The 57,671-nt window shown below is 69.7% G+C and carries 42 protein-coding genes and 1 other RNA gene (1 of these 43 only partly in view); 23 read left to right on the top strand and 20 right to left on the bottom strand.

The annotated features are described in order from the left end of the window. Positions 1 to 8 precede the first annotated feature (8 nt). From mtrA to KCH48_RS33490, 6 genes are all read left to right on the top strand, one after another. Positions 9 to 698: a two-component system response regulator MtrA gene (gene mtrA / locus KCH48_RS33510; protein ID WP_210580266.1), complete on the top strand. Its 690-nt coding sequence runs from the start codon at positions 9 to 11 to the stop codon at positions 696 to 698. 1 nt (position 699) lies between these two features. Beyond that, the gene (mtrB, locus tag KCH48_RS33505; protein ID WP_210580222.1) at positions 700 to 2,766 is read left to right on the top strand and encodes an MtrAB system histidine kinase MtrB; all 2,067 of its coding nucleotides are present in this window, start codon (positions 700 to 702) and stop codon (positions 2,764 to 2,766) included. Next, a complete protein-coding gene (locus tag KCH48_RS33500; protein ID WP_210580215.1) occupies positions 2,756 to 4,588 on the top strand; it encodes an LpqB family beta-propeller domain-containing protein in 1,833 nt (610 codons plus the stop codon). Before mtrB ends, KCH48_RS33500 begins: the two co-directional genes overlap by 11 nt. Before the next feature lie 171 nt (positions 4,589 to 4,759). After that, positions 4,760 to 5,671 (top strand): ComF family protein, encoded by a 912-nt coding sequence (locus KCH48_RS42560; RefSeq protein WP_246886254.1) that lies wholly within the window; start codon positions 4,760 to 4,762, stop codon positions 5,669 to 5,671. A 312-nt stretch (positions 5,672 to 5,983) separates the two neighbouring features. After that, positions 5,984 to 6,676 carry a ribosome hibernation-promoting factor, HPF/YfiA family gene (gene hpf / locus KCH48_RS33495; RefSeq protein ID WP_374104737.1) on the top strand — a complete coding sequence of 231 codons (693 nt, stop codon included), beginning with the start codon at positions 5,984 to 5,986 and terminating at the stop codon, positions 6,674 to 6,676. 205 nt (positions 6,677 to 6,881) lie between these two features. Further along, the gene (locus tag KCH48_RS33490) at positions 6,882 to 7,628 is read left to right on the top strand and encodes a response regulator transcription factor (RefSeq protein ID WP_210580213.1); all 747 of its coding nucleotides are present in this window, start codon (positions 6,882 to 6,884) and stop codon (positions 7,626 to 7,628) included. 3 nt (positions 7,629 to 7,631) lie between these two features. Here KCH48_RS33490 and KCH48_RS33485 read toward each other — a convergent pair whose 3' ends face one another. Together KCH48_RS33485 and KCH48_RS33480 are read right to left on the bottom strand one after the other, a co-directional pair. Next, positions 7,632 to 8,834 (bottom strand): winged helix-turn-helix domain-containing protein, encoded by a 1,203-nt coding sequence (locus tag KCH48_RS33485; RefSeq protein ID WP_210580211.1) that lies wholly within the window; start codon positions 8,832 to 8,834, stop codon positions 7,632 to 7,634. Positions 8,835 to 9,080: 246 nt separating this feature from the next. After that, a complete protein-coding gene (locus KCH48_RS33480) occupies positions 9,081 to 9,665 on the bottom strand; it encodes a GNAT family N-acetyltransferase (RefSeq protein WP_210580209.1) in 585 nt (194 codons plus the stop codon). A gap of 279 nt (positions 9,666 to 9,944) precedes the next feature. Here KCH48_RS33480 and secA point away from each other — a divergent pair, with 279 nt between their 5' ends. After that, positions 9,945 to 12,764: a preprotein translocase subunit SecA gene (gene secA / locus KCH48_RS33475; RefSeq protein WP_210580207.1), complete on the top strand. Its 2,820-nt coding sequence runs from the start codon at positions 9,945 to 9,947 to the stop codon at positions 12,762 to 12,764. 188 nt (positions 12,765 to 12,952) lie between these two features. Here secA and KCH48_RS33470 read toward each other — a convergent pair whose 3' ends face one another. Continuing rightward, a complete protein-coding gene (locus tag KCH48_RS33470) occupies positions 12,953 to 13,495 on the bottom strand; it encodes an Rv3235 family protein (protein WP_210580206.1) in 543 nt (180 codons plus the stop codon). A gap of 327 nt (positions 13,496 to 13,822) precedes the next feature. Between KCH48_RS33470 and KCH48_RS33465 the strand changes: the two genes are divergently transcribed. Together KCH48_RS33465 and KCH48_RS33460 are read left to right on the top strand one after the other, a co-directional pair. Continuing rightward, the gene (locus tag KCH48_RS33465) at positions 13,823 to 14,338 is read left to right on the top strand and encodes a hypothetical protein (protein ID WP_210580204.1); all 516 of its coding nucleotides are present in this window, start codon (positions 13,823 to 13,825) and stop codon (positions 14,336 to 14,338) included. A 95-nt stretch (positions 14,339 to 14,433) separates the two neighbouring features. Continuing rightward, positions 14,434 to 15,099, top strand: coding sequence for an HAD family hydrolase (locus tag KCH48_RS33460; protein WP_210580202.1), 666 nt, complete (start codon positions 14,434 to 14,436; stop codon positions 15,097 to 15,099). Positions 15,100 to 15,159: 60 nt separating this feature from the next. Here the strand turns inward: KCH48_RS33460 and KCH48_RS33455 are convergent, their stop codons facing one another. Further along, on the bottom strand, positions 15,160 to 15,726 hold the full coding sequence (locus KCH48_RS33455) for a DJ-1/PfpI family protein (RefSeq protein WP_210580200.1): 567 nt from the start codon (positions 15,724 to 15,726) through the stop codon (positions 15,160 to 15,162). An 851-nt stretch (positions 15,727 to 16,577) separates the two neighbouring features. On the opposite strand from KCH48_RS33455, the gene KCH48_RS33450 reads away from it, so the two are divergent. Further along, positions 16,578 to 21,515, top strand: a complete 4,938-nt coding sequence (locus KCH48_RS33450) for an NAD-glutamate dehydrogenase (RefSeq protein WP_210580198.1) — start codon at positions 16,578 to 16,580, stop codon at positions 21,513 to 21,515. 90 nt (positions 21,516 to 21,605) lie between these two features. On the opposite strand, the gene KCH48_RS33445 is transcribed toward KCH48_RS33450, so the two are convergent. Then, positions 21,606 to 22,463 carry an ABC transporter ATP-binding protein gene (locus KCH48_RS33445; RefSeq protein ID WP_210580196.1) on the bottom strand — a complete coding sequence of 286 codons (858 nt, stop codon included), beginning with the start codon at positions 22,461 to 22,463 and terminating at the stop codon, positions 21,606 to 21,608. After that, complete coding sequence (locus KCH48_RS33440) at positions 22,456 to 23,379, bottom strand: ABC transporter permease (protein WP_210580188.1); 924 nt, start codon at positions 23,377 to 23,379, stop codon at positions 22,456 to 22,458. The genes KCH48_RS33445 and KCH48_RS33440 overlap by 8 nt, the downstream gene beginning before the upstream one ends. Positions 23,380 to 23,562: 183 nt before the next feature. Here KCH48_RS33440 and KCH48_RS33435 point away from each other — a divergent pair, with 183 nt between their 5' ends. Then, on the top strand, positions 23,563 to 24,201 hold the full coding sequence (locus tag KCH48_RS33435) for a TetR/AcrR family transcriptional regulator (protein ID WP_246886252.1): 639 nt from the start codon (positions 23,563 to 23,565) through the stop codon (positions 24,199 to 24,201). A 13-nt stretch (positions 24,202 to 24,214) separates the two neighbouring features. Here the strand turns inward: KCH48_RS33435 and galE are convergent, their stop codons facing one another. Further along, a complete protein-coding gene (galE, locus tag KCH48_RS33430; protein WP_210580177.1) occupies positions 24,215 to 25,195 on the bottom strand; it encodes a UDP-glucose 4-epimerase GalE in 981 nt (326 codons plus the stop codon). Between the two features lie 95 nt (positions 25,196 to 25,290). Next, positions 25,291 to 25,755, bottom strand: coding sequence for a MarR family winged helix-turn-helix transcriptional regulator (locus KCH48_RS33425; RefSeq protein ID WP_210580175.1), 465 nt, complete (start codon positions 25,753 to 25,755; stop codon positions 25,291 to 25,293). 123 nt (positions 25,756 to 25,878) lie between these two features. On the opposite strand from KCH48_RS33425, the gene KCH48_RS33420 reads away from it, so the two are divergent. Further along, a complete protein-coding gene (locus KCH48_RS33420; RefSeq protein WP_210580173.1) occupies positions 25,879 to 26,292 on the top strand; it encodes an organic hydroperoxide resistance protein in 414 nt (137 codons plus the stop codon). Positions 26,293 to 26,445: 153 nt separating this feature from the next. Here KCH48_RS33420 and KCH48_RS33415 read toward each other — a convergent pair whose 3' ends face one another. The 4 genes from KCH48_RS33415 to KCH48_RS33400 all read right to left on the bottom strand — a co-directional run bounded on the left by KCH48_RS33415 (position 26,446) and on the right by KCH48_RS33400 (position 34,315). Then, positions 26,446 to 27,354, bottom strand: coding sequence for a carbohydrate ABC transporter permease (locus KCH48_RS33415; RefSeq protein ID WP_210580171.1), 909 nt, complete (start codon positions 27,352 to 27,354; stop codon positions 26,446 to 26,448). Next, positions 27,351 to 28,691 carry a carbohydrate ABC transporter permease gene (locus KCH48_RS33410; protein WP_210580169.1) on the bottom strand — a complete coding sequence of 447 codons (1,341 nt, stop codon included), beginning with the start codon at positions 28,689 to 28,691 and terminating at the stop codon, positions 27,351 to 27,353. The genes KCH48_RS33415 and KCH48_RS33410 overlap by 4 nt, the downstream gene beginning before the upstream one ends. A 4-nt stretch (positions 28,692 to 28,695) precedes the next feature. Further along, positions 28,696 to 30,072, bottom strand: a complete 1,377-nt coding sequence (locus tag KCH48_RS33405; RefSeq protein ID WP_210580167.1) for an ABC transporter substrate-binding protein — start codon at positions 30,070 to 30,072, stop codon at positions 28,696 to 28,698. Positions 30,073 to 30,298: 226 nt separating this feature from the next. Beyond that, a complete protein-coding gene (locus KCH48_RS33400; protein ID WP_210580250.1) occupies positions 30,299 to 34,315 on the bottom strand; it encodes an FHA domain-containing protein in 4,017 nt (1,338 codons plus the stop codon). 392 nt (positions 34,316 to 34,707) lie between these two features. Here KCH48_RS33400 and KCH48_RS33395 point away from each other — a divergent pair, with 392 nt between their 5' ends. From KCH48_RS33395 to KCH48_RS33380, 4 genes are all read left to right on the top strand, one after another. Further along, complete coding sequence (locus KCH48_RS33395; protein WP_210580165.1) at positions 34,708 to 36,378, top strand: serine/threonine-protein kinase; 1,671 nt, start codon at positions 34,708 to 34,710, stop codon at positions 36,376 to 36,378. 135 nt (positions 36,379 to 36,513) lie between these two features. Next, positions 36,514 to 37,770, top strand: a complete 1,257-nt coding sequence (locus KCH48_RS33390) for a serine/threonine-protein kinase (RefSeq protein WP_210580157.1) — start codon at positions 36,514 to 36,516, stop codon at positions 37,768 to 37,770. 351 nt (positions 37,771 to 38,121) lie between these two features. Continuing rightward, entirely contained in the window at positions 38,122 to 39,228 is a 1,107-nt protein-coding gene (gene prfB, locus KCH48_RS33385; RefSeq protein ID WP_210580155.1) for a peptide chain release factor 2, read from the top strand. Between the two features lie 289 nt (positions 39,229 to 39,517). Then, entirely contained in the window at positions 39,518 to 40,117 is a 600-nt protein-coding gene (locus KCH48_RS33380) for an LPXTG cell wall anchor domain-containing protein (protein WP_210580153.1), read from the top strand. A 115-nt stretch (positions 40,118 to 40,232) separates the two neighbouring features. Here KCH48_RS33380 and KCH48_RS33375 read toward each other — a convergent pair whose 3' ends face one another. Then, entirely contained in the window at positions 40,233 to 40,424 is a 192-nt protein-coding gene (locus KCH48_RS33375) for a hypothetical protein (protein WP_210580151.1), read from the bottom strand. Positions 40,425 to 40,717: 293 nt separating this feature from the next. Between KCH48_RS33375 and ftsE the strand changes: the two genes are divergently transcribed. The 7 genes from ftsE (at position 40,718) to dacB (ending at position 47,406) form a co-directional block, all read left to right on the top strand. Beyond that, entirely contained in the window at positions 40,718 to 41,407 is a 690-nt protein-coding gene (gene ftsE / locus KCH48_RS33370) for a cell division ATP-binding protein FtsE (protein WP_004000799.1), read from the top strand. A gap of 39 nt (positions 41,408 to 41,446) precedes the next feature. Then, positions 41,447 to 42,364, top strand: coding sequence for a permease-like cell division protein FtsX (ftsX, locus tag KCH48_RS33365; protein WP_210580143.1), 918 nt, complete (start codon positions 41,447 to 41,449; stop codon positions 42,362 to 42,364). Between the two features lie 67 nt (positions 42,365 to 42,431). Beyond that, a complete protein-coding gene (locus KCH48_RS33360; protein ID WP_210580140.1) occupies positions 42,432 to 43,604 on the top strand; it encodes a S41 family peptidase in 1,173 nt (390 codons plus the stop codon). Positions 43,605 to 43,662: 58 nt separating this feature from the next. After that, positions 43,663 to 44,208 carry an SsrA-binding protein SmpB gene (smpB, locus tag KCH48_RS33355; protein ID WP_246886265.1) on the top strand — a complete coding sequence of 182 codons (546 nt, stop codon included), beginning with the start codon at positions 43,663 to 43,665 and terminating at the stop codon, positions 44,206 to 44,208. Between the two features lie 92 nt (positions 44,209 to 44,300). Then, positions 44,301 to 44,688: a transfer-messenger RNA gene (gene ssrA / locus KCH48_RS33350) on the top strand. Positions 44,689 to 44,791: 103 nt separating this feature from the next. Next, positions 44,792 to 45,775 (top strand): PHB depolymerase family esterase, encoded by a 984-nt coding sequence (locus KCH48_RS33345; RefSeq protein WP_210580117.1) that lies wholly within the window; start codon positions 44,792 to 44,794, stop codon positions 45,773 to 45,775. A 44-nt stretch (positions 45,776 to 45,819) separates the two neighbouring features. Beyond that, positions 45,820 to 47,406, top strand: coding sequence for a D-alanyl-D-alanine carboxypeptidase/D-alanyl-D-alanine-endopeptidase (dacB, locus tag KCH48_RS33340; protein WP_210580115.1), 1,587 nt, complete (start codon positions 45,820 to 45,822; stop codon positions 47,404 to 47,406). Positions 47,407 to 47,430: 24 nt separating this feature from the next. On the opposite strand, the gene KCH48_RS33335 is transcribed toward dacB, so the two are convergent. The 7 genes from KCH48_RS33335 to KCH48_RS33305 all read right to left on the bottom strand — a co-directional run. Beyond that, positions 47,431 to 50,337: a glycoside hydrolase family 3 protein gene (locus KCH48_RS33335; protein ID WP_210580107.1), complete on the bottom strand. Its 2,907-nt coding sequence runs from the start codon at positions 50,335 to 50,337 to the stop codon at positions 47,431 to 47,433. Between the two features lie 39 nt (positions 50,338 to 50,376). Then, positions 50,377 to 51,387, bottom strand: coding sequence for a LacI family DNA-binding transcriptional regulator (locus KCH48_RS33330; protein ID WP_210580105.1), 1,011 nt, complete (start codon positions 51,385 to 51,387; stop codon positions 50,377 to 50,379). Next, positions 51,387 to 53,636, bottom strand: coding sequence for an alpha-xylosidase (yicI, locus tag KCH48_RS33325; protein ID WP_210580103.1), 2,250 nt, complete (start codon positions 53,634 to 53,636; stop codon positions 51,387 to 51,389). The genes KCH48_RS33330 and yicI overlap by 1 nt, the downstream gene beginning before the upstream one ends. A gap of 11 nt (positions 53,637 to 53,647) precedes the next feature. Then, the gene (locus KCH48_RS33320; protein ID WP_210580101.1) at positions 53,648 to 54,472 is read right to left on the bottom strand and encodes a carbohydrate ABC transporter permease; all 825 of its coding nucleotides are present in this window, start codon (positions 54,470 to 54,472) and stop codon (positions 53,648 to 53,650) included. After that, positions 54,469 to 55,419: a carbohydrate ABC transporter permease gene (locus KCH48_RS33315; RefSeq protein ID WP_210580099.1), complete on the bottom strand. Its 951-nt coding sequence runs from the start codon at positions 55,417 to 55,419 to the stop codon at positions 54,469 to 54,471. Before KCH48_RS33315 ends, KCH48_RS33320 begins: the two co-directional genes overlap by 4 nt. Continuing rightward, complete coding sequence (locus KCH48_RS33310; RefSeq protein WP_210580097.1) at positions 55,416 to 56,711, bottom strand: ABC transporter substrate-binding protein; 1,296 nt, start codon at positions 56,709 to 56,711, stop codon at positions 55,416 to 55,418. Before KCH48_RS33310 ends, KCH48_RS33315 begins: the two co-directional genes overlap by 4 nt. A gap of 121 nt (positions 56,712 to 56,832) precedes the next feature. Next, positions 56,833 to 57,671 carry the 3' portion of an MFS transporter gene (locus KCH48_RS33305; RefSeq protein ID WP_210580095.1) on the bottom strand. 397 nt of this gene lie beyond the right edge of the window, so 839 of the gene's 1,236 nt are visible here — the last part of the coding sequence; its start codon lies off the right edge, out of view; it ends in the stop codon at positions 56,833 to 56,835.

The raw sequence follows: 57,671 nt of genomic DNA, 5'->3' as shown, positions 1-57,671 counted from the left end.
AGAATGGGATGATGTCGTTTATGAAGGGACGAGTCCTTGTCGTCGACGACGACACCGCACTTGCCGAGATGCTCGGCATTGTGCTGCGTGGTGAAGGTTTTGAGCCGTCTTTTGTGGCCGACGGCGACAAGGCGCTGGCTGCTTTCCGTGAGACCAAGCCCGACCTGGTGCTGCTCGACCTGATGCTGCCCGGTCGGGACGGCATCGAGGTGTGCCGCCTGATCAGGGCGGAGTCGGGTGTGCCGATCGTGATGCTGACGGCGAAGAGCGACACGGTCGATGTCGTCGTGGGCCTGGAGTCGGGCGCGGACGACTACATCGTGAAGCCGTTCAAGCCGAAGGAGCTGGTCGCGCGGATCCGGGCGCGGCTGCGGAGGTCGGAAGAGCCGGCGCCCGAGCAGCTTGCCATCGGTGACCTGGTCATCGATGTGGCCGGTCACTCCGTGAAGCGGGACGGGCAGTCGATCGCGCTGACGCCGCTGGAGTTCGATCTGCTGGTGGCGCTGGCCCGTAAGCCGTGGCAGGTGTTCACTCGTGAGGTTCTGCTCGAGCAGGTGTGGGGCTACCGGCACGCGGCCGACACGCGCCTTGTCAACGTGCATGTGCAGCGGCTGCGGTCCAAGGTCGAGAAGGACCCGGAGCGGCCGGAGATCGTGGTGACTGTCCGTGGTGTCGGTTACAAGGCCGGGCCGAACTGACATGTCCGGGGACAGTGCCGCTTCGGCGCCCGGCAAGCCCGGGGGCCGCGCGGGGCGGCCTGTCGGCCGGAAGGCTGCGGGCTCCCGCTGGGGGCGTTTCCTCGAGGGCGGGCTGCTGCAGGGTGGAGTCCAGGGCAGCCCGGTGCTGCGCCTGTTCATGCGCTGGGTACGACGGCCGCTGCTGCCCGTCATGCGGCTGTGGCGGCGCAACATCCAGCTCAAGGTCGTCGTCACGACGCTGCTGATGTCGTTGGGCGTGGTCCTGCTGCTCGGCTTCGTCGTCATCGGGCAGGTGCGCAACGGCCTGCTGGACGCCAAGGTGAAGGCCTCGCAGAGCCAGGCCACCGGTGGGTTCGCGGTTGCCAAGCAGAACGCCGAGGAGACGGCCAGCGGCACCGTGGACGACGCCACCACGGCGGACGGCCGTCCCGCGCAGAACGTCATCGAATGGATGAGCGATCTGGTCTCCTCGCTGTCCAGCGGCGGCCAGGGCGCCTTCGACGTCGTCACGCTCCCCGCGGGCGACGAGACCGGCGGTGGGCGCGGTCCGCGCGCCTCGGGTTACGTCGACCCGTTCGCCAGCGTGCCCGAGGAACTGCGTGAACGTGTCGACACCAGCCCCGCGGCGGTCCAGAGCTACACCCGCATCATCTACAACACCGACAAGGAGTCCCAGCCGGCCCTGGTCATCGGCAAGCAGGTCGACGACCCGAACCGTGACCCATACCAGCTGTACTACCTCTTCCCGCTGACGCAGGAGGAGAAGTCGCTGAGCTTGGTCAAGGGGACGCTGGCGACGGCCGGGCTGTTCGTGGTCGTTCTCCTCGGGGCCATTGCCTGGCTTGTGGTGCGCCAGGTCGTCACCCCCGTTCGGATGGCCGCGGGCATCGCCGAGCGGCTGTCCGCGGGGCGCCTGCAGGAACGTATGAAGGTCACCGGCGAGGACGACATCGCGCGGCTCGGCGAGGCCTTCAACAAGATGGCGCAGAATCTGCAGCTGAAGATCCAGCAGCTGGAGGACCTGTCGCGGATGCAGCGGCGGTTCGTGTCCGATGTCTCGCACGAGCTGCGGACGCCGCTGACGACCGTACGGATGGCCGCCGACGTGATCCACGAGGCGCGGGAGGACTTCGATCCCGTGACCGCGCGGTCGGCGGAGCTGCTGGCCGACCAGTTGGACCGGTTCGAGTCGCTGCTCGCGGATCTGCTGGAGATCAGCCGCTTCGACGCGGGCGCGGCGGCGCTGGAGGCCGAGCCGATAGACCTCAGGGAGGTCGTACGGCGGGTCGTCAGCGGTGCCGAGCCGCTCGCCGAGCGCAAGGGCACGCACATACGGGTCGTCGGCGACCAGCAGCCCGTCGTCGCGGAGGCGGACGCGAGGCGGGTGGAGCGTGTCCTGCGCAACCTCATCGTCAACGCCGTGGAGCACGGCGAGGGCAAGGACGTCGTCGTCAAGCTCGCCGCGGCGGGCGGGGCGGTCGCTGTCGCGGTGCGTGACTACGGAGTCGGGCTCAAGCCCGGCGAGGCGACTCGTGTGTTCAGCCGGTTCTGGCGGGCCGACCCGGCACGCGCGCGTACCACCGGTGGTACGGGGTTGGGGCTGTCGATCGCTCTGGAGGACGCGCGGCTGCACGGGGGCTGGTTGCAGGCATGGGGTGAGCCGGGCGGCGGCTCGCAGTTCCGGCTGACGCTGCCGAGGACCGCGGACGAGCCGCTTCGGGGCTCCCCGATACCGCTGGAGCCGAAGGACTCGCGACGCAATCGCGGACTTGACGACGCCGGACTGCCGCACGGCGGTGCCGAGAAGAGCGCGACCGTGCCGGCGCAGCCGGCGGGCGAGCAGGGGGCGTCAATGTCGATCACACCGCGGATGGCCTCCGTGGCGCCGACGGCGGACCCGACGGCGCTGCCCGGCAACGGCGCGCGCGTGGTGCCCCGGCCGACTTCAGGCACCCGACGACAGGACGACACGCCGGCTGCGGACGGGCCGCGTGGCGTGTCCTCGGACCGTGCGGACGCCGCGTCGCAGGACGTGGAACAGCAAGGGGAGGCATTTCGTGGGCGCTGACCGCGAGGGGGGCGCGCGACGTCGACCGGTGCGCGCGGTGGCGTACGCCGTCTGCGGCGGCGTACTGCTGGCCGGATGCGCCTCGATGCCCGACAGCGGGGATCTGCGCGGCGTCGAATCCACACCCCGCCAGGACTCACAGGTGCGGGTCTTCGCGATGCCGCCCTCCGAGGGTGCTCAGCCCCAGCAGATCGTGGACGGCTTCCTGGAGGCGCTGACCAGCGACGATCCGCGCTATGAGACGGCGCGCAAGTACCTGACCGCAAGGGCCGCCAAGACGTGGCAGCCGGAGATGTCCACGACGGTGCTCGCGAGCGCGCCCGACACCACGCCCGACCCGGGGCCCCGCGAGGACAGTGACTACTTCTCCTTCACGCTCGCCGGTACCAAGGTCGCCGCGGTGGACAGGCAGCAGGCGTATGAGCCCGCGCGCGGGAACTACAGCCAGACGGTGTACCTCGTGCGGGAGGAGAAGACCAAGCAGTGGCGCATCGACGGCCTGCCGCCGGGCGTCGTCATGGGCAGGTCGGACTTCCAGCGCAACTACATGTCCGTGGACAAGTACTTCCTCGCCTCGAACACCGCGGCCGGGACGGTCGTGCAGCAGCGTGCGGCGGTCGCCGATCCGGTGTACGTACGACGGCATGTCGACCCGATGACGCAGATGGTGCGCTCCCTGCTCAACGGGCCCACCGCCTGGCTCAAGTCGGTCGTCAGGTCCAGCTTCCCGACCGGTACGGCGCTGAAGAAGGGCGTCACCTCGTTGACGCCCGACGACCAGAACAAGCTGACCGTGCCGTTGAACGAGAAGGCCGCACGGGTCGGGACGAGCAAGTGCAACGAGATGGCGGCCCAGATCCTCTTCACCCTGCAGAACCTCACTCCCGTCGTCGACGAGGTCGAGCTGAAGTCGGGCGACACCCAGCTGTGCACGCTCACCAAGGACAGCGCCGACGGGGTCGCCGCGCGCGGTGAGGCGAGGCGTACCGAGTACCTGTACTTCGTCGACGGCAAGAAGCGGCTCGTGCGGATGGCGGCCGACAGCAGCGACAAGCAATCCGAAGCGGTGCCGGGCGCGCTGGGCGAGGGTGACGTCGAGTTGCGGTCGGTGGCGGTCTCGCGCGACGAGAGCAGGGCGGCTGCCGTATCCGCGGACGGCAAGTCCCTGTACGTCGGATCGATGGTGGCGAGCGGTTCCCTCGGGGAGGCCGTGCTGCGCAGCGCGGGCGGCTCGGTGGAGGACCGCTTGACGACGCCCAGCTGGGACAGCCAGGGCGATCTGTGGGTGGCCGACCAGGATCCCGACAACTCCAGGCTGCTGATGCTGGAGGACGGCGCGGGCGAGCCGATCGTCGTGGACACGCCGGAGCTGGGCGGCCGTATCGCATCCGTCCGGGTGGCCTCCGACGGGGTACGGATCGCGCTCGTCGTCGACAAGGGCGGTAAGCAGTCCCTGCTCATCGGGCGGATCGAGCGGAGCGGGAAGGTGGGCGAGAGCCAGGCCGTCTCGGTCTCCGGACTGCATTCCGCGGCACCGGAGTTGGAAGAGGTCAGCGCCATGTCGTGGGCCGGCGACAGCCGACTGGTGGTCGTCGGGCGCGAGGAGGGCGGCGTGCAGCAGATGCGGTATGCCGCCGTCGACGGCTCCACACCTGAAGGGCCGGCGCCCGCCGCTCTGACCGGCGTGAAGGAGATCGCCGCGGCCGAGGACGAGCGGCTGCCGCTCGTGGCGTACTCGGAGGACGGGATCGTGCGCCTGCCGACCGGGGCCCAGTGGCAGAAGGTGATCGCGGAGGGCTCGGCGCCGGTTTATCCCGGGTGAGGCTTCGGGGCGCTGCGGTTCTCCCTCCGCGCGCTCTCCGACGCGGCGGCCGCGTGCTCCGGTGCTGCGCACGGTTCCGCGATACGGCCGTCCAGTCGGCGTCCGCAGTTATCCACAGCGCGTTATCCACAGGGGTGGCCGCGTGGCGCGGGTGTTGGCACAGTGGTGGGCATGCGGGGGTGGTGGCAGGACCTCACCGACCTGGTGCTGCCGGCCGAGTGCGGAGGCTGCGGTCGGCCTCGTACGGTGCTCTGCCCGGAGTGCCGTACGGCGCTGAGCGGGGCCGTACCGCGCCGGGTGCGGCCGGTGCCGGAGCCGCCCGGGCTGCCGACCGTGCACGCGGCCGCCCGGTACGCGGACGAGGTGCGTGCGGTGCTGCTCGCTCACAAGGAACGGGGCGCGCTGGCGCTCGCGGCACCGTTGGGCACGGCCTTGGCAGGGGCTGTGAGGGCGGGGCTGACCAGCGAACAGGCACCGGACGGCCGGCCTGTGCTGCTCGTTCCCGTGCCCTCCGCGCGTGGGGCGGTGCGGGCTCGGGGGCATGATCCGGCTCGGCGCATCGCGCTCGCCGCCGCGGGGGAGTTGCGGCGGGGCGGGGTGCCGGCGCGGGTGGTCGCCGTGCTGCGGCAGCGAAGGGCCGTGGCCGACCAGGCGGGGCTCAACTCCCGGCAGCGGCTGGACAATCTCGCGGGCGCGCTGGCGGTGGCGTCCGCAGGGGCAGGTTTGCTCACCGCGGGCCCGGTCGTGCTCGTCGACGACCTGATGACGACGGGCGCCTCCCTGACGGAGGCGGCGCGAGCCGTGCGGGCGGCGACCGCGGCAGTGGCCGCATGCGGACGTACGGACGGGACGGCTGGGTACCGCGGGGCAGAGGGGCCGGAAACGTACGCAAGAAGGGCTACGGCGGTGTATGCCGCGGCGCCTCGGGAAAGGACAGAGGAACGAAGGACTGGATCAATGGACGAGGCAGTGGACCGAAGGCACGGAGTGCCAGGAATGGCGGGCCCGCGCCGGGCCGGTGACAAGGTCTGCGCAGCTGTGGTCGCGGCCTCGCCGGATTCTTTCGAAATAAACCGGAACTGACTGTGAACGCGCATCGTTGCAGGTTATGAGAGGAGCAATTCACCTGAGTGGAGGTACGCCGCGGTAGAGGGTGACGACATCCGTCCAGGCGAGATATGTTCGGTTGTGAGGGAAAGGCCCAGGCCATACCTCGCATATCGAATGCCGTGCCGCGGGTTTTGCGCAATCACCGGGCCGGCGGGGTGGAGATCTTGCCCGCGGGGGAGGAGGAGGTGAACGTCACCGAGTCCGAGGTTCCGGCCTCACCGGAGCCTGATGCAAAAGGGAGATGCTCCGCCACTGAAGCGGAGCGATCCGGGAACGGAGTTCTGCGTGGACATCGTCGTCAAGGGCCGCAAGACCGAGGTGCCCGAGCGGTTCCGCAAGCACGTGGCCGAGAAGCTGAAGCTGGAGAAGATCCAGAAGCTCGATGGCAAGGTGATCAGCCTCGACGTCGAGGTGTCCAAGGAGCCGAACCCGCGACAGGCCGACCGATCGGATCGAGTGGAGATCACGCTCCGCTCCCGCGGTCCGGTGATCCGGGCGGAGGCGGCGGCCAGCGATCCGTATGCGGCACTCGACCTGGCGGCGGAGAAGCTGGATGCCCGGCTGCGCAAGCAGCACGACAAGCGCCACACACGCCGGGGCGCGCGACGGCTCACGGCAGCCGAGGTCCCCGACCACGTTCCGGGCGCGGCGACGCTCAACGGGAACGGCCACACCGTCCACGACGAAGACTCGGACGGCGTGCCCGTCAAGAAGATCGGCTCGCTGGAAGTGAAGGGTGAAGGCCCCCTCGTAGTCCGCGAGAAGACCCACGTCGCCTCTCCGATGACCCTCGACCAGGCTCTCTACGAGATGGAGCTGGTCGGGCACGACTTCTATCTGTTCGTCGACTCCGAGACGAAGGAGCCGAGCGTCGTCTACCGGCGGCACGCATACGACTACGGCGTCATCCACCTCAACACCGACCCGATGGTGGCCCAGGCGCAGTCCCCCGCGGCAGGCGGCACGCTGGGTGGCTGACCCATCCGGCCGGCGGCACATCTGACGGTGCCCCTGGAGCGCGTATGCGCCCCCAGGGGCACCCGTGTGCGACCACTTCGCGCCCCGCTCTGTCACCTCAGTGTCGTCCGGGCATGGAATCATGGCCGGACCGGCCCAACCGGTGGGCCGTTGCCTTGGGTTGGCGATGGCACAGGACCAGCCACAGCCTTCAGGGGGAGGAACGATGGCGGACAGCTTCGGACCGATGCATGACGGAGACGCCGACGACGGCGTCGCCGGCATGGGCCCGGACACGGGCTCACCACGTAAGGAGCCGATCCGCGTCCTGGTCGTGGACGACCACGCCCTCTTCCGTCGTGGTCTGGAGATCGTGCTCGCGGCCGAGGAGGACATCCAGGTCGTCGGGGAGGCGGGCGACGGCGCGGAGGCCGTCGACAAGGCAGCCGATCTGCTGCCGGACATCGTCCTGATGGACGTACGGATGCCCAAGCGGGGCGGGATCGAGGCGTGCACCTCGATCAAGGAAGTGGCCCCCAGTGCCAAAATCATCATGCTGACCATCAGCGACGAGGAAGCCGACCTCTACGAGGCCATCAAGGCGGGCGCGACCGGTTATCTCCTCAAGGAGATCTCGACGGACGAGGTGGCCACCGCCATTCGCGCGGTGGCCGACGGCCAGTCGCAGATCAGCCCTTCCATGGCGTCGAAGCTGCTGACCGAGTTCAAGTCGATGATCCAGCGGACCGACGAGCGACGGCTGGTGCCTGCGCCGCGGCTTACGGACCGCGAGCTGGAAGTGCTCAAGCTCGTCGCCACGGGGATGAACAACCGCGATATCGCCAAGGAGTTGTTCATCTCCGAGAACACCGTGAAGAACCATGTGCGCAACATCCTGGAGAAGCTGCAGCTGCACTCCAGGATGGAGGCGGTCGTGTATGCGATGCGGGAGAAGATCCTCGAGATCCGCTGACGATCACGCCAGTATGCGGGTGAGTTCCCTCGTGAGGGGCTCGCGCAGTTCCGGGGCGTCCACACGCTCCACGCGTACGTCCGTGCAGTCGACCCAGCTTGCCGCTTCGGCCAGGGCCTGGGCGACGGCCGGGACTGCCTTGGGGCCGTCCAGGGTGACCTGCTTGGCCACCAGGGTGCGGCCGTCGCGGGCCGGGTCGACGCGGCCGACGAGGCGGCCCCCTGCCAGGACCGGCATCGCGAAATAGCCGTACACACGCTTTGGCTTGGGGACGTAGGCCTCCAGGCGGTGGGTGAAGCCGAAGATCCGCTCGGTGCGCGCCCGTTCCCAGATCAACGAGTCGAACGGGGACAGCAGCGTGGTGCGGTGGCGGCCACGTGGAGGGGTCTCCAGGGCCGCCGGGTCGGCCCAGGCCGGTTTGCCCCAGCCCTCGACCGTGACCGGGACCAGGCCCGACTCGGCGATCACCGCGTCGACCTGGTCGCCCTTGAGGCGGTGGTAGTCGGCGATGTCCGCGCGAGTGCCGACGCCTAGGGACTGGCCGGCGAGGCGGACCAGTCTGCGGAGGCACTCGGTGTCGTCGAGGTCGTCGTGCAGGAGGGTGTCCGGGATCGCGCGTTCTGCCAGGTCGTAGACACGCTTCCAGCCGCGGCGTGACACGCAGACCACCTCGCCGTGCATCAGGGCGCGCTCGACGGCGACCTTTGCGCCGGACCAGTCCCACCACTCGCTGGTTCTCTTCGCGCCGCCCAACTCCGTGGCGGTGAGGGGGCCTTCCGCTTGCAGCCGCTTGATCACCTGGTCGTAGGTGCCGTCCGGGAGGTCGTGGTTCCAGTGCGGGCGGTTGCGGTAGGCGCGGCGGCGGAAGGCGAAGTGGGGCCATTCCTCGATGGGGAGTATGCAGGCAGCGTGGGACCAGTATTCGAAGGCGTGCGGTTGTGCCGGAGGGGTGGCCTCGGATGCGGGCGTCCAGTAGGCGCTCTCGATGGTTTTGCGGCTCACCGCGCCCAGGCGGGCGTACGGGATGAGTTCGTGGGAGCGGGCCAGGACCGAGATGGTGTCGAGTTGGACCGCGCCGAGGTGGCGGAGGAGGCCGCGGACGCCGGAGCGGCGGTCGGGGGCGCCGATGAAGCCCTGGGCGCGGAGGGCGAGGCGGCGGGCGTCGTCTGCGGAGAGCTCCGTGCTCGGGCGCGGGAGGGTCGTCATGGTTCCGCACGATAGGGGGTGGGTCTGACAGTGGGGGGTGAGCTGCGGGTTCGTTGTGTGGGTGCCCGGCGTGGGTGCGGGCCTCGCGGTGTTTCGCCCCCGCCGCCCCTACCCGTCCCATCCCTGGGGGCTGCCGCTCCCAGACCCCCGCTTCGGCCTGAACGGCCTCGTCCTCAAACGCCGGACGGGCTGGAATGCGCGCACCGGCGTCGAGGAGCCAGCCGCCACCAGTGGGTGGTGTCGTCGTCAGTGGGTGGGTGGGGTGGGGGGTGTTGGTAGGTAGGGGGCTGTTGAGGGGAGGCCCAGGTCTGAGGGGAGTAGGGAGCCGATCCAGCAGTCTCGGCGTACGCCCTTGTTGTTGAGGGCGGAGCGGAGGGTGCCTTCGATGGTGAAGCCGGCGCGTTCGGCGACGGCGCGGGAGGCTGTGTTGCCTACTTCGGCTCGCCATTCGATGCGGTCGACGGAGACGTGGGTGAAGGCCCAGCGGGCGGCGGTGAAGGTGGCCTCGGTGATGTAGCCGTTGCCACGGTGGTGCTTTGCGGACCAGTAACCGACCTCGGCCACGCCCAGGGAGCGGATGGTGATGCTGAGCATGCCGACCAACTCCCCTTCGGGGAGGAAGACGCCGAAGGTGAACATGGAACCGTTCGCCCAGCCGTCCGGAGCCAGGTGTTCCGTGAAGCTCTCGGCGTGTTCGGGGAGGTAGGGCGAGGGGATCGTGGTCCAGCGCTGGATCTCGGGGTCCTGGGCGGCGGCGTACACGGCGTCCGTGTCCTGCGGACCGACCGTGCGCAGGACGAGACGGCCGGTGGTCAGCGTGGCGGGTTCCATCCGGTGATTCTGGTCGGGGTCTCGATGAAGACGCCATCTTTTTGCGGTGCGTGAGCGGGCGATCACAGTTCGCGCAATTCGTCGGCGCGACGCGGCACCATCCGTGGGCCCCGGCCGTTGTCCCCTAATGAAGAGTATTGAAGAGTTGTGCAGCAGCGGACAGTCGCAGTCACGGCAGGCCTCCCGGCGTGCCGGGGTCCTCGCATACGATGGCCGTTGCTCAGTCAAGTCAAATGAAACCGACCGTCCCAGGCCCGACCGGCAAGGAGACCAACCCCCGTGTCCGTCCTCTCGAAGATCATGCGTGCAGGCGAAGGCAAAATCCTGCGCAAGCTGCACCGCATCGCGGACCAGGTCAACTCCATCGAAGAGGACTTCGTCGACCTCTCCGACGCCGAGCTGCGGGCCCTCACCGATGAGTACAAGCAGCGGTATGCCGATGGTGAGAGCCTGGACGACCTGTTGCCCGAGGCGTTCGCCACCGTACGGGAGGCCGCCAAGCGCGTCCTCGGCCAGCGCCACTACGACGTGCAGATGATGGGCGGCGCGGCCCTGCACTGGGGCTACGTGGCCGAGATGAAGACCGGCGAGGGCAAGACCCTGGTCGGCACCCTGCCCGCGTATCTGAACGCCCTCTCCGGAGACGGCGTCCACATCATCACGGTCAACGACTACCTGGCCGAGCGCGACTCCGAGATGATGGGCCGCATCCACCGGTTCCTGGGCCTGTCCGTCGGCTGCATCCTCGCCAACATGACGCCGGCCCAGCGCCGCGAGCAGTACGGCTGCGACATCACGTACGGCACGAACAACGAGTTCGGCTTCGACTACCTGCGCGACAACATGGCGTGGTCCAAGGACGAACTCGTCCAGCGCGGCCACAACTTCGCCATCGTCGACGAGGTCGACTCCATCCTCATCGACGAGGCCCGTACGCCGCTGATCATCTCCGGCCCGGCCGACCAGGCCACCAAGTGGTACGGCGACTTCGCCAAGCTGGTCACGCGCCTCAAGCGCGGCGAGGCGGGCAACCCCCTCAAGGGCATCGAGGAGACCGGCGACTACGACGTCGACGAGAAGAAGCGCACGGTCGCCATCCACGAGTCCGGTGTCAGCAAGGTCGAGGACTGGCTGGGCATCGACAACCTCTACGAGTCGGTGAACACGCCGCTGGTGGGCTACCTGAACAACGCCATCAAGGCGAAGGAGCTCTTCAAGAAGGACAAGGACTACGTCGTCATCGACGGCGAGGTCATGATCGTCGACGAGCACACCGGCCGTATCCTCGCCGGCCGCCGTTACAACGAGGGCATGCACCAGGCGATCGAGGCGAAGGAAGGGGTGGACATCAAGGACGAGAACCAGACGCTCGCCACGATCACCCTGCAGAACTTCTTCCGTCTCTACGACAAGCTCTCCGGCATGACCGGTACGGCGATGACCGAGGCCGCCGAGTTCCACCAGATCTACAAGCTCGGCGTGGTCCCCATCCCGACCAACCGGCCGATGGTCCGCGCGGACCAGTCGGACCTGATCTACCGCACCGAGGTCGCGAAGTTCGACGCGGTCGTCGACGACATCGCCGAGAAGCACGAGAAGGGCCAGCCGATCCTCGTCGGTACGACGTCGGTCGAGAAGTCCGAATACCTCTCGCAGCAGCTCTCCAAGCGCGGCATCCAGCACGAAGTGCTGAACGCCAAGCAGCACGACCGCGAGGCGTCGATCGTCGCCCAGGCCGGCCGCAGGGGCGCCGTGACGGTCGCCACCAACATGGCCGGCCGTGGTACGGACATCAAGCTCGGCGGCAACCCCGACGACCTCGCCGAGGCCGAGCTGCGCCAGCGCGGCCTCGACCCCGAGGAGCACATCGAGGAGTGGGCCGCCGCGCTGCCCGCCGCCCTGGAGCGGGCCGAGAAGGCGGTGCGGGCCGAGTTCGAGGAGGTCAAGGACCTCGGCGGGCTCTACGTCCTGGGCACCGAGCGGCATGAGTCGCGTCGGATCGACAACCAGCTGCGCGGTCGTTCCGGTCGTCAGGGCGACCCCGGTGAGTCCCGCTTCTACCTGTCGCTCGGCGACGACCTGATGCGCCTGTTCAAGGCCCAGATGGTCGAGCGCGTGATGTCGATGGCCAACGTCCCGGACGATGTGCCGATCGAGAACAAGATGGTCACGCGCGCGATCGCGTCGGCCCAGTCGCAGGTCGAGCAGCAGAACTTCGAGACCCGTAAGAACGTTCTGAAGTACGACGAGGTTCTCAACCGGCAGCGCGAGGTCATCTACGGCGAGCGCCGCCGCGTTCTGGAGGGCGAGGACCTGCACGAGCAGATCCAGCACTTCATGGACGACACGATCGACGCGTACGTCCAGGCCGAGACCGCCGAGGGCTTCGCGGAGGAGTGGGACCTGGACCGGCTGTGGGGCGCCTTCAAGCAGCTCTACCCGGTGAAGGTCACCGTCGAGGAGCTGGAGGAGGCGGCCGGCGACCGGGCCGGCCTCACCGCCGAGTTCCTCGCCGACTCCATCAAGGACGACATCCGCGAGCAGTACGAATCGCGTGAGGCGCAGCTCGGCTCCGAGATCATGCGTGAGCTGGAGCGCCGGGTCGTGCTGTCGGTCCTGGACCGCAAGTGGCGCGAGCACCTCTACGAGATGGACTACCTCCAGGAGGGCATCGGCCTGCGCGCGATGGCGCAGAAGGATCCCCTGGTCGAGTACCAGCGCGAGGGCTTCGACATGTTCACCGCCATGATGGAGGGCATCAAGGAGGAGTCCGTCGGCTACCTGTTCAACCTGGAGGTCCAGGTCGAGCAGCAGGTCGAGGAGGTCCCGGTCGAGGACGCCAAGCAGCCGAGCCTGCAGAAGCAGGACGCGGTACCGGCGCAGGCGGGGTCCCGCCCCGAGATCCGCGCCAAGGGCCTGGAGGCTCCGCAGCGGCGCAACCTGCACTTCACCGCGCCGACCGTGGACGGCGAAGGCGGCACCGTGGAGGGCGAGTTCGCCAGCGAGGAGGAGACCGCCGGGGCGCGTTCCGAGTCCGACGGTCTCACCCGCGCGGAGCGCCGCAAGCAGGCGCGCGGCGGGCGGCGCCGCAAGAAGTGACGGGCGCTTCGCGAGAGTGGCAGCGGTCGTGATGGCTGCTCCATGAGCGAGGCCGAGTGGTGAGGGGCCGGGCATCCTGAGGGTGCCCGGCCTCTCGTTGTGGGCGGGCATCTCGAGGGTCCCGGCCCCTCGTTATGGGCGGGGCATCCTGAGGGTGCCCGCAGCCCTCGTTGCGGGCGGGGCGCGCTTCAGTCGTCGTCGGGCTCCGGTGTGCGCGGGCCGTCGAGTTCCAGCGCGGTGCAGCGCCAGCGCAGGTCCGGGCCCTTCTCCAGGCGGAAGGCCATGGCGCGCAGTTCGTCACCGGCGCCGATGCGGGCGAAGGCCTCGACGGCGCCGGCGTGGACGATGTAGTAGCCGATGTCGCGGACGACGGGGCGCGTGCCGCGGGTGCGCAGGAGACCGTGTTCCGCGAGCCGGGCAAGTTCGTCGTAGGCGCGGCCCGCGGTGTGGCCCAGCATCCAGTGGACCGGGCGCTGGCCGCTCAGGACGAGCAGCAGGCGGTCGGCGAAGACGTCGGTGGGACGGGGGCGCGGGGCGGGCCTGGGCAGGGGCTGAGGCGGTACGGCGGGAGACGCGGTGGCGGAGGCCGTACGCGCCTCGGTGCGCGTCCTGGTGCGCGATGCCGTGCCCCTTGATGTGCGGGGCGGGGTGCCGCCGGGGCGGCGGGTGTCACGGCGGCCGGGAGGGCGAGTGCCCGCGTCGTGGTTCGCCCTGGTCATGACCTTGTTCATGAGTGTCCCCGCTCGGTGGGCCCGGAAGTACCGGGCAGTAACTTGCTGGTGGGGATCTTGTACGGGGCCGCGGACGGCGGGGGCAAGGCGGACGTGGTCCGCGCCGAGGTGGTCGCACGGTTCACTTATCCGGGTGATCCAGGACTGTCCAGGCCCGTGATCTCGCGGGCGCACCGGGTGAGTTCCGAGCCCGAGGTGGACGCCTCCCGAGGCAAGGGCAGGAACTCGAAAGGGGACGCCCGCACGTATCCTGAAGGCCCCCGGGAGACGCGGGACTCGCTCTTCCCGGGATCACTGCGGAGCCCTCGACCACGAAAGCGGCCAGCCATGCGCGTCTACGTCCCTCTGACCCTCTCCGGTCTCGCCGAGGCGTACAAGACGGGTGAGTTGGGAGACGGGCCGTTCGTCGCCTACGCCGTCACGCCCGGGTTGCGCGAGTGGTACCTCTCCGACGACATCGAGGAGCTCGAGTACGCGGCGCTCAGCCGGGCCGCGCTGGCCTCGCTGCGGCTGCTGGCGGCCGACCCCGGGGCGGTACGGCGCCGGGTCGTGGTCGCCGTCGACGTGCCCGAGGGCGCCGCGGTCGCCGACCCCGACCGGGGGCTCGATCCCTCGGCGCTGGGGGAGGTGCGGATCGGCGGGGCCGTATCGCTGGCCAAGGCCGCGTCGGTGCATGCCGACGCCGGCGACGCGGAGGCGGATGTGGCCGCCGCGGCGGAGGCGCTCGAGGCTGCGGACGCCGGTGACGACGACGCTCAGTTCGTCGTGGACGGGGCCGAGGATCACGAGCTGCTGTGGTTCGCCAGGCAGGAGATTGCGAATCTGGTGGGGCTGGGAGACTGACGCCGGCCCGCCCGGACCGTCTCCTGGGATCGAGGGATCTGGCTTTGACCTGCTGGTTCTCTTGATTGTCAGTGGTGGCGGGTACGGTTTTTGGCATGGGGATGCAGACGGACGCGCACATTGTCTGGGACTGGAACGGGACGCTGTTCCACGACAACGAAGCGATCATCGGGGCGACGAACGCGGCTTTCACCGAGCTGGGGCTCGACCCGATCACGATGGAGGAGTACCGGTCGCTGTACTGCGTGCCGGTGCCGAAGTTCTACGAGCGGCTGCTGGGGCGGCTGCCGACCGAGGACGAGTGGTTGGTCATGGACGAGACCTTCCATCGGTACTACACCGAGCACCGGGTGACGTGCGGGCTCACCGAGGGTGTCGCCGAGCTGCTGGAGAGCTGGCGGTCGGCGGGGCGCAGCCAGTCACTGCTCAGCATGTACGTCCATGACGAACTCGTCCCGCTGGTGCGGGGGTTCGGGATCGAGCCGCACTTCATACGGGTCGACGGGCGGACCGGGCCGTCCGGGGGCAGCAAGGCCGAGCACATGGAGCGGCACGTCGCGGCGCTCGCCGGTGTGGACCCCGCTCGTACGGTGGTGATCGGGGATGCCGCGGATGACGCGCTGGCGGCGCGTCATGTGGGGGCGCGGGCCGTGCTGTACACAGGGGGGTCGCACAGCCGGGCGAGTCTTGAGGAGACGGGAGTGCCGGTGGTGGACACGTTGGGGGAGGCGGTCGCGGTGGCGGAGCGGTTGGCCGCGTGACGCCTGCGGCGGGCGTGCGGGTGGAGGTGGGCGCTTAGGTGGGGTGCTCGGGTCGGTGGCTCAGGTTGCTGGGGCCTTCGCGCGGAGGACGGTGAGGAACTCTCGCATCCAGCTGGGGTGGTCGGGCCAGGCGCGGGAGGAGACGAGGGTGCCGTCCACCACAGCCTCGGTGTCCTGGAAGGTGGCGCCGGCGGCCTGCATGTCCGGCTCCAGCGCCGGGTACGCGGTGACGCGGCGGCCTCGGAGGCTGTCTGTCGCGGCGGTGAGGAGGGGGCCGTGGCAGATCTGGGCGACGGGTTTGTCGGCGTCGAAGAAGGACTTGAGGATCTTGCGGAGTTCGGGGTCGTTGCGGAGGTACTCCGGGGCTCGGCCGCCGGGGATGACGAGGGCGGCGTACTGGCCGGGGTCGACGTCGGCGAAGGCCAGGTCTGCGGGCCAGGTGTAGCCGGGCTTTTCGGTGTAGGTGTCGAAGCCGGGTTCGAAGTCGTGGACGACGAACTGGAGCTTTTTGCGGGTGGGGGCGGCGATGTGGACGTCGTAGCCCTCTTCGCGGAGGCGTTGGTAGGGGTACAGGACTTCCAGGGACTCGGCTGCGTCGCCGGTGACGATGAGGATCTTGGCCGACATGGGCTGCGCTCCCCTCGAGGGTGCGGGTGCGGGTGCTATGGGCAACGTGCCTCGGGGTGGGGGTCTTGCCAAGGGGGACGGCGGTGGGGGGTGTTGAGGTGCCGGAGTTTGTGCGGTGCATGGGGTTGGTGCGGGGTGAGGTGGGTCGTGCGACCCGGCACTGGGGCGGGTGCCGCGGGTTGAGGCTGGGCGGGGGTGGGTCGCGCAGCCCGGCGCTGACGGGGTGCCGCCTGCGCCCACCCGTGCCGCCCTAGGCGGCACGAATGCCCGCAGCTTGGCGGAGCGGGACGGCCGCTTGGCGGGCGGATGTCCGCAGCTTGGCCGGGCGGGTGCCGGCAGCTTGGCGGGGCGGGTGCCCGCAGCTTGGCGGGGCGGATGCTCGCACTGGGCCGGAACCCATTCCCAGCCTAGGCGCGGTCCCCGCACTGTGCAGAACGGCAAACTTCAGCCCCCGGTTTTGTACACATACGGCTCATGACGGGGGCCCCGGCCGGAGCGATAGCCTGGTGGCGTGATCAGCGCGATAGATCGCGGGGGCCTTGGTGTCTCCGTTGTGCGCCCGGGGTTCACGGCTGACAGCCGTGGCCGGGCGGTGGTCGCTGGTCTTCGCGGGTGGGAGGGGGCCGGTGAGGCTCCCAGGACGGCCAGTGCACCCGGGGTGCCTGCGGCGCAGAGAGCAGCGTCACACCCCTCGGGCGCGTCGAGAATGGCTGATAACCCCCCGCTCATCTCACCTTGCGGCATAGCGTCGAAGCAGACCGGACACCCCGCGTCGAGACGTTACGTCGGAGGGGAAGAGACCGTACTTCCTTCTACGTCACGCAATGGCGCGCGACAGGAGCCAGAGGACAATGCAGACCAAGCTGGACGAAGCCAAAGCCGAGTTGCTCGACAGGGCCGCCCGGGTAGCTGAGAACAGCCCGGTCGGGGGGTATCTACCGACTGGGACGACGGACGAGGGCACTTCCGGCACCCCGGACCACGACATCGTGCTCGCGTTCCTCCAGCGCTACTACCTGCACACCGCACCGGAGGACCTCACCGACCGCGACCCGGTCGACATCTTCGGCGCCGCCTTCTCCCACTACCGGCTGGCCGAGAACCGACCGCAGGGTACGGCCAATGTGCGGGTTCACACGCCCACCGTGGAAGAGAACGGGTGGACCTGCAGCCACTCGGTCGTCGAGGTCGTCACCGATGACATGCCGTTTCTCGTCGACTCCGTCACCAATGAGCTGACTCGGCAGGGACGCGGCATCCACGTCGTCATCCACCCGCAGGTGATCGTCCGTCGGGATGTCACCGGCAAGCTCATCGAGGTGCTCAGCGACCCGCCGGCCGGCGAGCGTCCGCACGACGCGCACACCGAGTCCTGGATCCACGTAGAGATCGACCGTGAGACCGACCGCTCCGACCTCAAGCAGATCACCACCGATCTGCTGCGTGTCCTCTCCGATGCCCGGGAGGCCGTCGAGGACTGGGAGAAGATGCGGGACGCGGCGCTGCGGATGGCCGAGGAGCTGCCCAGGGAGCCCACGTCCGACCTGCGGGAGCAGGAGGTCGAGGAGGCCAGGGAGCTGCTGCGCTGGCTGGCCGCCGACCACTTCACGTTCCTGGGATACCGGGAGTACGAGCTGCGGGACGACGATTCCCTCGCGGCTGTGCCCGGTACCGGGCTCGGCATTCTGCGGTCCGATCCGCATCACGCCACTGAAGAGAGCCATCCCGTCAGCCCCTCCTTCGAGCGGCTGCCCGCCGATGCCCGGGCCAAGGCCCGTGAGCACAAGCTCCTCATCCTCACCAAGGCCAACAGCCGGTCGACCGTGCACCGGCCGTCGTATCTCGACTATGTGGGCGTCAAGAAGTTCGACGAGAACGGGGAAGTCGTCGGTGAGCGGCGGTTCCTCGGGCTCTTCTCGTCCGCCGCGTACACCGAGTCCGTCCGCCGGGTGCCCGTCATCCGGCGCAAGGTGGCCGAGGTGCTGGAGGGGGCCGGGTTCTCGCCCAACAGCCACGACGGGCGCGATCTGCTGCAGATCCTGGAGACGTACCCGCGCGACGAGCTGTTCCAGACGCCGGTCGACGAACTGCGGTCCATCGTCACCTCCGTCCTCTATCTGCAGGAGCGACGGCGGCTGCGGCTCTACCTCCGCCAGGACGAGTACGGGCGCTACTACTCGGCCCTCGTCTACCTCCCGCGCGACCGGTACACCACGGGCGTACGGCTGCGGATCATCGACATCCTCAAGGAGGAACTCGGCGGTACCAGCGTCGACTTCACGGCCTGGAACACCGAGTCGATCCTCTCCCGGCTGCACTTCGTCGTCCGGGTCCCGCAGGGCACCGAGCTGTCGGAGCTGAGCGACAGCGACAAGGAGCGCATCGAGGCACGGCTGGTGGAGGCCGCCCGTTCCTGGGCGGACGGGTTCGGTGAGGCGCTCAACGCCGAGCTCGGCGAGGAGCGGGCGGCCGGGCTGCTGCGCAAGTACGGCAACGCCTTCACCGAGGGCTACAAGGCCGACCACTCCCCGCGCGCCGCGGTCGCCGACCTGGTCCACCTGGAACAGCTCACCGAAGAGCAGAACTTCGAGCTGAGCCTGTACGAACCGGTGGGCGCCGCGCCCGAGGAGCGCCGCTTCAAGATCTACCGCAAGGGTGCCCCCGTCTCCCTGTCCGCGGTCCTGCCGGTCCTCAACCGGCTCGGCGTCGAGGTCATCGACGAGCGGCCGTACGAACTGCGCTGCTCGGACCGTACGACCGGCTGGATCTACGACTTCGGCCTGCGCATGCCCAAGCTGGCCGGTGCCGCCGGTGACTACCTGGGCGACGACGGGCGCGAGCGGTTCCAGGAGGCCTTCGCCGCCACCTGGACCGGCAAGGCGGAGAACGACGGCTTCAACTCCCTGGTGCTGAGCGCCGGTCTCAACTGGCGGCAGGCGATGGTGCTGCGGGCGTACGCGAAGTACCTGCGCCAGGCCGGCTCCACCTTCAGCCAGGACTACATGGAGGACACCCTCCGCAACAACGTCCACACCACCCGGCTCCTCGTCTCGCTCTTCGAGGCGCGGATGTCACCGGACCGGCAGCGGGCGGGCCGGGAGATCGTGGACGCCCTCCTCGAAGAGGTCGACGCGGCGCTCGACCAGGTCGCGTCGCTCGACGAGGACCGGATCCTGCGGTCCTTCCTCACCGTCATCAAGGCGACCCTGCGGACGAACTTCTTCCAGGAGGCCGTGGGCGGCCGGCCGCACGACTACGTCTCCATGAAGTTCGACCCGCAGGCGATCCCCGATCTGCCGGCGCCGCGTCCGGCGTACGAGATCTGGGTGTACTCGCCGCGGGTGGAGGGTGTGCACCTCAGGTTCGGCAAGGTCGCACGCGGTGGGCTGCGCTGGTCCGACCGCAAGGAGGACTTCCGGACCGAGATCCTCGGCCTGGTCAAGGCGCAGATGGTGAAGAACACCGTCATCGTGCCGGTCGGCGCCAAGGGCGGGTTCGTCGCCAAGCAGCTGCCGGATCCGTCCGTGGACCGCGACGCGTGGCTGGCCGAGGGCATCGGCAGCTACAAGACCTTCATCTCGGCGCTGCTCGACATCACCGACAACATGGTGGCCGGCGAGGTCGTCCCGCCCGCCGACGTGGTCCGGCACGACGAGGACGACACCTACCTCGTGGTCGCGGCCGACAAGGGCACGGCGACGTTCTCGGACATCGCCAACGAGGTCGCTGGCAGCTACAACTTCTGGCTCGGCGACGCCTTCGCCTCCGGCGGCAGCGCCGGGTACGACCACAAGGGCATGGGCATCACCGCGCGCGGCGCCTGGGAGTCCGTGAAGCGGCACTTCAGGGAGCTGGGCGTCGACACCCAGTCCGAGGACTTCACGGTCGTCGGCATCGGCGACATGTCCGGTGACGTGTTCGGCAACGGCATGCTGCTCAGCGAGCACATCCGGCTGGTCGCCGCCTTCGACCACCGGCACATCTTCATCGACCCGAACCCGGACGCGGCCACCGGGTACGCCGAGCGCCGCCGGGTCTTCGAGCTGCCGCGCTCCAGCTGGGCCGACTACAACACCGAGCTGCTGTCGGCGGGCGGCGGTGTGTTCCCCCGCAGCGCCAAGTCGATCCCGATCAACGGCCACATCCGGGAGGCCCTCGGTATCGAGGGCAAGGTCGCCAAGATGACCCCGGCCGACCTGATGAAGGCGATCCTCAAGTCGCCGGTCGACCTGCTGTGGAACGGCGGCATCGGTACGTACGTCAAGGCGTCCACCGAGTCCCACGCGGACGTCGGCGACAAGGCGAACGATTCGATCCGGGTCGACGGCGCCGACCTGCGCGTCAAGGTCGTCGGCGAGGGCGGCAACCTGGGCCTGACCCAGCTCGGCCGGATCGAGTTCGCCCGGCACGGCGGCAAGATCAACACGGACGCGATCGACAACAGCGCCGGCGTGGACACCTCCGACCACGAGGTGAACATCAAGATCCTGCTCAACAGCCTGGTCACGGACGGCGACATGACCGTCAAGCAGCGCAACAAGCTGCTCGCCGAGATGACCGACGAGGTCGGCCGGCTGGTCCTGCGCAACAACTACGCGCAGAACACCGCGATCTCCAACGCGCTGGCCCAGTCCAAGGACATGCTCCACGCCCAGCAGCGCTTCATGCGCCACCTGGTCCGCGAGGGCCACCTCGACCGGGCCATCGAATTCCTGCCCACCGACCGTCAGATCCGCGAACGCCTCGGCGCGGGACAGGGGTTGACCGGTCCGGAGACGGCGGTCCTGCTGGCGTACACGAAGATCACGGTCGCCGACGAGCTGCTGCACACCTCACTGCCCGACGACCCCTATCTGCGCGGTCTGCTCTACGCGTACTTCCCGGCCCCGCTGCGCGAGAAGTTCCCCGAGCACATCGACAGCCACCCGCTGCACCGCGAGATCGTGACGACCGTCCTGGTCAACGACACGGTCAACACGGGCGGTACGAGCTTCCTGCACCGGCTGCGCGAGGAGACCGGGGCCTCCCTCGAGGAGATCGTGCGGGCGCAGACCGCGGCCCGGACGATCTTCCACGCGGCCGCGGTGTGGGACGCCGTGGAGTTGCTCGACAACAAGGTCGAGGCGGCCGTCCAGACCCGTATCCGACTGCACTCGCGCCGGCTGTGCGAGCGCGGCACGCGCTGGCTGCTCAACAACCGGCCGCAGCCGCTGGAACTCGCCGAGACCGTCGAGTTCTTCGGCGACCGCGTCGAGCAGGTCTGGTCGCAGCTGCCGAAGCTGCTGCGCGGCGCCGACCTCGACTGGTACCAGCAGATCCACGACGAGCTGACCGGCGTCGGCGTCCCGGACGAACTCGCCACCCGGGTGGCCGGGTTCTCCTCCGCCTTCCCGACGCTGGACATCGTCTCGGTGGCCGACCGCATGAGCAAGGAGCCGCTGGACGTCGCCGAGGTCTACTACGACCTCGCCGACCGGCTCGGCATCACCCAGCTCATGGACCGCATCATCGAGCTGCCCCGCGCCGACCGCTGGCAGTCCATGGCCCGCGCCGCCATCCGCGAGGACCTCTACGCCGCCCACTCGGCGGTGACGGCGGACGTCCTCGCGGTCGGCAACGGCACGGATACGCCCGAGCAGCGGTTCAAGCTCTGGGAGCAGAAGAACGCGGCGATCCTCGCCCGCGCCCGCGCCACGCTGGAGGAGATCCAGAACTCGGACGCGTTCGACCTGGCCAACCTGTCGGTGGCGATGCGGACGATGCGGACGCTGCTGCGGACGCATTCGTAGGCGGCGATACGACGATCAGGGCGCCCCGAGCTGCTACAGCTCGGGGCGCCCTGATCGTCGTAGAAGAAGAAACTCCGTGCGAGCGGAGACTCAGGAAGGTTGCGGAACCTTCGGTGCCGCCGCCTTCGGCTTGGGCTTCGGCTTGTTGGGGGCCTTGTCGCCGGTGAACGCCTCGTACTCCTTGAGGACGTCCTCGGTCGGCCCGTCCATGCGCAGTTCGCCACGCTCCAGCCACAGCACGCGGTCGCAGGTGTCGCGGATGGACTTGTTGTTGTGGCTGACCAGGAACACCGTGCCGGCGCTCTTGCGCAGTTCGCGGATCCGGGCCTCGGAGCGCTTGCGGAAGTTGGCGTCGCCGGTGGCGAGGGCCTCGTCGATGAGCAGAACGTCGTGGTCCTTGGCGGCGGCGATGGAGAAGCGCAGGCGGGCGGCCATGCCGGAGGAGTACGTCCGCATGGGGAGGGTGATGAAGTCGCCCTTGTCGTTGATGCCGGAGAAGTCGACGATCTCCTCGTAGCGCTCCTTGATCTGCTCGCGGGACATGCCCATGGCGAGGCCGCCGAGGTGGACGTTGCGCTCGCCGGTGAGGTCGTTCATCAGGGCGGCGTTGACGCCGAGGAGGGAGGGCTGGCCGTCGGTGTAGATGGCGCCGTTCTCCACCGGGAGGAGGCCCGCGACCGCCTTGAGCAGGGTCGACTTGCCGGAGCCGTTGGTGCCGATGAGGCCGATCGCCTCGCCCTTGTACGCGACGAAGGACACGTTCCGCACGGCGTGCACCGTGCGGACGCCGGCCGCCTTCTCGGTCTGCTTGCGGCGCAGCATGCGGTTGAGGGCGGCGGTGGCGGAGCCGCGGCCGGCTCCGGTGCCGTTGACGCGGTAGACGATGTCGACGCCGTCGGCGATGACGGTGGGGACGGGGGGGACGTTCTCAGAGGTGTGATCAGCCACGGCCGTACGTCTCCTCAGCCTTCCAGAAGTAGATGAAGCCGCCGACTCCGGCGAGCAGGGCCCAGCCCGTCGCGATGGCCCACACGTGCGGGGGCAGCTGGTTCGCGTGGAAGCTGTCGATGAGCGCGAAGCGCATCAGGTCGATGTAGACGGCGGCCGGGTTGGCCTTGAGGACCGGGCCGACCCAGGACGGCCAGTCGTGGTGCTTGCTGAGCAGGTGCTCGATGCTCCACATCACACCCGAGGTGTACATCCAGGTGCGCAGCACGAACGGCATCAGCTGTGCGATGTCCGGCGTCTTCGCCCCGACTCGGGCCATGATCATCGACACGCCCGCGTTGAACGTGAACTGCAGCAGCAGGGCGGGGATCGCCAGCACCCAGGAGAAGGCGACCGGGACGCCGAAGACGAGCAGGATGACGACGAGGGCCGCCATCGAGAACAGCAGCTGCTGGAGCTGCTGGAGGCACATGGAGATCGGCAGCGCGGCGCGCGGGAAGTGCAGGGCCCGTACGAGGCCCTGGTTGCCGGAGATCGCGCGGGTGCCCGACAGGATCGAGCTCTGCGTGAAGGTCCACACGAACACGCCCGTGACCAGGAACGGGACGTAGTCCGGCACGCCCTTCTTGGTGCCCATCAGCACGCCGAAGATGAGGAAGTAGACCGCCGCGTTCAGCAGCGGGGTCATCACCTGCCAGACCTGGCCCAGCTTCGCCTGGCTGTACTGGGAGGTGAGCCGGGCGGTCGAGAAGGCCGTGATGAAGTGCCGTCGGTCCCACAGCTGGCGGATGTACTCGGGCAGGGACGGGCGGGCGCCGCTGACCGTGAGGCCGTGGCGGGCGGCGAGCGCCGCGAGGTCGCCGTCGTCAGCCGGGGTGGTCGCGGTGAGGGGCGGTGCGTCGAGGACCTGGCTCACATCCGCTGCTTTCGCTCGAGGGGTGGGGGTGCACACGGCGCGGTCCTTGATCCCCTGCTGTTTCCTTACGTGTTTCTTCACGTTCTCTTACGTCGGGACGGGACCGTATCGTCGCAACGCGAGAGTATTCCGATTTAACGTCGGAACGCAACCGTGTCGTCGTAACGTCCTATGCTGGTGCGCATGACGACGAACGCCGACGAGCCAAGGGCCCAGGTGGCCGAACGCCGGCGCCGCAGGCCCCCGGCCGGTGCGGCCGTACTCCGGGCGGATGTGACGGAGGCGATCCGGGGCGCCGTCTTCGAGGAACTCGCGGCCGTCGGCTACGCGCGGATGTCCATCGAGGGCATCGCGCGCCGCGCGGGCGTAGGCAAGACAGCGGTCTACCGCCGCTGGCGCTCCAAACTGCACCTGGTCCTCGACCTGGTCTCCGCCATCGCCGTCCAGGGCCTGCCCGCCCCGGACACCGGCTCCCTCGAGAGCGACCTGCGCCTGCTGTACGAGGTGACGTCCCGGGCGCTGAGGCACCCCGTCGCCTCACAGATCATCCCGGACCTCCAGGCCGAGGCCGCCCGCAACCCCGAGATCGCCGAGGCCATGCAGAAGGCCGTGCGCGAGGGACAGGACGGGGTGGCGAGCGGGATCGTGGCGGCGGCTCAGCGGCGGGGTGAGGTGCGGGAGGGGATCGACGCCGATTTGGCTTTGGATCTCATCTCCGGGCCGCTGTACTGGCGCTCGGTGGTGATCCGCAGCCCGAAGCTGCCGAAGGGGTATCTGGAGGCGTTGACTCGGGCTACGGCGGCGGCGCTCAAGGCGCTCTGAGTGATCGGCGGCCTTACCTCCGCGCCGCCTCCGGATGCAACCGCACCCACCCCTCCCATGCCGACGTCACCATGTCGTGGACGTCGTGCTTCGCCTTCCAGCCCAGCTCCGTTGTGATGCGGTCGGCGGAGGCGACGACGCGGGCGGGGTCGCCGGGGCGGCGGGGGGTGACGGTGGGGGGGAGGTTGTAGCCGGTGGCGGCGTTGATGTGGTCGATCATCTCGCGGACGGAGACGCCTTCGCCGCGGCCGATGTTGAGGGTGAGGTCGCGGCCGGGGGAGGACTGGAGGGCGCGGGCTGTGGCGACGTGGGCCTCGGCCAGGTCCGTCACGTGGATGTAGTCACGGATGCAGGTGCCGTCCGGGGTGGCGTAGTCGTCGCCGAAGATGCGCGGGGGTGCGTTCTCCGTGAGGCGCTCGAAGACCATGGGGACGATGTTGAAGACGCCGGTGTCCGCCAGCTCGGGGGTGGCCGCGCCCGCCACGTTGAAGTAGCGGAGGGAGGCGGTGGCGAGGCCCGTCGCCTTGCCTGTCGCGCGGACCAGCCATTCGCCGGCCAGTTTCGTCTCGCCGTACGGCGACATCGGCACGCACGGCGTCTCCTCCGTCACCAGCTCCACATCGGGCATGCCGTACACCGCGGCGGAGGAGGAGAAGACGAAGGAGGGGACCTCTGCCTGTGTCACGGCCTCCAGGAGGACGCGCAGGCCCTCGACGTTCTCCCGGTAGTACTCCAGCGGCCGGGACACCGACTCGCCCACCTGCTTCTTCGCCGCCAGGTGTACGACACCGGTGATGGCGTGGTCGGTGAGCGCGCGGGTCACGCGGTCGCCGTCGAGGGTCGAGCCGACCACCAGGGGGACGCCGTCCGGGACGCGCTCGGCGATGCCGGTGGACAGGTCGTCGTACACGACCGTCCGCTCGCCCGCCTCGGTCATGGCGCGTACGACGTGCGCCCCGATGTAACCGGCGCCGCCGGTGATCAGCCAGGTCATGTGCGGCCGTCCCCTCGTCAGTTGGCCCGTGTGCTTGGTGCTGCTGGTCGGTCAAAGTGAATCAGTGCAGTGAATCAGGTGCAGTGGAGAAGGCGTCACTCACTCGCCTGCTCCACCGCCCTGTCCAACTCCGTGGTGAGGCGGTCCAGGCGTTCCCGCAGCTCACGGATCTCGTCGAGATCGAATCCGGTCGCGGCGCCGATCCGGCGCGGTACCTCCAGCGCACGCTCGCGCAGCGCCGTGCCGTCCTCGGTGAGCCGGACCTCCACCGAGCGCTCGTCGCGGGCGCTGCGCTCCCGGCGTACCAGGCCGGCCGTCTCCAGCCGCTTGAGCAGCGGGGAGAGCGTGCCGGAGTCGAGGCGGAGGTGTTCGCCCAGCTTCTTGACGGGCAGGTCGCCGTGTTCCCACAGCACCAGCATCACGAGGTACTGCGGGTAGGTCAGGCCGAGGTCCTTGAGGAGGACGCGGTAGAGGCCGCCGAAGGCGCGCGACGCGGCGTTCAGGGAGAAGCAGATCTGCTGGTCGAGGCGGAGCCAGTCCGCGGTGGGCGTGGTGGTCATGCGTCCAGGGTAGCGCTTGTTCGCCATTTAGTTGTGTGCAATTGAATTGTGTGCTCTACTTGTGGTCGTCGAGAGGCGGCCGCACAGGACCGCCGACCGTGACTTGAGAGGGATGGATTTTCCATGGACGCGCTCTACACCGCTGTCGCCACCGCCACCCACGGCCGGGACGGCCGTGCCGTCTCCTCCGACGGCAAGATCGACCTCAAGCTCGCCCCGCCGGTGGAGCTGGGCGGCAACGGCGAGGGCACCAACCCGGAGCAGCTGTTCGCCGCCGGTTACGCCGCCTGCTTCGGCAGCGCCCTCGGTCTCGTCGGCCGCCAGGCGAAGGTCGACGTCAGCGAGGCCGCCGTCACCGCCGAGGTCGGCATAGGCAAGCAGGGCGAGGGCTTCGGCCTGAAGGTCACCCTCCGCGTCGAGCTCCCCGACGGCCTGGACGAGGCGACCGGCCGCAAGCTCATCGAGACCGCCCACCAGGTCTGCCCGTACTCCAACGCCACCCGCGGCAACATCGAGGTCGACCTCGTCGTCGAGTAATCCACGCAGGTGGGTGCGGAGCATCAACTTGTCGCTGGGCCGGGCCGTCCCGCTGGACGCCGGCAGGCGGAGGGGCGAGCCGGTTACCGGCTCGCCCCGGTCGTACGCCATCAATCAGGCTTCCGTCAGGCTTCAATCAGGCCGTCGTACGCGCTACTTCACCGCGCCCGCCATCACCCCGGACACGAACTGCCGCTGGAACGCGAAGAACACGACCAGCGGGATCACCATGGAGATGAACGCGCCCGGCGCCAGGATGTCGACGTTGTCGGCGAACGCGCGCATCTGTGTCTGCAGCGCGACCGTGATCGGCTGGCTGTCGGTGTCGGAGAACACCAGCGCGATCAGCATGTCGTTCCACACCCACAGGAACTGGAAGATGCCCAGGCTCGCGATCGCGGGCCCGCCCAGCGGCAGTACGACCCGGGCGAACAGGCGCAGTTCACCCGCACCGTCGAGCCGGGCCGCCTCCAGCAGTTCCTTCGGGATCTCCGCGAAGAAGTTCCGCAGCAGGAACACCGCGAAGGGCAGGCCGAAGCCCGTGTGGAAGAGGACCACGCCCATGATGTTGCCGAACAGGCCGATCTTGCCGAAGAGTTCGGCGACCGGGATCAGCGCCACCTGCACCGGCACCACCAGCAGGCCGACCACGCCGAGGAACCACCAGTCGCGGCCCGGGAACTCCATCCACGCGAACGCGTAGCCCGCGAGCGCGCCGATGATGACGACGAGGAGCGTCGCCGGGACCGTGATCAGCAGGGTGTTGACGAGCGACTCGGTGATGTCGTCGTTCTGCAGCAGCTTGTCGTAGCTCTCGATGGTGAGCTGGGACGGCTTGGTGAAGACGTCCCACCAGCCGCTGATCGTCATCTCTTCCGGAGGACGCAGCGAGGACAGGAGCAGACCGATCGTCGGGACCAGCCAGAACAGGCCGACGACGATCAGGAAGACCCGGACCGCGCCGCCGCTGACACCTTCCGCGAGGCGTGAGCCGAGGGACTGCTTCGCCTTGACCGGAGTGACCGGTTCGGGCTTGGTGAGCCTGTCGGCATGCGTGGTCATCGCCGCACCTCCCGCCTGAGCCTGCGGATGTTGAACCACATCACCGGGATGACCAGCAGGAGCAGGAACACCGAGATCGCGCTGGCGATGCCGGGTTGGTCCTCGGAGAAGCCCTTGCGGTACAGCTCCAGCGCGAGGACGTTCGCGTCGTCCTGTGCGGAGCCCGGGGCGATGATGAAGACCAGGTCGAAGATCTTCAGGACGTTGATCATCAGGGTGACGATGACGACCGCGAGGACCGGCGCCAGCAGGGGGACCGTGACCCTGCGGAACACCTGCCACTCACTCGCGCCGTCGACGCGGGCCGCCTCCAGCAGTTCGCGTGGGATGCCCGCGAGCCCGGCCGCGATCAGCACCATCGCGAAACCGGCCCACATCCAGATGTACGCCCCGATGATCGACGGCGTGACCAACGACGGGCCGAGCCAGTCCAGGCCGTTGTACGGCTCCTTGAAGTTGCTCGCCGGGAGACGGAGTTGGGCACCGTCGGCCTTCTCCGACAGGGAGAACGTGCCGTCGTCGCCTGCCCTCGCCATCTCCACGACCTTGCCGTCCTTGACCGCCTCGATCTTCATGCCGGGGTAGCCGAGTTCGGTCGCGTCGGGTGCGCCGAGCGTGCCGACGCCCTTGCCGCGGGTGAAGTCCTGCCAGGTCGTGCCGGTGATCCTGCCCGGGTCGGCCTGCGGGGCGACGGCCCGCTTGGCGTCGCCGGGCATCTGGTCGGGGGCGACGCCCACGAGGGGCAGGGTGACCGTGTCGCCGGTGTGGACCGTAGCCTTGGTGATGAAGGCGCCGCCCTGCGCGACAAGGGGTGACTCACGGCCCGGATGCGCCTTCGGGAAGGCCGACGACTCGGCGAACGTGTCGTGGATGCCCACCCACACCGCGTTCGCGACGCCCTTCTCCGGGTCCTGGTCGTAGACGAGGCGGAAGATGATGCCGGCGGCCAGCATCGAGATCGCCATCGGCATGAAGACGACCAGCTTGAACGCCGTGCCCCAGCTGACCCGTTCGGTCAGCACCGCGAAGATCAGACCGAGCGCGGTGGCGACCGTCGGTGCGAACACCACCCAGATGATGTTGTTCTTCAGGGCGGTGCGGATGCCGTCGTCGGTGAACAGGAACTCGTAGTTGTCGAAGCCGGTGAACGAGCCGGACTGGTCGTAGAAACTGCGGACGACCGAGTACCCGATCGGGTAGACCACGAGCGCGCCCAGCAGCACGAGAGCGGGCAGCAGGAACAGCGCTGCCACGGTCTTGCGGGTGCCGGTCACACTCTTGCGCGACTTGGGTGCGGCAGGGGTCGGAGGGACCCCTGCCGCCGTGGCCGACGTCATCGCGTCAGCCTCCGTAGGCGGCCGCCGCGTCCGCCTCCAGCTTCGCCTGCGCGCCCGCGACGTCCTTCGGGTTGCTCAGGAAGTCCTGCAGCGCCTTCCACTCGCCCTTGCCGGGCGTGCCGCCGAAGGCCTGCGGGGCCTGGTCGGACATGTCGAAGCGGAAGTCGTCGCCCGAGTCGATGAGGGCCTTGGCGATCTTCTGCTGCACCGGGTTCGGATACGCCGAGTTGTCCACGTTCTTGTTCGGCGAGAGATAGCCGCCCAGCTTGGCCTGGATCGTCGCCGCGTCCGGGGAGGCCAGGAAGGTGGCCAGCGCCTGCGCCGCCTTCGAGTCCTTGAGGATCACCGCCGCGTCGCCGCCGGAGACCACGGGTGCGGTGTCGCCCACGGCCGGGAAGGGGAACACCTTCGCGTCCGTGCCGACCTTCGCGCCCGCCGTGCCGATGTTGACCTGCGCGAAGTCGCCCTCGTAGACCATGCCCGCCTTGGGCTGGGCACCGCCGGTGAAGGTCTGCGTCACCGAGGCCGGGAAGTCCGTCTGCAGCGCGCCCTTCGCACCGCCGGCGACATAGTCCTTCTTGCCCCAGACCTGGGCCAGCGTGGTCAGCGCGTCCTTCACGGACGGGTCCGTCCACTTGATCTCGTGCTGCGCGAGCTGGTCGTACTTCTCCGGGCCCGCCTGGGAGAGATAGATGTTCTCGAACCAGTCGGTGAGGGTCCAGCCCTCGGCGCCGCCGACGGAGAACGGAGTGACACCGGAGTCGTAGACCGTCTGGGCGGTGGTGAGCAGTTCGTCCCAGGTCTTCGGTTCCGTGGCCCCCGCGTTGTCGAAGACCTGCGTGTTGTACCAGATCAGGGACTTGTTGGCGGCCTTGTAGTAGACGCCGTACTGCTCGCCTCCGACCTTGCCGATGTCCTGCCAGCCCTGCGAGTAGTTCTTGGCCAGCTCGGCCTTCGCCTCGGCGCCCAGCGGCTTGGCCCACTTCTTGTCCACGGCCTGCTTGATCGCGCCGGGCTGCGGGAGCAGCGCGATGTCCGGCGGCTGGCCGCCCGCGATCTTCGAGCCCAGGAAGTTGACGATCGGGTCCTGCGCGGGCACGAAGGAGACCTTGGCGCCGGTGCGCTTCTCGAACTCCGCGAGAACCTTCTTGAAGTTGTCCTGCTCCGCGCCGCTCCAGACGGCGGCGACCTCGAGGCTTTCGCCGTTCAGCTTGGGGAGGGTCACGGTGGTGCCCGTCTCCTTGCCGCCGCCGGCCTGCTCGTTTCCGTTGTCGTCGTCTCCACCACAGGCGGTGAGCGTGAGTGCGAGTGCTCCCGCGAGGACGGTGGCTGCGGTTTTCACGGCCGTGTGTTTCCGGATGGTGCTGTGCGTGCTGCGCATGACTGCCCCGTTCTTCGTTCCTCGTCGAACGTCCGAACGCTGTCCCGTGCGGTCTGGTCTACGCCGGGTGGTGGGGGTCGGCAAGAGCGCGTTCGGTGTCAAGTGGGTGATCGTGACCGCGTCGTGACCAAGAGTGGTGGAGGAGGCGGTGGTTTGACGGGTGCGGCGCCGTGGGGGCTGGTCGCGCAGTTCCCCGCGCCCCTTGGGTCGGACCAGTTGCCCCTCCCTACAACAGCGACGGCACCGCCACCGCTGATACCTCCCGGGCCGCCCGTTCCAGTGCGCTTGCCAGTAGCGCCAGGTCCGTCGGGCCGTTTCCCAGTTCCCGTACGGGGCGCCGGGTCGGAGGGTCGCCCATGCGCTCCCACTCCAGGGGTATGACGGTCGGCCGCAGGGTCGCCGTACGGGGGATGCGGCCTGTGACCCGTCCGCCCTGGAAGGGCGTCACCCGGCCGTCGTCGCAGGTCAAACGCCCGCGCCCCGGTGCCGGCTCGTCCGGTCCCGGCGCCGGTGGGTCGAGGGTGACCCGCAGAGTCGCCCGTTGTGCCGGTTCCGTCTGGGCCGTACGGCCGCCGATACCCGCCGCGGCGACCAGGTGCACGCCCAGCCGCTCGCCCTCCCGGGCCACGGCCTCCAGCGCCCGCATCACGGACCCGGCGGCGGGCCGGCCGGGTGAACCGAGCGCGGGCGACACCAGGGCGTCCAGGTCGTCGACGACCACGACGAGCCGCGGCAACGGCGATATCGCCTCCGCCCGCTGACGCGCCGCCCCCGGCCGCAATCGCAGCGTCGAACTGGACGGCGCGTCGAGATCCCCGGCACCGGCTGCCTCTATGCCCGCTCCTGCCGAGCGCTGGGCGACCATCCGGCCGGACACCTCCCGCCCCCGGTGCCAGTCGGCGAAGTCCGCCCGCCCCAGCAACTCGGCCCGCCGCTTCAGCTCGGCGCTCAGCGACTGCGCGAACTCCCGCATGCGGACTGGGTCGTTGGCGGCGAGATGGGTGGTCACATGCGGTACGTCCGTACAGACCCGCAAGCCCTCGCCGTGACCGTTGCCCGCGGTCACGCTGTCCCGGCCGTCGATCAGCACGACGCTCAGCCGGTCCGGCCGCTCGGCGGCGGCCAGCGACGCGACCACGGCCCGCAGCAGCTCCGTACGCCCGCTGCCGTGCGGTCCCTCGATCAGCAGATGCGGTCCCTCGGCGACGAGGTCCGCGCACACCGGCCCGCGCGGCCCGGCCCCGAGCACGGCAAGCGCCCGCCCGCCGAGCGCCTCCGCGTCGTCGGCCGCGTCCGCCCACCGCGCCATCAGCGACGCCGGAGTGGCCCGGGCCAGCCCCAACTCGTCCAGCAGCCGGGCCACTTGGGGCAACGGCGCCGACACCCTGCCCTGCCGCTCACCCCCGGCACCGTCCGTCCTGAGCGGCGCCAGCGCCCGCGCGAACCGCTCCGCCCAGGCGAGCGAGACGGCGTCCACCGCGGCGACCGTGCCGTGTCCGACGGGGCCGGGCCGCGTGGCGCCCGCCCCCGCGACCCGCAACAGCCGCAGCGCCGTCGCCACATCACCGCTGAGCAGCGCGACGGCCCCGCACTCCCGGAACGCCGGGGACGCCGCGCACGCCGCCTCGTACGTCTCCGTCACCGGCGACGCGGGCGAGGCAGGCGCCGTCTCGGCCAGGCACACCACATGGATGCCGACCCGCGGCCCCTCCGACGCCAGCCGCGCCACCGCGTCCCGCACGTCGGCGCCACCGGGGTCTCCGTCCACGAGGACCACGGTGTACGGCCCCGGGAATCCGCCCTTGTCGGGTACGGCTTCGTCGGCGGCCGCGGCCCAGGAGGGCCGGTGGGCGGCGCCGCGGATCGGTTCCTGGGGGGTGGTGGGGTCGGTGGCGTGGTCCGGGTGGGGCGCGGGGGTGTCGTAGGAGGCTGTGGGGGTGGGGTTGTCAGGGTGCGTCTGGTGCGTCGGGCCGGTGCCGGAGGTGGACGTGCCTGGCAAGGTGGCCGTGGCCCCCGGGCCGCTGTGCAGCTCCGCCAGGTGGTCCTCCATGCGGCGGAGGAGTTCGTCCATGCGGGCGGTGGCCTGTTCGCGGTCGTAGGCGAGAAGGAGCCGGCAGTCCTGGCCGTGGCCCGGGCGGAGGTGGGGGAGCCAGCCCAGCCAGGACCACTCGGCGGTGCGCTCCTGAAGCGGGCGGGAGCGGTCCGCGCTGATCAGGACGACTTCCAGGGTGGAGGGGGAGTGCAGCGCGGTGAGCTGGGCCACGACCGCGCGGGCCAGCCCGGCGAGCCGCGCGCGGGGGCCGGCCAGCCCCAGCGCCCCGACCTCACGCAGATCGGTGGTCACGGGTACGGCGGGCAGCAGGCCGGAGCCGTCGGGTGCCGCCCGGTCTGCCGTGCCCAGTCGGACGGTGAGCGCCTCCGGGTGACCCGGGCCGCGCTCCCACAGCCGGGGGCCGGGGCCCAGCGCCGTCAGCAGCAGCGCCGCCGGGTCCGGCCAGGTCTCCGGCAGCTGGGGTACTGGCACCTGGGGCTCCGCCGTCACATCGGCTACGTCCGCCGGGTCGTACGTCCCGCGCCCGGCCGCCGTCCCCTGCTCGGTGCGACCCCCGGCCAGCCGCCGCGCCCACGCCGTCAGCCCTGCGCGCTTCCGCACGCCCTGCGGCACATCGGTCCCACGGAGGGGAGTCCCCTTCCGCCGGCTCCTCCCGTCGGCAGGGTGAGCCGACGCCTCCGCATCAGAGGCCCGATCACCGAGCCGGTCGTGCACTGCCCCACCAACGCCCACGCCGGCGGCATCCGTACGGGGATCGGGGGTGCCCGGCGAACGCCCGCCCGTCGTGCGGGAGGCGGTGTCGCCGGTCGTCGTCAGGGGATCGGGGTTGTCGAGTGAGCGTCCGGCCGTCGCGCCCGGGCCTGCGTCGCCGTGCGTGCCGCCGGTCGTCGTACGGGCATCGGGACCGCCGTGTGAGCGCCCTGCTGTCGCACCGGAGCCCGCGTCGCTGTGCCGGCCGCCATTCGGCGTACCGAAATCCGGGCTGCCCGGCGAGCGCCCCGCCGCACCGGAGTGGGAGCCGCCGAACGTGTCGTCGCCCGCCGCCGCACCGGAAGCGGTGCTGCCGAGAATGCCTCCGGCACCCGCGCCGGAACCCCGGTCCGGTTGCGCCCCGTGAGCTGCGGCGCCGGGGACCCCGTCGACGGGCCCACCACTGGCCGCCGTACGGAAGGAGCCGCTCTCGCGCCCGCCACCCCCGCGCCCCCCACCCCCAGCCGCCCCGAAGTCGCCACCATCCGCCGACGTACCGCCGGACATCACGCCCGCCCCGCCCGCCCCGCCCACCCCGAACCGGCCGCCATGGGTCTCGCCCCCACCCTCGCGCCCCCGCCCCCGCGCACCCGAGCCACCTGCCGTGTCCGTGTCCGCGTCCGAGGCCGTCCCCCGGCGCTCGATGTGCGGTGCCCCGCCCTGCTCTGGCACCACCGCCGCCGCTTCACCACCGGGGCTCTGCCGACTCTGCCCCTGTGCCACCCAAGTCCCCGCGCCGTACGCGTGAGACGTGGCCCCTGACGCGCGCCCCGCGTGCGGGTCATCGGCGTCCTCGGTGGGCACCCGGACGTGGCCTTCCCCGTCGGGTGCCGTTGGGAGGCGGGGGCCGGGGCCGCCGGCCGGGGCGAGGCGGAGGGCTGACTCGCCGATGCGGAGGAGGGCGCCCGGGGTGAAGCGGACCGGGCGGGTGGTCACGCGGGTGCCGTCCAGCGTCGTGCCGTTGGTGGAGCCGAGGTCGGCGACCGTGACGCGGCCGTCGGCGGCGACGGTGACCGCGCAGTGGAGGCGGGAGACGTCCGGGTCGTCCAGGGCGACGTCGGCGTCGGCGGAGCGGCCGATGTGGATCTGGCCGCCGTGGAGGAGGTGGACGCCGCCCGCGTCCGGGCCCGCGACGATGTCCAGGCGGGTCGGGGCGTCGTCGACCTCGGGGTGCGGTTCGGGCTCGGCAGGGGCGCCCAGGGACAGCACGGCGCCGTCGATCAGCGGAGGCTCGCCCAGGGTGCTGCGCCGGTCGTCGAGCCGCTCCGCGCCGGCGAACAGCACGGCCGGGCCATCGCTGCCGGAGACCGCGGAGGCGAGGGCCGACGCGACCGCCGACAGAGCTGTGCCCGCGGGGGCCGTGATCAGTACGTCGCAGCTCGCGGCACGGCCGGGCGCGGGCGCCCCCAGGGGGTCTACGACGGTCAGCCTGATCTGCATCGCCGTCAGCGGTCCCTTCTGCACGGGCGCGGCGCGGGCTTCCCCACCCCACACAAGCACGTCGGCCAGTACTGGAAGCATCCTCGCACCCGCCACTGACAACGCGCCCCCCGCCAGGTGCCAAGTGATCTTGATTGGTCGGCTCTGCCCGCAAAAGTGCCTGACCAATACCCCACCGTTGATCGTTCGGGAGCGGATTGAGATCGGTCACGTCCGGGTCCGGCAACCGGCGGACCGGGTCGAGCGTCTTTCCTTCGAACAGGTTCGGGAAGGCGTACGTAAACGGAACGGAAAGCAGAACTGAGCGAGCACAGGAAGACGGCAGCCCGGTGCCGGGTGCGGCGGCACTACAGTGGGTCGGAAACGCAGGCAAGCAGCAGGGAGCACATGACGTGCGGCCGGTAGGCAGCAAGTACCTGCTCGAGGAGCCGCTCGGACGCGGCGCCACGGGCACCGTCTGGCGAGCCCGTCAGCGGGAGACCGCGGGCGCCGAGGCGGCCGTGGCAGGCCAGCCCGGCGAGACCGTCGCGATCAAGGTCCTCAAGGAAGAGCTCGCAAGCGATCCCGACATCGTGATGCGCTTCCTGAGAGAGCGGTCCGTCCTGCTCCGGCTCACCCACCCGAACATCGTGCGGGTCCGTGACCTGGTCGTCGAGGGCGATCTGCTGGCCCTGGTCATGGACCTGATCGACGGCCCCGACCTCCATCGCTACCTGCGCGAGAGCGGCCCCCTCACGCCCGTCGGCGCCTCCCTGCTCACCGCACAGATCGCCGACGCGCTCGCCGCCAGCCACGCCGACGGCGTCGTCCACCGCGACCTCAAACCGGCCAACGTCCTGCTCGCCCAGCAGGGCGGCCAGATGCACCCGATGCTGACCGACTTCGGCATCGCACGCCTCGCCGACTCCCCGGGCCTGACCCGCACCCAGGAGTTCGTCGGCACGCCCGCGTATGTCGCGCCCGAGTCCGCCGAGGGCCGCCCGCAGACCTCCGCCGTCGACATCTACGGCGCCGGAATCCTGCTGTACGAGCTGGTCACCGGCCGTCCGCCGTTCGCCGGCAGCTCGGCGCTCGAAGTCCTGCACCAGCATCTGAGCGCCGAACCGCGCCGCCCCTCCACCGTCCCCGACGCGCTGTGGACGGTCATCGAGCGCTGTATGCGCAAGAACCCGGACGAGCGGCCCAGCGCCGAGAACCTCGCCCGCGGCCTGCGTGTCGTCGCCGAGGGCATCGGGGTGCACGCGAACTCCGCGCAGATCGCCGCCGCCGAGAACGTCGGTGCGCTCCTCGCACCCGACCCGGCGCCCGCGACCGTCCCCGGATCGGGCATCCCCGGTTCCGCCGACCCCACGCAGGTGCTGCCGCACGGCGCCGGGAACTACGACCCGAACGCCGCGACCAGCGTCATGCCGCACACCAGCGGCCCGGCCGGCGCGGCCGATCCGACCGCCGTCATGCCGCCGGTGCCGCAGGGACAGCCGGGCGGGCAGCCCGGGCGCCCCGACGACCCGCACCCCTGGCAGAACCAGATGCGGGCTGCCCGCGACCGCAACGAGCAGACGCAGGTCCAGCACCTCGACCCCAACCAGGACCCGCTGCGCCGCCGGCCCCAGCGGCAGGTCGCCCGGCCGCAGCAGCCGCCGCCGCAACCTCAGCAGCAACAGCCGCCACGCCGACAGCAGCGGCGGCAGCAGCAGCCGCAGCAGGGTTACGGCTATCCGCCGCAGCAACAGCCGCAGCAGTACGCCCCGCAACAGCCCCAGCAGCCCCAGCAGCCTCAGCGGTACGCGCCGCCCCAGCAGCCGCAGCAGCCCCAGCGCGAGCCCCGGCAGCCGCGGCAGCGCAGTGCCAACCGGATGAAGATCCCGGGGCTCGGCTGTCTGAAGGGGTGCCTGTTCTCGATCGTCATCCTGTTCGTCGCGGGGTGGCTGGTCTGGGAGCTGAGCCCGCTGCAGGAGTGGATCGGCACGGGCAAGAGCTACTGGGACCAGATCGGCGACATGTTCAGCACGGTCAGCGGGTGGGTCGAGGACCTGAGCGGCGGGAGTTCCGGCTCCAACTGACGTCGCCTTCGCGGTGTTCGTGGCGGCGGGGTTGGTGATTTGTCGACACCTGGCGGGTGATTTCCGCCTCCGCGGTGAAGGTTGGCTCGTCGGACGCGTAGTTTTAGCGACTAACACGCGTCCGTAGGAGCAGCCTTGGCACGGAAGATCGGCAGCCGGTACACCGCCCACCAGATCCTCGGGCGGGGCAGCGCCGGCACGGTGTGGCTGGGCGAGGGGCCGGACGGGCCCGTCGCCATCAAGCTGCTGCGCGAGGACCTCGCGTCCGACCAGGAGCTCGTCGGACGCTTCGTGCAGGAGCGCACGGCACTGCTGGGCCTCGAGCACCCGAACGTCGTGTCCGTGCGTGACCTGGTGGTCGACGGAAACGATCTCGCGCTGGTCATGGATCTCGTACGAGGCACCGATCTGCGCACCCGGCTGGACCGCGACCGGCGGCTGGCCCCGGAGGCGGCCGTCGCGATCGTCGCGGACGTGGCGGACGGGCTGGCGGCCGCGCATGCCGCCGGGGTCGTGCACCGGGACGTCAAGCCGGAGAACGTGCTGCTCGACATGCAGGGCCAGCTCGGGCCCGGGAGTTCGCACCGGGCGCTGCTGACCGACTTCGGTGTGGCGAAACTCATCGACTCGCCGCGGCGGACCAAGGCGACGAAGATCATCGGCACGCCGGACTACCTCGCGCCGGAGATCGTCGAGGGACTGCCGCCGCGGGCGTCGGTCGACATCTACGCGCTGGCGACCGTGCTGTACGAGTTGCTGGCCGGCTTCACGCCCTTCGGGGGCGGGCATCCGGGCGCGGTGCTGCGCCGCCACGTCACGGAGACGGTGGTCCCTCTCCCCGGCATTCCCGACGAACTGTGGCAGTTGCTCGTCCAGTGCCTTGCCAAGGCGCCGGCCTCGCGGCTGCGGGCCTCCGAGATGGGGGCGCGGCTGCGGGAGCTGTTGCCTCTGATGGCTGGGATGCCGCCGCTGGATGTGGACGAGCCGGATGCGGATGCCGAGGCGGCGGAGGAAGCGGAGGAGGCCGTCGGGACTGGTGCGGCGGGCGCTGAGCGGGGGGAGCGGGTGCGGCGGCGGGGGGCGGTGCCGCTGGTGCCGGGGGCTAAGCCGGCCGATTCCAATCGGGACACGCATACGTCGATGAGGGTGCCGGGGCCGGATGAGCTGGCCGGGGGTGCGCGGGGGACGGCGCGGGTGCCGCGGGCGGCGGGGGCGCCTCGGCCGGGGTCCGCGCGGCATCGGGCGGTCACTCGGCGGCGGAGGGCGGCGGTGGGGGTGGCTGCGGTGGTGTTGGTGGTGGCTGCGGGGGTGGGGACGTGGCTGGCTACGTCGGGGGACGATGCGGACGCGACTCCCCAGGACACGAACAACTCGGCGCCGGCCACGCCCTGAGTGTTCTTCGCCCCCGCCGCCCCTACCCGTCCCATCCTGAAGGGGCTCCGCCCCTTCGACCCCGCCAGGGCTGCGCCCTGGAACCCCGCGGGGCTTCGCCCCTGCACCCCACCGGGGCTTCGCCCCTGCACCCCACCGGGGCTTCGCCCCTGCACCCCACCGGGGCTTCGCCCCTGCACCCCACCGGGGCTTCGCCCCTGCACCCCACCGGGGCTTCGCCCTGGAACCCCGCGGGGCTTCGCCCCTGCACCCCGATCGGCCTTCGGCCTCGTCCTCAAACGCCGGACGGGCTGGACAGCAAGCGACGCTCACCCGGCGTTCCTCGGTTGGCGGAGCCGTTACGCTGGGGGTGTGGCAGTCGTCGATGTATCCGAAGAGCTCAAGTCCCTCTCCTCGACCATGGAGTCGATCGAGGCCGTTCTGGACCTCGACAAGCTGAGGGCAGACATCGCCGTGCTCGAGGAGCAGGCGGCCGCGCCGTCCCTGTGGGACAACCCGGACGAGGCGCAGAAGATCACCAGCAAGCTCTCCCACCTCCAGGCGGAGGTGAGGAAGGCCGAGGCCCTGCGCTCGCGGATCGACGATCTTGCCGTGCTGTTCGAGATGGCCGAGGAGGAGGACGACCCGGACACCCGCGCCGAGGCCGACGCCGAGCTCATCGCCGTCAAGAAGGCCCTCGACGAGATGGAAGTGCGGACGCTCCTCAGCGGCGAGTACGACTCCCGGGAAGCGCTCGTCAACATCCGCGCCGAGGCCGGTGGCGTCGACGCCGCCGACTTCGCCGAGAAGCTCCAGCGCATGTACCTGCGGTGGGCCGAGCAGCACGGCTACAAGACCGAGGTGTACGAGACGTCGTACGCCGAAGAGGCCGGCATCAAGTCGACCACCTTCGCCGTGCAGTCGCCGTACGCCTACGGGACCCTCTCCGTCGAGCAGGGCACGCACCGGCTGGTGCGGATCTCGCCCTACGACAACCAGGGGCGCCGGCAGACCTCCTTCGCGGGCGTGGAGATCCTCCCCGTGGTCGAGCAGACCGACCACATCGAGATCGACGAGTCCGAGCTGCGCGTGGACGTGTACCGGTCGTCCGGGCCCGGTGGCCAGGGCGTCAACACCACTGACTCCGCGGTGCGGCTCACCCACCTTCCCACCGGGATCGTCGTCTCCTGTCAGAACGAGCGGTCGCAGATCCAGAACAAGGCGAGCGCCATGAACGTGCTCCAGGCCAAGCTGCTGGAGCGGCGCCGCCAGGAGGAACAGGCCGCGATGGACGCGCTCAAGGGCGACGGCGGCAACTCCTGGGGCAACCAGATGCGTTCGTACGTCCTGCACCCGTACCAGATGGTCAAGGACCTGCGCACCGAGTTCGAAGTCGGCAACCCCGAGGCCGTGTTCAACGGCGAGATCGACGGGTTCCTCGAGGCCGGAATTCGCTGGCGCAAGCAGCAAGAGAAGTAACTTTGTCGACAAGGCAACTGCCGCCACCTCGGCGGTAGTTGCCTTTTGCGTGCCTGCATGTCCGGGTTTTACATCACACTCACAGACTCCAACCCATCGCATAGTCGCCGTAATTGGACATCGCGCCTGTAAACGGCCTTGACGTTGCTCTGAAAAATGGGAAGGGTAAAGCGTGGCATGCGTGTCTCTGGGGCGCATGTGAACCGGGGGGCCGTGAGTTCAGCTATCCCGTCGATCACAGCCCCGAGCGCCGCCTCAATGACGATCAGCTACTGGGGGTAGCAACCAGATGACCAACAAGACGCGCATCCGCGTCGCGCGCCTCGCAGCCGCGACCGTGATCGCCGCCGGTGCCTCGCTGACCGCCGCGGGCGCCGCTTCGGCTGCGGAGGAGCCCGGGGACGACTGCATCCTCGGCATCCTGTGCGGCGGCGACGAGTCGCCCGCGCCGGAGCCGCCGGTCCCGACGGGCCTGCCGACCGATGGGCCCACCGGCCTTCCGACGGACCCCACGGACCCGACCGAGGAGCCGACCGAGCCGACGGAGGAGCCCGAGCCCACCGAGCCGCCCGCCACCGACGAGCCGTCCGACCCGGGCAACGGGAACGGCAACGGGAATGGCAACGGGAACGCCGGCGGTGGCGGCAACAACGCCGACCCCGACGGTGGCTCCTCGGCGCAGCAGGAGGGCTCGTCCTCCCTCACCGACACCGGCTCTGAGGCCGCCGCGACCGACACCAACGCCCAGGGCAACGGTGACGAGCTCGCCGAGACCGGTGCCGCTCAGACCACGTTCCTGCTGATCGGTGCCGCGACGATGATCGCCGGTGGCATCGGCTTCCGCGTCCTGCCGCGCCTCATGGGCGGCCGTGGCGGTGCGGCTGCCTGACGGTAGCCGCGGGCATACGGAACGTATGCGCTGTGAGTGATGAAGGGCCCGGAGCGGTTCGCTCCGGGCCCTTCACATGCCTTGTGTGTCTTGTGGGGTGCGGGCCGAGGCCGCTCTAGGCGGTCTGGTGCGCCAGCAGTGCCACGGCCGCGATCAGTATCGCCAGCAGGGCGATCAGCGTCATCGGGTTGAGCCCCGCGAAGGGGTTCTCCTGCTGCAGTCGCTGGCGGTTCGCCCGGCAGACCGGGCAGCGGCCCTCGTTCACGGGCGCCGCGCAGTTCGCGCACACCAGCCGGTCGTACGTCATGCGCCTCGCCTCCTCGCCAGCGGTTCCACCCCTAGAACGCCCTCACGTACGAGAACGTTCCCCTCTCCACCATGCCAGGTTCCTCCGGAAGGTGCGCGGGTCGCTCTCAGAGGGGTGGTTGGCCATTATCTCGCGGCTGCGGGTTGTGTGTGGCTTGTCGCGCAGTTCCCCGCGCCCCTTTGGGGCGCTCACAAAACCGCACAAGCCTCGCGCATCCCCTCCCGTGACTGCGCTCATGCTCCCCGTTCGCGTATGGTCACGCTCATCTACCCCCGGCTAACCGTGGTGCATCCGTGATCCGATTCGACAACGTCTCCAAGGTCTACCCCAAGCAGACCCGCCCCGCACTCAGGGATGTGTCCCTGGAAGTGGAGAAGGGCGAGTTCGTGTTCCTGGTGGGGTCCTCCGGCTCCGGAAAGTCCACCTTCCTGCGGCTGATCCTCCGCGAGGAGCGGTGCAGCCACGGTCAGGTGCACGTCCTGGGCAAGGACCTCGCGCGCCTCTCCAACTGGAAGGTGCCGCAGATGCGCCGCCAGTTGGGGACGGTGTTCCAGGACTTCCGCCTCCTGCCCAACAAGACGGTCGCCGAGAACGTGGCCTTCGCGCAGGAAGTGATCGGCAAGTCCCGCGGTGAGATCCGCAAGTCCGTGCCGCAGGTGCTCGACCTGGTCGGCCTGGGTGGCAAAGAGGACCGGATGCCCGGTGAGCTGTCCGGTGGTGAGCAGCAGCGCGTGGCGATCGCGCGGGCCTTCGTCAACCGGCCCAAGCTGCTGATCGCGGACGAACCCACCGGCAACCTCGACCCGCAGACCTCCGTCGGCATCATGAAGCTGCTCGACCGGATCAACCGGACCGGTACGACCGTGGTGATGGCGACGCACGACCAGAACATCGTGGACCAGATGCGCAAGCGCGTCATCGAGCTGGAGAAGGGCCGCCTCGTCCGCGACCAGGCACGCGGCGTCTACGGCTACCAGCACTGACCCGCACCCCCGTCCACGGAAAGGCCTGAAAGAGACGCCATGCGCGCCCAGTTCGTTCTGTCCGAGATCGGTGTCGGTCTCCGCCGCAATCTGACGATGACCTTCGCTGTCATCGTCTCCGTCGCCCTGTCCCTCGCCCTGTTCGGCGGGTCGCTGCTGATGAGCGATCAGGTCAACACGATGAAGGGCTACTGGTACGACAAGGTCAACGTCTCGGTCTTCCTCTGCAACAAGAGCGACGCCGAGTCCGACCCCAACTGCGCCAAGGGCGCGGTCACCAAGGACCAGAAGGACCAGATCCTCGGCGATCTGAAGAAGATGTCCGTGGTCGACACGGTCAACTACGAGTCGCAGGACGCGGCGTACAAGCACTACAAGGAGCAGTTCGGCGACTCCCCGCTGGCCAGCTCGCTCACGCCGGACCAGATGCAGGAGTCGTACCGGATCAAGCTGAAGGACCCGGAGAAGTACCAGGTCATCGCGACCGCCTTCGACGGGCGGGACGGCGTGCAGTCCGTGCAGGACCAGAAGGGGATCCTGGACAACCTCTTCGGGCTGCTCAACGGCATGAACTGGGCGGCGCGGGCCGTGATGGCGCTGATGCTGGTCGTCGCGCTGATGCTGATCGTCAACACCGTGCGCGTCTCGGCGTTCAGCCGGCGCCGCGAGACCGGCATCATGCGGCTCGTCGGCGCCTCCGGCTTCTACATCCAGGCGCCGTTCATCATGGAGGCCGCCGTCGCCGGGCTGATCGGCGGCGGGGTCGCGTGCGGGTTCCTGGTGGTCGCGCGGTACTTCATCATCGACCACGGCCTCGCCCTGTCCGAGAAGCTGAATCTGATCAACTTCATCGGCTGGGACGCCGTCCTGACGAAGCTGCCGCTCATCCTCGCGACAAGCCTGCTGATGCCCGCGTTGGCCGCGTTCTTCGCGCTGCGCAAGTACCTGAAGGTGTGACGCACGCCAAGAGGGCCGTACGGTCAACCGGCCGTGCGGCCCTTCGCGTTGTCCTAGACTCACCGGCATGTCAGGCCGTGACCTGTTCTGTCAGCCCCGCCGCTTCGGCCGCGGGGCCGCCCTGACATTGGTGTTCGCGAGTGTGCTGGTCGCCGGTGCCGCGACCGGCTCCCTGCCCGGACCCGACCGGAAGACCACGCAGGGCACGCCCCGTTCGACCGCCTCCGCCGCCCGGCCCCAGCAGGAGGTCACCGAGGCCGCCGCCGAGGCGATGGCCGTCGGCAAGTCCCCGATGGAGGCAGCCGAACGAGCGGTGAGCCGCAGCGGCGACCGCTGGGACGCCGTCTACTCCCCGGGCGAGTTCGAGGAGTTCGAGGAGTCCCTCGACGGCGAGTACACCGGCGTCGGGCTGTGGACGCGCGGCGAGCGGGACGGCCGTATCGAGGTGACCAAGGTGAGCGCCGGGTCGCCCGCGGCCACCGCCGGGATCCGTGCCGGTGACCGGCTGCGCTCCGTCGACGGCGCGCGCGTCGAGGGGCGGCCCGTCACCGAGGTGGTCTCCTTACTGCGCGGTGACGCGACCGACGCCGCCGCCGGTACGACCGTCCGGCTCGGCCTGGAACGCGGCACGCACGCGTGGAGCCTCACTCTGCGCCGGGCCCGGCTGTCCACGGACTCGGTCACCGTCCGGAATCTCGCCGACCGGGTCACCGTCATCACCATCGACGCGTTCACCAAGGGCTCGGGCGACGTGGTCCGCGACGCCGTACGGCAGGCCCCCGCCGGCGCCGGGATCGTCCTCGACCTGCGCGGCAACTCCGGCGGATTCGTCACCGAGGCCGTCACCGCCGCCTCCGCCTTCCTCGACGGCGGCCTCGTCGCCACGTACGACGTCGACGGCACCGAGCACGCCCTGCACGCCGAGGCCGGCGGCGACACCACCAGACCCCTGGTCGCGCTCGTCGACGGCGGCACGATGAGCGCGGCCGAGCTGCTCACCGGCGCCCTCCAGGACCGCGGTCGCGCGGTCGTCGTGGGCTCCCGCACCTTCGGCAAGGGGTCCGTGCAGATGCCGACCCGGCTGCCCGACGGCTCCGTCGCCGAGCTGACCGTCGGGCACTACCGCACGCCGTCCGGCCGCGGCGTAGACGGCAAGGGCATCACGCCCGACCTCGAGGCCGACACCGGGGCGCTGAAGCAGGCGGAGACGGTGCTGAGCGGGCTCGGGGACGCTTCGTAATCGCCTTTCCCTCGGACCCCCTTGTAGTGCGAAAATGGCCAGCACTATGAGCAAGGGAATGTACGTACCCAAGGAGTCCCAGCCCAAGCAGGGCGGCACCGCCGCCGCGAAGGCCAGGGACGGCGAGAAGGGCGGCAAGCGCAAGATCGTCGCCCAGAACAAGAAGGCCCGCCACGACTACGCGATCATCGACACCTTCGAGGCCGGTCTCGTCCTCATGGGGACCGAGGTCAAGTCGCTGCGTGAGGGGCGGACGTCGCTGACCGACGGCTTCGTCCAGATCGACCAGGGCGAGGCGTGGCTGCACAACGCCCACATCCCCGAGTATCACCAGGGCAGCTGGACCAACCACTCCGCGCGCCGCAAGCGCAAGCTCCTGCTGCACCGCGAGGAGATCGACAAGCTGGAGGCGAAGTCCCAGGAGACGGGTCACACCATCGTGCCCCTCGCCCTGTACTTCAAGGACGGCCGGGCGAAGGCCGAGATCGCCCTCGCGCGAGGCAAGAAGGAGTACGACAAGCGCCAGACCCTGCGGGAGAAGCAGGACCGGCGGGAGTCGGAGCGGGCGATCGCGGCGGTGAAGCGACGGCAGCGGAGCGCCTGACGGGGCGGGAATACGGTGGCATCGACGTGCGTTGGTCACGTACGATGGGCACAGCCCCGCTGGTAACGGGGCGCACCTTGAAAAATCAACATGGGGATGATCGGTTTCGACAGCGGCTGTCGAAGCAGGGGAAGCGTGTCGAGGAAGCGGCAATGATCTCGTAAACCATATGTCGCAACCAATAATCGCCAATACCAAGAGCGATTCCCGCGCCTTCGCCCTCGCTGCCTAATAAGCAGTGAGTGAAGGCCCATAAAGGGTGTCAGCCCGGGAGTGTTCCCGGCCCGGATCCTGGCATAATCTAGGGAACTAAACCATCGAGCCCGGTCACGGGGTTCGATGGGAAATCAAACAGTGACTGGGCCCGTCGGCGACTTGTTCGCGTGATCGCCGGGGCCGAGAAAATCGCAGCGAACTGCACACGGAGAAGCCCTGATTCTGCACCGTTGGACGCGGGTTCGATTCCCGCCATCTCCACGATTCCCATGTACACGAGGGCCCGGCGGTCACACATCCGCCGGGCCCTCGTTGTGTTGTCCGGCGACATATCGGCCGGTGGTTCGCGGTTCTACCGTCCCGCTGCATGACACAGACCAGAGCCGCACGTCGTATCACTGTCCTGGCGACCCTGCTGGTCGCCCTTCTCGCCGGTTTGCTGACTCCGGGCAGAGCCGCTGCCGCCTCTCTCCAGGAGGTGACCGGGTTCGGGTCGAATCCGGGTGCGCTGAGGATGTTCCGGTATGTCCCTGACGGGCTGCCCGCCGGGCGGCCGGTCGTCGTCGCGATGCACGGGTGTACGCAGAACGCGTCCGGGTACGGCACCGGCAGCGGGTGGACGCAGCTCGCCGACCGGTGGGGCTTCTCGGTGGTGCTGCCGCAGCAGCAGAGCGCGAACAACGGCTCGTCCTGCTTCAACTGGTTCCAGAGCGGCGACATGGCGCGAGGCCAGGGCGAGGCCGCGTCCGTCGCGCAGATGGTCGACCGGCAGCTCGCCGACATCGGTGGGGACGGCTCGCGGGTGTATGTCACCGGGCTCTCCGCCGGGGGCGCGATGACCGCCGTGATGATGGCGGCGTACCCGGAGAAGTTCAAGGCGGGCGGGATCGTCGCCGGGCTGCCGTACGGCTGCGCGCAGGCCGCCGGATCGCCGTACGTCTGCATGTACGTCGGCGCCACCCAGACCCCGGGCCAGTGGGGCGACCGCGTCCGCGCCGCCCGCCCCGGGTACACCGGGCCCTGGCCCACCCTGGTCGCCTTCCAGGGCACCGCCGACTACACCGTGAAGCCCGTCAACATGACCGACCTGGTGAAGCAGTGGACCGACGTCCATGGGACCGATCAGTCCGCCGACGTCAGCGACACCGTCGCCGGATATCCGCACCAGGTCTTCCGGGACTCGGGCGGGAACACCGCCGTAGAGACCTACAGCATCACCGGCATGGGCCACGGACAGCCCGTCGACCCCGGCAGCGGGGCCGAGCAGTGCGGGAGTGCCGGGGCGTACATCCTCGACGTCGACCTGTGCGCCGCGTACCGGATGGGGCGGGCCTGGGGGCTCGGCGGCTGAGGCGGTCTGTTGCCCGGCTCCGGTATCGGGAATGCTCCCTTGGCATGAGCACACCCGTGAGATGGTCCGGGAGACGTCTCAACTCCCGTAGAAGCGTATGGATCTGGGCCCTGGTGGCGGCGCTCGCCGCCGTCCTGGGGCCCGGCGCGCAGGCCGGTGCGGATTCCGATCGCACCGGACTGCCGGAGGCCGTCGACACCATCCTGGGCGACGCCCGGATGGAGGGCGGGGTGGCGAGTGTCGTGATCGCCGATGCCGTGACCGGTGAGCCGCTGTACCAGCATCTGCCCAGCACCCGGCTGATGCCGGCCTCCAACACCAAGCTGCCCACCTCGGCCGCCGCGATGGAGATCCTCGGCCCCGGGTACCGGTTCACCACGGATGTCCTGGCGGCCGGACGGCGGTCCGGGTCCGTGCTCCGCGGCGATCTGTATCTGCGCGGCACCGGCGACCCGACCCTGCTCGCCGCCGACTACGACCGCCTCGCCGCCCAGGTCGCCGCGGCCGGGGTCAAGCGCGTCGACGGACGGCTGATCGCCGACGACACCCGGTTCGACGCCCAGCGGCTCGGCCGTTCCTGGGCCGCCGACGACGAGTCCTCGTACTACTCCGCGCAGATCAGCGCGCTGAGCGTGGCGCCGGACACCGACTACGACACCGGGAGCGTGATCGTCACGGTGACGCCGGGTGCGAAGGCCGGAGACGAGCCCGTCGTCGCCGTCACACCCGACACGGACTATGTCGACATCGACGTGCGCGCCACCACCGCCGCCGCCGGGGGCCCGAACGACCTGACCGTCGAGCGGGAGCACGGCACCAACGACATCGTCGTCAGCGGTACGACCCCCGTGGGCGGCTCCGGTGCCAAGGAGTGGATCACCGTGTGGGAGCCCACCGGACACTCCGCCGCCGTCTTCCGGGACGCACTCGCGGATCACGGGGTCAAGGTGGTCGGGCCGACCCGGCTGGGGCGTCAAACACCCGCATCCGCACGCGAGTTGGCCTCGCACGACTCCATGGCCCTCAAGGACCTGCTCGTCCCGTTCATGAAGCTCTCCAACAACATGCACGCCGAGATCCTCACCAAGGCCATGGGGTACGAGGTGTCGAGGCAGGGGAGCTGGAGTGCCGGGCTGGCCGCCGTCAGCGGGTATCTCAAAGGCATCGGCGTCGACACCGGCAAGGTCCGCCAGGTCGACGGGTCGGGGCTGTCGCGGATGGACAACTTCCCCGCGGCCCAGCTCGCCGAGCTCCTCCTCGCCGTACGTGCCGAGCCCTGGTACGCCGACTGGCTGCGCTCGCTGCCGGTCGCCTGCGACCCCGACCGGTTCGTCGGCGGCACCCTGCGCTCCCGGATGTGCGGAACGGCCGCCGCGCTCAACGCCCGCGCCAAGACGGGGTCGTTGACGGGAGCCTCGGCCCTGTCCGGGTATGTCACGGACGCCGGTGGACGTGAGCTGGTCTTCAGCATCGTCCTCAACAATTATCTGGCGTCCTCCGTGAAGCCGTTGGAGGACGCCATCGTGGTCACGCTCGCGAAGTCGACGGAAGAGGCCGCGACGGCGGTGCAGCCGAAGGCGACCCGGGGCACCGACGTCGAGTGCGCGTGGCGCAAGCCCGCCCGCTGCTGAGGGTGGGCCTGCGCCGGGTGCCCGTCAGCGCAGACTGAACGTCGCCAGGCGCAGGCCCGCTCCCTTCAGCACGAGATACACGTCCGTACGGCCCTTCGCCGCGCGCGCGAGATCGGCGGTCACCGTCTCGTAGTCGTACGGCGAAGGCGTCCCGTCCGTCACCGCCGTACCGACGAGTCGGCCGGTCGGGGAGCCCAGCCTGATCTCGACCGTGCCTGCCGGGCCCGCCACGCGTGCGGTGAACTTGGTTGCGCCCGACCGCAGTTGGGCGTCCCCGAACTTCAGCCACGCCCGGTCGGCCGCCGTGCCTACCGCCGTGCCGCGCGCCTTCGACTCGTCGACGAGACGCGTGCCGTCGTAGTCGTCGAAGTTCTCGGCGCGGGTCGTACGGGACAGATCACGCGCCGGGATGGTCTCGCCGGACACCTGCCATGTCGTACGGGCGCGGATGTCCGCGGAGGAGGCGCCGGCCAGGACGTCGTACGTGCCCTTCTCCACCACCCACTTGGAGCGGGTGACGTCCCAGTGCGCGAGGTCCTTGGGGGTCACCTTCAGCTTGACCGTCTTGGTCTCGCCGGGCTTCAGCGACACCCGCTGGAACGCCTTCAGCTGCTTCAGCGGCTGCTTGTCGCGGGAGACGCGCTGGTGGACGTAGAGCTGGACGACCTCGTCGCCGGCGCGGCGGCCGGTGTTGGTGACGGTCAGGGCGTAGCCGCCGTCGGTCTTCTTCAGGGCGCCGTAGCGGAAGTTCGTGTAGGAGAGGCCGTGGCCGAAGGGGTAGAGGGCCCGGCCCTTGAAGTACTGGTAGGTGCGGTTGGACTTGATGATGTCGTAGTCGAGGATCGACGGGAGGTCCGCCTCGGAGCGGTACCAGGTCTGGGTGAGGCGGCCCGACGGGTTCGCGTCGCCGTACAGGAGGTCGGCCAGCGCGTTGCCCGTCTCCTGGCCCGCGTGGGACGTCCACAGCACGGCCGGGACCTCCTTCTGGAGGGCGCCGAGGGTGGTCGGGTAGCTGTTCTCGACGACCACGACGGTGTTCGGGTTGGCCTTGTGAACGGCCCTGACCAGGGCTTCCTGAGCCGGGGCGAGACCCATGTCGGTGCGGTCGTGGGCCTCGCGGCCGTTGATCGACGGGTTGGAGCCGACCACCACCACCGCCGTGTCCTTGCCCTTCACCGCGGCCACGGCCTCGTCGACGCCGCTGCGGACGACGTCCTTGGTGTAGTGCGCGGCGGCGTCCTTCGCCACCAGGCCGAGTGTGCCGTCATCGCCGATCGGGCCGAGGTAGACCGGGTTGGTCCACCAGGACTCCTCGGTCTCGTAGCCGGCGTAGCGGAGCAGGTACGTGCCGTCGGTCTGCTCCTCCAGCTTGAACTGCTGCTGCACGTACCAACCGTTCGGCTGCGTCTGGTCGTTGACGAAGTTCGACCAGTTGTAGCCGACGTACTTGCCGTTGGCCGCGGAGCGCAGGGTCACCACGCCGCCGCCCCAGTCGAAGACGTCGAACTGTCCGGCCGTACCCGAGGCTTCGGTCTCCTTCAGCGCCTCGCCGTCCGCGTCCGTGCCCGCGGTGATGTACTTCCCCGTCGCCGCGTTCTTCAGCGCGATCCGGTCGACGCCCTCGCTGCCGGCCACCTCGGTGGACAGCTTCGCGGCGATGCCGTCGGCAGGCGTGACCGCGTAGGGGAGGGTGCCGGAATACCAGTCGGTGTAGAGGGTGTCGGCGAGCGGGCCGACGACGGCGACGTCCTTCTCGGACTTCTTCAGGGGCAGAGCCGCGTCGTTCTTCAGCAGCACCGCGCCCTCGGTCGCCGCCTTGCGCGCCAGCTTCTGGTGGGCCGGGCTGTTGATCACCGACTTGTCGATCGAGCCGTACTTGCCGCCGCCCGGGTCGAACTCGCCGAGCCGGACCCGCACGGACAGGATGTGGGACGCGGCCTCGTCGACGTCCGACTCCTCCAACAGGCCCTGCTCCAAGGCCGAGTTGATCGCCGCGATCGTCACGCCCGAGTTCGTGTCGTTGTCCGTGAAGCTGTCGTTGCCGGCCTTGAGCGTCGCCGCGTCGCCCTCCGCGAGGGTCGGGTAGTACTGCTGGGAGCCGGGGATGTTGCCGGGCGCGAAGGCGTCGGTGACGTTCAGGAGGTCGTACGAGGTCCACTTCCGTACGACGTCGTTCAGGTCCGGATTCACCGTGGCCGGGCGGCCGTTGACCAGGTTGTACGAGGACATCACGCCCGTCGCCGCGTTCGCCTCTATCGCCGGTTTGAAGGCGGCCTCGTCGTACTCCTTCGCGACGCGCGGGCGCAGGTCGGAGGAGGTGGTGGTGCGGTTCCATTCGTTGTTGTTCGCGAGGTAGTGCTTGATCGTCGGAGCCGTCTTGAGGTGGTCGGGGTCGCCGCCCGTCAGACCCGTGCCGTACGCCGTCGACAGGGCGCCCGTCAGCTCGGGGTCCTCGCTGTAGCCCTCCTCGTTGCGGCCCCAGCGCGGGTCGCGGAGGAGGTTGACCACGGGGGCCCAGAGGTTGAGGCCCCAGCCGGCCGGGCGTTCCTGCTGGAAGCCGCGGGCCTCGTCGCCGACCGCCGAGCCGACCTGTTCCATCAGGGCCGGGTCCCAGGTCGAGGCCAGTCCGATGGCCTGCGGGAAGACGGTGGTCTCGCCGAGCCAGGCGACGCCGTGCAGGGCCTCGGCGCCGGTGCGGAAGGACTGGATGCCGAGGCGGGGGATGGCGGGCTGGTACTGGTGGAGGAGGGAGATCTTCTCCGCCAGGGTGAGTCTGCCGAGCAGGTCGTCGACGCGCTTCTCGACGGGGAGCGCGGGGTTGCGGAAGGGGTGGGCCGGGTCTTCGGCGTGGGCGGGGACGGTGGCGCCGAGCCCTGCGACCAGGGCCAGCGCCACCACGAGCGTGGATCTGCGTCTTGTCTTGCCTCTCATGCCACGGCTCCTTCACATAGGGCCTTGCACATACGGGGGTCAGGGCGTGTTGCGCGGCGCCGTGCTCGCGCGTTCCGTCATCCGGGGCGGCAGTAGCGTGGCCTCGGGCACCGTCTTGCCGCCGAGCTTGTTCATCAGCAGCTCCACGGCCTGTGCGCCCACCTCGGCGGAGGGCAGGGCGACCGAGGTGACCGGGATGCGGAGGGAGTCGGCGAGTTCGTCGGGGCAGATGGCGGTGACGGACAGATCGGCGGGGACGCGCAGACCGAGCCGGCCGAAGGCGTCGATCAGCGGCTCCAGGATCGCCTCGTTGTGCACGACGACCCCGGTCAACGCGGGCTGCTCGCGCAGCAGTTGCTCGGCGACCGCGCGGGCGGCTGCGGGCGTGGCCTCGCACGGGTGGACGGAGGAGGAGAGCCGGCCCCGGTCGGCGGCGGCGGTGAAGCCCTGGACCACGCGCTGGGCGAACGCGGTCTGGCGGACGTAGACCTCCGGCGGCGACCCGATCAGCGCCACCACTCGGTGGCCGAGCCGCGCCAGATGTTCCACGCATGCTTCGCCGGCGGCCTTGAAGTCGAGGTCGATGCAGGTCAGGCCCTCCGAGGAGGCAGGGAACCCGATCATCACCGACGGCCGGTCCAGTGAGCGCAGCAGCGGCAGCCGGGGATCGTCGAGCTGGACGTCCATGACCACGAGCGCGTCGACGAGCGCCGTGTCGGCGACCCGACGCAGCCCCTCCTCGCCCTCCTCCTGCGTCAGCAGCAGCACGTCATGGTCGTACCGCCGTGCCGTCGTCACAACCGACACCGCGAACTGCATGACGACCGGGACGTGGATGCCGGCCCGTAAAGGCACCACCAGTGCCAGCACGTTGGAGCGGCTGCTGGCCAGCGCCCGGGCGCCCGCGTGCGGGCGGTAGCCCAGTTCGCGGATGGAGGCCTCGACGCGCTGCCGGGTCTCCTCGGAGATCGGGCGCTTGCCGCTGAGCGCGTAGGAGACGGTGCTGGGGGAGACGCCGGCGTGCCGGGCCACGTCAGTGATCTTCACCATCAGCCCAGCTCCACCGTCAGGAAGCCGGTCCCGGCCGGCGCCCGCACCACCCGCTCGCCCGCGGCCAGCGCCCACGGCGCCGAAGGATCACTGCACGACGCCCGCAGCGTGTCCCCTTCGCGTACGACGGTGAAGGACACCTCCCCGACCCGCACCGTCACCTGGGCGCCCCGCTCCAGCCCGTAGGCCCGCAGCGTCACCCCGTCGGCGTGGTCGTAGTCGGGCCGGTCGGCCACCGCGCCGACCGGGATCACCGAACCCGGCCTGACCAGCAGCGGCACGCTCATGAAGCCGTGCTTCTCGCGCACCCAGCGCGGGCCGGTGACCGTCTGCCCGCTGACGAAGTGGGTCCAGGTGCCCTCGGGACAGTAGTAGGTCACCTGTCCCTCGTCGTCGAAGACCGGCGCCACCAGCAGATCCGGCCCGAGCATGTACTGCCGCTCCAGATGCGCGCACCCGGGATCGTCCGGGAACTCCAGCACCATGGCCCGCATGACCGGCGTCCCCTCGGCCTGGGCGGTGCGGGCGGCCTCGTACAGATACGGCATCAGGCTGAGCTTCAGCCGGGTGAAGTGCCGCAGCACGTCCACCGACTCCTCGTCGAACAGCCACGGCACCCGGTAGGACGAGCTGCCGTGCAGTCGGCTGTGCGACGACAGCAGCCCGAACGCCAGCCACCGCTTGAACAGCGACGGCGTCGGCGTGCCCTCGAAGCCGCCGATGTCATGGCTCCAGAACCCGAAGCCCGAGAGCCCCAGCGAGAGCCCGCCGCGCAGTGACTCGGCCATCGACTCGTACGTCGCCTCGCAGTCGCCGCCCCAGTGCACGGGGAACTTCTGGCTGCCCGCCGTCGCCGACCGGGCGAAGACGACCGCCTCCTCCTCACCGCGGTGCTTGCGCAGGACGTCGAAGACCGTGCGGTTGTAGAGGTACGTGTAGTAGTTGTGCATCCGCTCCGGGTCGGAGCCGTCGGACCAGGCCACGTCCACCGGTACCCGCTCGCCGAAGTCCGTCTTGAAGCAGTCCACGCCCTGCGCGAGCAGCGCCTCCAGCTTGGCCGCGTACCAGTCGCGGGCGGCGGGGGAGGTGAAGTCGACCAGGGCCATGCCCGGCTGCCACAGGTCCCACTGCCACACGCTGCCGTCCGGCCGCTTCAGCAGATGCCCCAGCGCCTTGCCCTCCGCGAACAGCGGGGAGCGCTGGGCGATGTACGGGTTGATCCAGACGCTGACGCGCAGGCCCCGCGCGTGCAGCCGGGACAGCATGCCCTGCGGATCAGGGAAGACCCGCGGATCCCACTGGAAGTCGCACCAGTTGAATTCGCGCATCCAGAAGCAGTCGAAGTGGAAGACGGACAGCGGGAGTTCGCGCTCCCGCATGCCCTCGATGAACGACGTCACCGTCTCCTCGTCGTACGACGTCGTGAAGGACGTCGACAGCCACAGCCCGAACGACCAGGCGGGCGGGAGCGCCGGGCGGCCGGTGAGGGCCGTGTACTTGCGGAGGATGTCCTTGGGGGAGGGGCCGTAGATGACGTAGTACGTCAACTGCTGCGTCTCCGCGCTGAACTGGACCCTCGACACGGTCTCCGAGCCCACCTCGAAGGAGACCTTGCCCGGGTGGTCGACGAAGACGCCGTAGCCGGCGTCCGTCAGATAGAACGGGGCGTTCTTGTAGGCCTGTTCGGTGGCCGTGCCGCCGTCGGCGTTCCAGATGTCGACGACCTGGCCGTTCTTGACGAGCGGGCCGAAGCGTTCGCCGAGGCCGTAGACGGAGGTGCCGACCTTGAGGTTCAGCTGTTCCCGCAGGTAGTGCGAGCCTTCCCCGTCCCGCATGATGCCCATGCCCTTGGGGCCGCTGGAGGTGAGGGTGCGGCCGTGGGCGAGGAAGTCGACGTGCCAGGGGCCGGTGCGGGACACCCGGACCGACAGCGCGCCGGAGGTGAGGGTCGCGTTCTCCTCGTCGTACTCCGTGTGGGCGGCGGTCTCCTCCTTCGCGAGGTCGAACTGAGGGCCGCGCGGCTGCTCGCCCTCGAAGTGGGTGAAGGTGAGGCCGATGACGTCGGGCATCGGCGTATGGGCGCTGATCGTCACGACCGGTCCCTTCAGCAGGTCGCCGCGGTGCCGGATGGGCTTGGTCGGCGCGTGGATCTCCAGTGCGCCGTCCGTCGCGGTGACGTCGAGCACCTCGACCGGGTGGGCCGCGGTGACTCCTTCGCGGAGCAGCCAGTAGCCGTCGGTGAACTTCACGTGGGGGTCCCTTACTTCACGGCTCCCACGGCGATGCCGCGGGTGAGCGTTCGCTGGAAGACGAGGAAGAAGACGAGGGCGGGGAGCACGCCGAGGAGGGCGGCCGCGTTGGTCATGGTGGCGTCCATCAGACGCTGGCCCTGGAGGACGCCGAGCGCCACCGACACCGTCTGGTTGTCGTTGGAGATCAGCATGACCAGGGGGAGCAGGAACTCGTTCCAGGTCCAGATGAAGAAGAACACCAGCAGCACGCCGATGGTGGGGCGGCTGACGGGGACGACGATCCGCCACAGGATCTGCCACTTGTTCGCGCCGTCGATCCGGGCGGCCTCGATGATCTCGCGGGGGAACTGGCCGAGGACGGAGGAGAGGAGATAGGTGCCGAACGCCGCCTGGATCACCGTGAACACGATGATCACGCTGAGCCGGGTGTCGTAGAGCCCCGCCTCCTTGCTCAGGTAGTAGATCGGGTAGACCAGCGCCTCCTGCGGCAGCATGTTCGCGAGGACGAAGAAGGCCAGCACCCAGGTGCGGCCCTTGATGCGGCCGATACCGATCGCGTACGCGTTGAGGATCGACAGGATCACCGCGAAGACCGCCACCCCGCCGCTGATGAGCAAGGAGTTGACGAGCTTCTGGGTGTAGTCGACGCGTTCCCAGAAGTCCTTCAGACCGTCCAGGTAGAGGCCGTCGGGGAGGCTCAGCGGGCCGTTCTGGGAGTATTCGGCGGGTGACTTGAACGCGTTGAGCGTGACGATGAGAAACGGCACGATCATGAAGAGGGCGGCGATGCACAGGGCGATCAGCACCGGGTAGCGACGCAGGGCGCTGGTCATGATCCCTCCCTTTCCTCCGCGCGGGTCTGGAGCTTCAGGCCGATCAGCGACAGCAGCAGGATCATCACCGTCAGCACCGTCGAGATCGCGGCGCCATACCCGACCTGCGTCTTCTCGAAGAACGTGGTGAAGGAGAAGTAGGACGGGACGTTGGTGGCGCCACCCGGCCCGCCCTTCGTCAGGACGTACACCGCGCCGAAGACCTTGAGCGCGGCGATCGTGCACCACGTCAGGACGACGTATATCTCCGGGCGGATCTGCGGCAGCGTGATGTGCCAGAACCGGCGCCACCAGCCGGCGCCGTCCAGCTCGGCCGCCTCGTACAGCTGCGGATCGACGCGCTGGAGGCCCGCCATGAAGATGACCAGCGGGAAGCCGAGCTGCACCCAGACCATCACGCCCATCACGCTGTAGAGCGCGATGTCGGGATCGCCGAGCCAGTCCTGCTGCCAGCTCGACAGGCCGATCGCCTTGAGCACTTCGTTGAGGGAGCCGCTGTCCGGGGCGAGGATCCAGCTCCAGACGATGCCCGCGACCGCGATCGGCAGCACCTGCGGCAGGTAGAAGCAGGCGCGCAGGACGGCGACCGTCTTCGATCCGAAGTGCTTGCCGACGTAGTCGAACAGCGCGGCGGCCAGCACCAGTCCGACCGCCGTCGGTACGGCCGCCATGGCGACGACCATGAACAGGCTGTGCCGGAACGACGCCCAGAACTCGGAATCGTCCAGCAGCTCCCGGTAGTTGGCGAGCCCGGACCACTGAGGGGACCCCACGCCCTGCCAGTCGGTGAAGCTCACGCCCGTGTTCATCAGGAACGGGACGATGATCACGGTCAGGAAGGCGAGGACACCGGGCAGCAGGAAGAGGGCGTACGAGTCACGGGGGCGGCGCGGGTGACCGGCGTGGGTCTGTTTGCCGGTCACCCGCCGCTCGACGGTCACCGTCATTGCTGCGGCACGCCCTTGTCGTACGCCTCCTGGAGGGCGTCGAGATAGCCGTCCGGCTGCTCGCTGCCGGTGATCAGCTTCTGGGTCTCGGAGACGAGGACGTCGTAGAAGCCGGGGACCGGCCAGTCGGGGTAGAAGGCCAGGCCGTCGCGCTCGGAGAGGGTGTTGAAGTTGTCGATGAGGGACTTGGACTTCGGGTCGGTGATGGCGCTCGCGTCGGCCGCGACCGGGACGCCGCCCTTGTTGCCGAGCAGGTTCTGGATCTTCTCCGACATGGTGATGTCGATGAAGTCGTAGGCGAGTTCCTTGTTCTTGGCGCCCTTGGGGACCACCCACAGGTTGCCGCCGGAGCCGAGCGTGAGGTTGGAGTCGGGCCACAGGAAGGTGCCCCAGTCGAACTTCGCCTCGTCCACGAAACGGCCGTACCACCAGCTGCCGGAGAACAGGATCGGCGCCTTGCCCTGGATGAAGGAGACCCCGGTCTCCTCGGCCTTCACATTGCTGGACGTCTTGCCGATGTAGCCCTTCTTCACCCAGTCGGCGAAGGTCTCGGCGGCATACGTCCAGGCCGCGTCGTGGAAGTCGGTCTTGCCCTTGTACAGCTCGTACGAGTCCACCCAGGCGCGGTCGGCCTTCGACAGGGCCAGCTGGTACAGGTACTGGTGGGCGATGTACTCGGCGCCGCCGTTGGCGAGCGGGGTCACCTTGTTCTTGACGAACGTGTCCATCGCGGCGGTCAGTTCGGCGAACGTCTTCGGCTCGGGGATCTTGTACTTGGCGAAGAGGTCCTTGTTGTAGAAGACCATCGTGTACTCGGCGTAGTTGGGCACGCCGAACCACTTGCCGGAGCCCATCACGCCGTTCGCGTCGTACACGCTGGTGGTGCGGACGCTCGCGCTGAGCTTCTTGTCCCAGCCGCGCTTGGTGGCCTCCGCGGACAGGTCGGTGAGCAGACCCTGCTTGGACAGCAGGCCCGCGGTCGCGTTGCCCTTGTTGTACTCCATGACGTCGGGGGCGTCGGAGGAGTTGAGGACCATCGGGGCGGTCTTCTGGATCTGCTCGAAGCCCTTCTCCTCGAACTCCACCTTCACGCCCGGATGCTTGGCCTTGAACTCCTTGATCGCCTCGTTCCAGGCCAGTCCCATCGCGCTGTTCGGGGCCTCGTAGTGCCAGAGCTTGAGCGTCTTGCCGTCTCCTGAGGACCCACTGTCGGAGTCTCCGCAAGAGGTCAGGAGCAGTGACCCGGCGAGTATCACCGCCGTCGCCACCACACGCCTTCGTGCCGTCAACATGCCCGTGCCTCCAGGGAAGTCGGAGCCGGATGGATCTGGATGGGTCGCGTTCGTCGAATCGATTCGATGCAGGACGTCGAAGCGCTTCGACGGGCGAAGGTATGTGGGGGCTGTGAGGGCGTCAATGGGCTGGACGCGAATTGGTTCGGCGGAGTGTTCCGGGAAGTGCTCTGGCGAGCGCGATCACCAGCGCCGCCGCCGCGGCGGCCACGGGTATCCAGAAGCCGGCCGTCGCCGAGAGGTGTTCCGTCGTCCAGCCGCCCAGCGCGCTGCCGCACGCGATACCGCCGAGCAGTGCGGTCACCGCGAGCGTCATGCCCTCGTTGAGGCGGCCGTCCGGGGTGTGCCGCTGGATCAGGGTCATGTTGGTGACCATGGTCGGAGCCGTGGCCATACCGGCGACGAGCAGGGCGCCGGCCAGGACGAGGAGCGAGCCGGTGAGGGCCGCGGCGAGCAGGGGGAGGGTCATGAGGGCGGTCATGGCGGCTATGCAGTACGGGTAACGGCGCTCCGCCGGTCCGGTCGGCTTCGTCGCGCCGTACAGCAGGCCGGCCGCGCAGGAACCGGCTGCCTGCAGACCGAGGATCGCGCCCGCCGCCGACTTGTGGCCCTGTGCGTCCGCGAACGCGAGCGTCACGACCTCCATCGAGCCGAAGACCGCGCCCAGGGCGAGACACGCGACGAGGAGCGGGGGCATGCCGGGGGTGCGGAGGGGTGCTTTCGCCGGTTTCCGCCGCTGTACCGGCGGCTCGGTGGCGCGTTGGGCGGTGAACAGCAGCATGCCGGTGAGCAGGAGGACGGCGCCGGTCAGCGTGCCCGCCTCCGGGAAGAACGTGCCGCAGAGGAAGGCCGCGAGGACCGGGCCCAGCATGAAGCACAGCTCGTCCGCGGCCTGTTCGAAGGAGTTCGCGGTGTGCAGGGCGGTGGTGTCGTCTTTGAGGAGGTGGGCCCAGCGGGCGC

The organism is Streptomyces sp. GESEQ-4, assembly GCF_017948455.1.
Taxonomy (GTDB): domain Bacteria; phylum Actinomycetota; class Actinomycetes; order Streptomycetales; family Streptomycetaceae; genus Streptomyces.
The sequence above is the reverse complement of the archived record's forward strand: the minus strand, read 5'-3'. Positions and strand labels throughout refer to the sequence as shown.

Coding starts and splice junctions, on each gene's coding strand:
- KCH48_RS33485 (WP_210580211.1), bottom strand. CDS start 8,834: ATGACGACCCTCCCGCGCCCGAGCACGGAGCTCTCCGCAGACGACGCC.
- KCH48_RS33415 (WP_210580171.1), bottom strand. CDS start 27,354: ATGACCACGCATGCCGACAGGCTCACCAAGCCCGAACCGGTCACTCCG.
- KCH48_RS33400 (WP_210580250.1), bottom strand. CDS start 34,315: ATGCAGATCAGGCTGACCGTCGTAGACCCCCTGGGGGCGCCCGCGCCC.
- mtrA (WP_210580266.1), top strand. CDS start 9: ATGATGTCGTTTATGAAGGGACGAGTCCTTGTCGTCGACGACGACACC.
- KCH48_RS42560 (WP_246886254.1), top strand. CDS start 4,760: ATGCGGGGGTGGTGGCAGGACCTCACCGACCTGGTGCTGCCGGCCGAG.
- KCH48_RS33335 (WP_210580107.1), bottom strand. CDS start 50,337: ATGAGAGGCAAGACAAGACGCAGATCCACGCTCGTGGTGGCGCTGGCC.
- KCH48_RS33360 (WP_210580140.1), top strand. CDS start 42,432: ATGTCAGGCCGTGACCTGTTCTGTCAGCCCCGCCGCTTCGGCCGCGGG.
- dacB (WP_210580115.1), top strand. CDS start 45,820: ATGAGCACACCCGTGAGATGGTCCGGGAGACGTCTCAACTCCCGTAGA.
- KCH48_RS33425 (WP_210580175.1), bottom strand. CDS start 25,755: ATGACCACCACGCCCACCGCGGACTGGCTCCGCCTCGACCAGCAGATC.
- KCH48_RS33310 (WP_210580097.1), bottom strand. CDS start 56,711: ATGTTGACGGCACGAAGGCGTGTGGTGGCGACGGCGGTGATACTCGCC.
- KCH48_RS33465 (WP_210580204.1), top strand. CDS start 13,823: ATGCGCGTCTACGTCCCTCTGACCCTCTCCGGTCTCGCCGAGGCGTAC.
- KCH48_RS33470 (WP_210580206.1), bottom strand. CDS start 13,495: ATGAACAAGGTCATGACCAGGGCGAACCACGACGCGGGCACTCGCCCT.
- KCH48_RS33460 (WP_210580202.1), top strand. CDS start 14,434: ATGGGGATGCAGACGGACGCGCACATTGTCTGGGACTGGAACGGGACG.
- smpB (WP_246886265.1), top strand. CDS start 43,663: ATGTACGTACCCAAGGAGTCCCAGCCCAAGCAGGGCGGCACCGCCGCC.
- KCH48_RS33435 (WP_246886252.1), top strand. CDS start 23,563: ATGACGACGAACGCCGACGAGCCAAGGGCCCAGGTGGCCGAACGCCGG.
- KCH48_RS33405 (WP_210580167.1), bottom strand. CDS start 30,072: ATGCGCAGCACGCACAGCACCATCCGGAAACACACGGCCGTGAAAACC.
- KCH48_RS33450 (WP_210580198.1), top strand. CDS start 16,578: ATGCAGACCAAGCTGGACGAAGCCAAAGCCGAGTTGCTCGACAGGGCC.
- KCH48_RS33480 (WP_210580209.1), bottom strand. CDS start 9,665: ATGGAACCCGCCACGCTGACCACCGGCCGTCTCGTCCTGCGCACGGTC.
- mtrB (WP_210580222.1), top strand. CDS start 700: ATGTCCGGGGACAGTGCCGCTTCGGCGCCCGGCAAGCCCGGGGGCCGC.
- KCH48_RS33345 (WP_210580117.1), top strand. CDS start 44,792: ATGACACAGACCAGAGCCGCACGTCGTATCACTGTCCTGGCGACCCTG.
- KCH48_RS33315 (WP_210580099.1), bottom strand. CDS start 55,419: ATGACGGTGACCGTCGAGCGGCGGGTGACCGGCAAACAGACCCACGCC.
- KCH48_RS33410 (WP_210580169.1), bottom strand. CDS start 28,691: ATGACGTCGGCCACGGCGGCAGGGGTCCCTCCGACCCCTGCCGCACCC.
- KCH48_RS33375 (WP_210580151.1), bottom strand. CDS start 40,424: ATGACGTACGACCGGCTGGTGTGCGCGAACTGCGCGGCGCCCGTGAAC.
- galE (WP_210580177.1), bottom strand. CDS start 25,195: ATGACCTGGCTGATCACCGGCGGCGCCGGTTACATCGGGGCGCACGTC.
- KCH48_RS33490 (WP_210580213.1), top strand. CDS start 6,882: ATGGCGGACAGCTTCGGACCGATGCATGACGGAGACGCCGACGACGGC.
- KCH48_RS33330 (WP_210580105.1), bottom strand. CDS start 51,387: ATGGTGAAGATCACTGACGTGGCCCGGCACGCCGGCGTCTCCCCCAGC.
- ftsX (WP_210580143.1), top strand. CDS start 41,447: ATGCGCGCCCAGTTCGTTCTGTCCGAGATCGGTGTCGGTCTCCGCCGC.
- KCH48_RS33380 (WP_210580153.1), top strand. CDS start 39,518: ATGACCAACAAGACGCGCATCCGCGTCGCGCGCCTCGCAGCCGCGACC.
- KCH48_RS33320 (WP_210580101.1), bottom strand. CDS start 54,472: ATGACCAGCGCCCTGCGTCGCTACCCGGTGCTGATCGCCCTGTGCATC.
- KCH48_RS33420 (WP_210580173.1), top strand. CDS start 25,879: ATGGACGCGCTCTACACCGCTGTCGCCACCGCCACCCACGGCCGGGAC.
- KCH48_RS33455 (WP_210580200.1), bottom strand. CDS start 15,726: ATGTCGGCCAAGATCCTCATCGTCACCGGCGACGCAGCCGAGTCCCTG.